Annotated in this window: 52 protein-coding genes (2 of these 52 only partly in view); 22 read left to right on the forward strand and 30 right to left on the reverse strand. The window is 65.9% G+C overall.

The window, feature by feature from the left end; translation table 11 throughout:
* Window positions 1-481, forward strand: partial view of an MDR family MFS transporter gene (locus tag ACQR03_RS12840; RefSeq protein ID WP_315751914.1) — the 3' portion only. Its footprint begins 1,076 nt before the window's first position; the window shows 481 of its 1,557 coding nt (coding positions 1,077-1,557); its start codon lies off the left edge, out of view; the stop codon is at window positions 479-481.
* A 264-nt stretch (window positions 482-745) separates the two neighbouring features.
* Here ACQR03_RS12840 and ACQR03_RS12845 read toward each other — a convergent pair whose 3' ends face one another.
* The 6 genes from ACQR03_RS12845 to pcaF all read right to left on the reverse strand — a co-directional run bounded on the left by ACQR03_RS12845 (window position 746) and on the right by pcaF (window position 7,934).
* On the reverse strand, window positions 746-2,437 hold the full coding sequence (locus tag ACQR03_RS12845) for a flotillin family protein (protein ID WP_316171006.1): 1,692 nt from the start codon (window positions 2,435-2,437) through the stop codon (window positions 746-748).
* Between the two features lie 36 nt (window positions 2,438-2,473).
* Entirely contained in the window at window positions 2,474-3,124 is a 651-nt protein-coding gene (locus ACQR03_RS12850; protein WP_316195399.1) for an OB-fold-containig protein, read from the reverse strand.
* Window positions 3,125-3,146: 22 nt separating this feature from the next.
* A complete protein-coding gene (locus ACQR03_RS12855; protein ID WP_434842288.1) occupies window positions 3,147-4,319 on the reverse strand; it encodes a PspA/IM30 family protein in 1,173 nt (390 codons plus the stop codon).
* A 257-nt stretch (window positions 4,320-4,576) separates the two neighbouring features.
* Entirely contained in the window at window positions 4,577-5,641 is a 1,065-nt protein-coding gene (locus ACQR03_RS12860) for a phosphotransferase (protein ID WP_316203479.1), read from the reverse strand.
* A 59-nt stretch (window positions 5,642-5,700) separates the two neighbouring features.
* The gene (locus ACQR03_RS12865; protein ID WP_434842287.1) at window positions 5,701-6,594 is read right to left on the reverse strand and encodes a dioxygenase; all 894 of its coding nucleotides are present in this window, start codon (window positions 6,592-6,594) and stop codon (window positions 5,701-5,703) included.
* Window positions 6,595-6,725: 131 nt separating this feature from the next.
* On the reverse strand, window positions 6,726-7,934 hold the full coding sequence (gene pcaF / locus ACQR03_RS12870) for a 3-oxoadipyl-CoA thiolase (protein WP_315751909.1): 1,209 nt from the start codon (window positions 7,932-7,934) through the stop codon (window positions 6,726-6,728).
* Window positions 7,935-8,293: 359 nt separating this feature from the next.
* Between pcaF and mutS the strand changes: the two genes are divergently transcribed.
* Window positions 8,294-11,038, forward strand: coding sequence for a DNA mismatch repair protein MutS (mutS, locus tag ACQR03_RS12875; RefSeq protein ID WP_315751908.1), 2,745 nt, complete (start codon window positions 8,294-8,296; stop codon window positions 11,036-11,038).
* A 171-nt stretch (window positions 11,039-11,209) separates the two neighbouring features.
* On the opposite strand, the gene ACQR03_RS12880 is transcribed toward mutS, so the two are convergent.
* The 5 genes from ACQR03_RS12880 to ACQR03_RS12900 all read right to left on the reverse strand — a co-directional run bounded on the left by ACQR03_RS12880 (window position 11,210) and on the right by ACQR03_RS12900 (window position 15,854).
* A complete protein-coding gene (locus ACQR03_RS12880; protein WP_316174433.1) occupies window positions 11,210-12,010 on the reverse strand; it encodes a hypothetical protein in 801 nt (266 codons plus the stop codon).
* 220 nt (window positions 12,011-12,230) lie between these two features.
* Window positions 12,231-12,740, reverse strand: coding sequence for an OsmC family protein (locus ACQR03_RS12885; protein ID WP_315715155.1), 510 nt, complete (start codon window positions 12,738-12,740; stop codon window positions 12,231-12,233).
* A 57-nt stretch (window positions 12,741-12,797) separates the two neighbouring features.
* Window positions 12,798-13,583: an ABC transporter ATP-binding protein gene (locus ACQR03_RS12890; protein WP_315825555.1), complete on the reverse strand. Its 786-nt coding sequence runs from the start codon at window positions 13,581-13,583 to the stop codon at window positions 12,798-12,800.
* The gene (locus tag ACQR03_RS12895) at window positions 13,583-14,434 is read right to left on the reverse strand and encodes an ABC transporter permease (RefSeq protein ID WP_315825556.1); all 852 of its coding nucleotides are present in this window, start codon (window positions 14,432-14,434) and stop codon (window positions 13,583-13,585) included. The genes ACQR03_RS12890 and ACQR03_RS12895 overlap by 1 nt, the downstream gene beginning before the upstream one ends.
* Before the next feature lie 409 nt (window positions 14,435-14,843).
* The gene (locus tag ACQR03_RS12900; protein ID WP_434841452.1) at window positions 14,844-15,854 is read right to left on the reverse strand and encodes an aliphatic sulfonate ABC transporter substrate-binding protein; all 1,011 of its coding nucleotides are present in this window, start codon (window positions 15,852-15,854) and stop codon (window positions 14,844-14,846) included.
* A gap of 196 nt (window positions 15,855-16,050) precedes the next feature.
* Here ACQR03_RS12900 and ACQR03_RS12905 point away from each other — a divergent pair, with 196 nt between their 5' ends.
* The 3 genes from ACQR03_RS12905 (at window position 16,051) to ACQR03_RS12915 (ending at window position 20,912) form a co-directional block, all read left to right on the forward strand.
* The gene (locus tag ACQR03_RS12905; RefSeq protein WP_315768051.1) at window positions 16,051-18,846 is read left to right on the forward strand and encodes a [protein-PII] uridylyltransferase; all 2,796 of its coding nucleotides are present in this window, start codon (window positions 16,051-16,053) and stop codon (window positions 18,844-18,846) included.
* 94 nt (window positions 18,847-18,940) lie between these two features.
* Window positions 18,941-19,306: a DUF1304 domain-containing protein gene (locus ACQR03_RS12910; RefSeq protein WP_315715150.1), complete on the forward strand. Its 366-nt coding sequence runs from the start codon at window positions 18,941-18,943 to the stop codon at window positions 19,304-19,306.
* Window positions 19,307-19,685: 379 nt separating this feature from the next.
* On the forward strand, window positions 19,686-20,912 hold the full coding sequence (locus ACQR03_RS12915; protein WP_316226065.1) for an ABC transporter substrate-binding protein: 1,227 nt from the start codon (window positions 19,686-19,688) through the stop codon (window positions 20,910-20,912).
* A 255-nt stretch (window positions 20,913-21,167) separates the two neighbouring features.
* Here the strand turns inward: ACQR03_RS12915 and ACQR03_RS12920 are convergent, their stop codons facing one another.
* From ACQR03_RS12920 to ACQR03_RS12935, 4 genes are all read right to left on the reverse strand, one after another.
* On the reverse strand, window positions 21,168-21,785 hold the full coding sequence (locus ACQR03_RS12920) for an ATP-dependent Clp protease proteolytic subunit (RefSeq protein ID WP_315715148.1): 618 nt from the start codon (window positions 21,783-21,785) through the stop codon (window positions 21,168-21,170).
* A 43-nt stretch (window positions 21,786-21,828) separates the two neighbouring features.
* Complete coding sequence (locus tag ACQR03_RS12925) at window positions 21,829-22,188, reverse strand: SRPBCC family protein (protein WP_315715147.1); 360 nt, start codon at window positions 22,186-22,188, stop codon at window positions 21,829-21,831.
* On the reverse strand, window positions 22,185-22,499 hold the full coding sequence (locus ACQR03_RS12930; protein WP_315715146.1) for an ArsR/SmtB family transcription factor: 315 nt from the start codon (window positions 22,497-22,499) through the stop codon (window positions 22,185-22,187). Before ACQR03_RS12930 ends, ACQR03_RS12925 begins: the two co-directional genes overlap by 4 nt.
* A 258-nt stretch (window positions 22,500-22,757) precedes the next feature.
* Window positions 22,758-23,186 (reverse strand): DUF1330 domain-containing protein, encoded by a 429-nt coding sequence (locus tag ACQR03_RS12935; protein WP_316226064.1) that lies wholly within the window; start codon window positions 23,184-23,186, stop codon window positions 22,758-22,760.
* A 154-nt stretch (window positions 23,187-23,340) separates the two neighbouring features.
* On the opposite strand from ACQR03_RS12935, the gene ACQR03_RS12940 reads away from it, so the two are divergent.
* The gene (locus ACQR03_RS12940; protein WP_434841453.1) at window positions 23,341-25,539 is read left to right on the forward strand and encodes a transglycosylase domain-containing protein; all 2,199 of its coding nucleotides are present in this window, start codon (window positions 23,341-23,343) and stop codon (window positions 25,537-25,539) included.
* Between the two features lie 49 nt (window positions 25,540-25,588).
* On the opposite strand, the gene ACQR03_RS12945 is transcribed toward ACQR03_RS12940, so the two are convergent.
* From ACQR03_RS12945 to ACQR03_RS12965, 5 genes are all read right to left on the reverse strand, one after another.
* On the reverse strand, window positions 25,589-28,252 hold the full coding sequence (locus ACQR03_RS12945) for an EAL domain-containing protein (protein WP_316226062.1): 2,664 nt from the start codon (window positions 28,250-28,252) through the stop codon (window positions 25,589-25,591).
* Window positions 28,253-28,569: 317 nt separating this feature from the next.
* Window positions 28,570-29,409: a M48 family metallopeptidase gene (locus tag ACQR03_RS12950; protein WP_315715142.1), complete on the reverse strand. Its 840-nt coding sequence runs from the start codon at window positions 29,407-29,409 to the stop codon at window positions 28,570-28,572.
* A 208-nt stretch (window positions 29,410-29,617) separates the two neighbouring features.
* A complete protein-coding gene (locus tag ACQR03_RS12955; protein WP_315715141.1) occupies window positions 29,618-30,946 on the reverse strand; it encodes a polyhydroxyalkanoate depolymerase in 1,329 nt (442 codons plus the stop codon).
* Window positions 30,947-31,069: 123 nt separating this feature from the next.
* Window positions 31,070-31,882: an ABC transporter permease gene (locus tag ACQR03_RS12960; RefSeq protein WP_316166291.1), complete on the reverse strand. Its 813-nt coding sequence runs from the start codon at window positions 31,880-31,882 to the stop codon at window positions 31,070-31,072.
* Window positions 31,879-32,670 carry an ABC transporter ATP-binding protein gene (locus ACQR03_RS12965; RefSeq protein ID WP_315715139.1) on the reverse strand — a complete coding sequence of 264 codons (792 nt, stop codon included), beginning with the start codon at window positions 32,668-32,670 and terminating at the stop codon, window positions 31,879-31,881. Before ACQR03_RS12965 ends, ACQR03_RS12960 begins: the two co-directional genes overlap by 4 nt.
* A gap of 97 nt (window positions 32,671-32,767) precedes the next feature.
* On the opposite strand from ACQR03_RS12965, the gene ACQR03_RS12970 reads away from it, so the two are divergent.
* Window positions 32,768-34,123 carry an ActS/PrrB/RegB family redox-sensitive histidine kinase gene (locus ACQR03_RS12970; protein WP_315751897.1) on the forward strand — a complete coding sequence of 452 codons (1,356 nt, stop codon included), beginning with the start codon at window positions 32,768-32,770 and terminating at the stop codon, window positions 34,121-34,123.
* Between the two features lie 175 nt (window positions 34,124-34,298).
* Window positions 34,299-34,853, forward strand: coding sequence for an ActR/PrrA/RegA family redox response regulator transcription factor (locus ACQR03_RS12975; protein ID WP_315715137.1), 555 nt, complete (start codon window positions 34,299-34,301; stop codon window positions 34,851-34,853).
* A 24-nt stretch (window positions 34,854-34,877) separates the two neighbouring features.
* Here ACQR03_RS12975 and ACQR03_RS12980 read toward each other — a convergent pair whose 3' ends face one another.
* The 3 genes from ACQR03_RS12980 to ACQR03_RS12990 form a co-directional block, all read right to left on the reverse strand.
* Entirely contained in the window at window positions 34,878-35,243 is a 366-nt protein-coding gene (locus ACQR03_RS12980) for a hypothetical protein (protein WP_315715136.1), read from the reverse strand.
* Between the two features lie 218 nt (window positions 35,244-35,461).
* Window positions 35,462-35,758 (reverse strand): hypothetical protein, encoded by a 297-nt coding sequence (locus ACQR03_RS12985; RefSeq protein WP_315751896.1) that lies wholly within the window; start codon window positions 35,756-35,758, stop codon window positions 35,462-35,464.
* Entirely contained in the window at window positions 35,751-36,020 is a 270-nt protein-coding gene (locus ACQR03_RS12990) for a hypothetical protein (RefSeq protein ID WP_172115156.1), read from the reverse strand. Before ACQR03_RS12990 ends, ACQR03_RS12985 begins: the two co-directional genes overlap by 8 nt.
* Window positions 36,021-36,524: 504 nt before the next feature.
* On the opposite strand from ACQR03_RS12990, the gene ACQR03_RS12995 reads away from it, so the two are divergent.
* The 3 genes from ACQR03_RS12995 to ACQR03_RS13005 all read left to right on the forward strand — a co-directional run bounded on the left by ACQR03_RS12995 (window position 36,525) and on the right by ACQR03_RS13005 (window position 37,391).
* Window positions 36,525-36,662 (forward strand): hypothetical protein, encoded by a 138-nt coding sequence (locus ACQR03_RS12995; RefSeq protein ID WP_172115158.1) that lies wholly within the window; start codon window positions 36,525-36,527, stop codon window positions 36,660-36,662.
* A 117-nt stretch (window positions 36,663-36,779) separates the two neighbouring features.
* Window positions 36,780-37,022 (forward strand): hypothetical protein, encoded by a 243-nt coding sequence (locus tag ACQR03_RS13000; protein ID WP_172134681.1) that lies wholly within the window; start codon window positions 36,780-36,782, stop codon window positions 37,020-37,022.
* Window positions 37,023-37,130: 108 nt separating this feature from the next.
* Window positions 37,131-37,391, forward strand: coding sequence for a DUF1488 domain-containing protein (locus ACQR03_RS13005; protein ID WP_172115162.1), 261 nt, complete (start codon window positions 37,131-37,133; stop codon window positions 37,389-37,391).
* Window positions 37,392-37,550: 159 nt separating this feature from the next.
* On the opposite strand, the gene ACQR03_RS13010 is transcribed toward ACQR03_RS13005, so the two are convergent.
* Complete coding sequence (locus ACQR03_RS13010) at window positions 37,551-38,033, reverse strand: MmcB family DNA repair protein (protein WP_315735358.1); 483 nt, start codon at window positions 38,031-38,033, stop codon at window positions 37,551-37,553.
* A gap of 124 nt (window positions 38,034-38,157) precedes the next feature.
* Here ACQR03_RS13010 and ACQR03_RS13015 point away from each other — a divergent pair, with 124 nt between their 5' ends.
* A complete protein-coding gene (locus ACQR03_RS13015; RefSeq protein WP_434841454.1) occupies window positions 38,158-39,879 on the forward strand; it encodes an alpha-amylase family protein in 1,722 nt (573 codons plus the stop codon).
* Between the two features lie 27 nt (window positions 39,880-39,906).
* Here ACQR03_RS13015 and ACQR03_RS13020 read toward each other — a convergent pair whose 3' ends face one another.
* The 3 genes from ACQR03_RS13020 to ACQR03_RS13030 all read right to left on the reverse strand — a co-directional run bounded on the left by ACQR03_RS13020 (window position 39,907) and on the right by ACQR03_RS13030 (window position 42,714).
* A complete protein-coding gene (locus ACQR03_RS13020; protein WP_434841455.1) occupies window positions 39,907-40,563 on the reverse strand; it encodes a nucleotidyl transferase AbiEii/AbiGii toxin family protein in 657 nt (218 codons plus the stop codon).
* A complete protein-coding gene (locus ACQR03_RS13025; protein WP_315715129.1) occupies window positions 40,535-40,876 on the reverse strand; it encodes a hypothetical protein in 342 nt (113 codons plus the stop codon). Before ACQR03_RS13025 ends, ACQR03_RS13020 begins: the two co-directional genes overlap by 29 nt.
* A gap of 239 nt (window positions 40,877-41,115) precedes the next feature.
* Window positions 41,116-42,714 (reverse strand): alpha-amylase family glycosyl hydrolase, encoded by a 1,599-nt coding sequence (locus tag ACQR03_RS13030; protein WP_434841456.1) that lies wholly within the window; start codon window positions 42,712-42,714, stop codon window positions 41,116-41,118.
* A 153-nt stretch (window positions 42,715-42,867) separates the two neighbouring features.
* Here ACQR03_RS13030 and ACQR03_RS13035 point away from each other — a divergent pair, with 153 nt between their 5' ends.
* Entirely contained in the window at window positions 42,868-43,536 is a 669-nt protein-coding gene (locus ACQR03_RS13035; RefSeq protein ID WP_315751891.1) for an MBL fold metallo-hydrolase, read from the forward strand.
* Window positions 43,537-43,580: 44 nt separating this feature from the next.
* On the opposite strand, the gene ACQR03_RS13040 is transcribed toward ACQR03_RS13035, so the two are convergent.
* Window positions 43,581-45,038, reverse strand: a complete 1,458-nt coding sequence (locus ACQR03_RS13040) for an extracellular catalytic domain type 1 short-chain-length polyhydroxyalkanoate depolymerase (RefSeq protein ID WP_315751890.1) — start codon at window positions 45,036-45,038, stop codon at window positions 43,581-43,583.
* A 134-nt stretch (window positions 45,039-45,172) separates the two neighbouring features.
* Between ACQR03_RS13040 and ACQR03_RS13045 the strand changes: the two genes are divergently transcribed.
* Together ACQR03_RS13045 and ACQR03_RS13050 are read left to right on the forward strand one after the other, a co-directional pair.
* Window positions 45,173-45,454 carry a hypothetical protein gene (locus tag ACQR03_RS13045; protein WP_315751889.1) on the forward strand — a complete coding sequence of 94 codons (282 nt, stop codon included), beginning with the start codon at window positions 45,173-45,175 and terminating at the stop codon, window positions 45,452-45,454.
* Between the two features lie 45 nt (window positions 45,455-45,499).
* Window positions 45,500-46,741, forward strand: coding sequence for an LLM class flavin-dependent oxidoreductase (locus tag ACQR03_RS13050; protein ID WP_315751888.1), 1,242 nt, complete (start codon window positions 45,500-45,502; stop codon window positions 46,739-46,741).
* Window positions 46,742-46,953: 212 nt separating this feature from the next.
* Here the strand turns inward: ACQR03_RS13050 and ACQR03_RS13055 are convergent, their stop codons facing one another.
* Complete coding sequence (locus ACQR03_RS13055) at window positions 46,954-47,364, reverse strand: response regulator (protein ID WP_315751887.1); 411 nt, start codon at window positions 47,362-47,364, stop codon at window positions 46,954-46,956.
* Between the two features lie 289 nt (window positions 47,365-47,653).
* On the opposite strand from ACQR03_RS13055, the gene ACQR03_RS13060 reads away from it, so the two are divergent.
* From ACQR03_RS13060 to ACQR03_RS13075, 4 genes are all read left to right on the forward strand, one after another.
* The gene (locus ACQR03_RS13060) at window positions 47,654-48,472 is read left to right on the forward strand and encodes an outer membrane protein (RefSeq protein WP_315751886.1); all 819 of its coding nucleotides are present in this window, start codon (window positions 47,654-47,656) and stop codon (window positions 48,470-48,472) included.
* A 115-nt stretch (window positions 48,473-48,587) separates the two neighbouring features.
* The gene (locus ACQR03_RS13065) at window positions 48,588-48,899 is read left to right on the forward strand and encodes a hypothetical protein (RefSeq protein ID WP_315715122.1); all 312 of its coding nucleotides are present in this window, start codon (window positions 48,588-48,590) and stop codon (window positions 48,897-48,899) included.
* A 216-nt stretch (window positions 48,900-49,115) separates the two neighbouring features.
* Window positions 49,116-49,274, forward strand: a complete 159-nt coding sequence (locus ACQR03_RS13070) for a hypothetical protein (RefSeq protein ID WP_213737209.1) — start codon at window positions 49,116-49,118, stop codon at window positions 49,272-49,274.
* Window positions 49,275-50,182: 908 nt separating this feature from the next.
* Entirely contained in the window at window positions 50,183-51,559 is a 1,377-nt protein-coding gene (locus ACQR03_RS13075) for a cytochrome P450 (RefSeq protein ID WP_315751885.1), read from the forward strand.
* A gap of 173 nt (window positions 51,560-51,732) precedes the next feature.
* Here ACQR03_RS13075 and ACQR03_RS13080 read toward each other — a convergent pair whose 3' ends face one another.
* Entirely contained in the window at window positions 51,733-52,575 is an 843-nt protein-coding gene (locus ACQR03_RS13080; RefSeq protein ID WP_315715120.1) for an SDR family NAD(P)-dependent oxidoreductase, read from the reverse strand.
* Window positions 52,576-52,756: 181 nt separating this feature from the next.
* Between ACQR03_RS13080 and ACQR03_RS13085 the strand changes: the two genes are divergently transcribed.
* From ACQR03_RS13085 to ACQR03_RS13095, 3 genes are all read left to right on the forward strand, one after another.
* Window positions 52,757-53,725, forward strand: coding sequence for a sensor histidine kinase (locus ACQR03_RS13085; RefSeq protein ID WP_315715119.1), 969 nt, complete (start codon window positions 52,757-52,759; stop codon window positions 53,723-53,725).
* A 191-nt stretch (window positions 53,726-53,916) separates the two neighbouring features.
* Window positions 53,917-55,695 carry a putative bifunctional diguanylate cyclase/phosphodiesterase gene (locus ACQR03_RS13090; RefSeq protein ID WP_315751884.1) on the forward strand — a complete coding sequence of 593 codons (1,779 nt, stop codon included), beginning with the start codon at window positions 53,917-53,919 and terminating at the stop codon, window positions 55,693-55,695.
* Between the two features lie 133 nt (window positions 55,696-55,828).
* On the forward strand, window positions 55,829-56,083 hold the beginning of the coding sequence (locus ACQR03_RS13095) for a substrate-binding domain-containing protein (RefSeq protein WP_315715117.1). The gene runs 939 nt beyond the window's last position; 255 of the gene's 1,194 nt are visible here — the first part of the coding sequence; the start codon lies at window positions 55,829-55,831; the stop codon falls past the right edge of the window.

Genomic DNA, 56,083 nt, shown 5'->3' on the forward strand with positions numbered 1-56,083 from the left:
GACTGGCGTGCCCGAGATCATCACCATCAGCATCATGCAGGGGTTCGGCTTCGGCCTCGTGTTCGTGCCGCTTTCGACCGTGGCATTCCTGACCTTGCCGGGCGAGTTGCGGACTGATGGAACCTCGATGCTGACCCTGGTGCGAAATGTCGCAAGCTCGATCGGCATCTCGATCGCGATCGCGCAGCTCACCGAGGGAACACGGCGCAACCACGCGATCCTGGTCGAGCACATCAACCCGTTCAATCACGCGCTGCAGATGCCCAATGTTGCCGGCCTCCTGAACCTGTCCACCGATGCCGGGCGCGCGATGGCCGACGCGATGGTGACCGTGCAGGCGCAGATCCTGGCATTCTCGCACGACTACCAGCTGGTCATGACGTTCATCCTGGTCTCGATCCCGCTCGCGGTCATGATCGGCTCGACGCGCACCGCGTTGCGCGCGCAGTCCGCCCCGGCCGACCACGCCGTCATGGAGTGACCGCTTCCCCCGCGACGGAAAATGCGCGCGCTGTCGAGACAGGGTGGGGGCGGGATAGCAAAAAGGTGACCGCGACGTGATGGATTTGTAACTTCAATCCGGCGCGTTTCCGGCTATCTTCTGCTCACCCCACTCGGTTCTCTGCGTATGAGTTGCGCGCAGGGACTGCACCTCATGAGCGCCCCACTCGTGATGTGCCGGGCGGGGGCGGTGGCTCCTCCAGCGCCGCCCCCAGCCCCGGGGCCTCCCTTTTCACATTTTGGCCTACGGCTTCTGCAGCGGCTCGATCTTCGCCGGTGCGGCAGCGGGCCTGGCCTCGGCCGTCGGCAGGATCACGCCGGCCAGCGCCTGCACCGGATCGTCGCCGGGCTTGAAGCCGGACTGCACCAGGATCTCGTCGATCAAGGGCTTCAGCGCGTGCACGCGCAGCAGTTCGCCGGCGAGGCCTTCGCCGAAGCCGACATTGCCGCCGGCACCGCCGTTGCCGCCGAACGCGCCGCCGGTGTGCAGGATGCGCACGTCCTTCAGATTGGCGATCGGCTTGACCATCTCGCCGAGCGCGGCCGGCATGGTCGCGATGCGCTGCTTGGCGAGCTCGAAATCGATCACGTTGCTGCCGAGCTTGTTCTGGGCTTCGTTCTTCATCAGGATGACCGCGGCTTCCGCCTCGCCGATCTGGCGCACGCCGACGGCCTTGATCTTGTTGGCCTCGGCCTCCGCCTCGGCCAGGGTCTTGGCCGCCTCGCCGCGATCGACCGCGGCGCGCTTTTCTGCCTCGGCGGCAACGGTAATGCCGGTCGAGCGCTGCTCGGCCTCTTTCCGCGCCGCCATGACCGCGGTCTGACGTTCGCGGTCGGCGATTTCGATGGCGCGCGCCGTCGTCACCTTTTCCTCCGCGGAGACCGCAAGCGCCTCGGCCGCCTTGGCGACCGCGCGCGCTTCCGAGGTTTCCTTGCTCTTGGTCGCGATCTGGATGTCGTTGTCCTGCGTCGCGATCTGGATCTCGCGGTCGGCGTCGGTCTTGCGGCGGTTGATCGCGAGATTGCTTTCGATCGCCGCGGTCTCTCGCACCTTCAAGGCTTCCGCCTCGCGCTGCGCGATCTTCTGCTGCGCCTCGATGCGCGCATTCTCCTCGGTCTGCCACGCCGTCTGCGTCGCGCTTGCGACCTCGGCGCGGGTGCTCGCGGTCTTGTTGGCGATGTCGCGCTCCTGGCTGAGCTCGGCCTCCTTCTTGGTGCGCTCGATCTGGAGCGTGAGCTGGCGCGCCTCGAGGTCCTTCTGCGCGATCGCGACCTCATTGTCGCGTACGATCGCGTTGCGGTCGCGGCGCCGCGTCTCGGTGACCGTCTTCAACAGCGTCAGGCCTTCGGCGTCGAAGAAGTTCTCGGCGTTAAAGAACGAGATGTCGGTCTGGTCGAGCTTGGTCAGCGAGACCGATTCCAGCTCCAGGCCGTTGGACTGCACGTCGGCCTCGACTGCGGCCTGGACGTGCTTGACGAAATCCGAGCGCTTCTCCTGCAGGTCCAACAGCTCCATCGTCGCCGCGACCGAGCGCAGGCCGTCGACGAACTTGGCCTCGACCTGGTCGCGCAGCAATTCGGCATTGTTGGTGACGGCGCCGAGCGTCTGCGCCGCCAGTGCGATCGAATCCACGTCGGGCTTCACGCGCACGTAGAACTCGGCGTCGATGTCGACGCGCATGCGGTCCTTGGTGATCAGCGAATCCTTCTTCGAGCGCTCGACGCGGAGCCGCAAGGTCTTGAGGTTGACGCGCGCGATGGAGTGGAAGATCGGCAGCACCACGGCGCCGCCGTCGAGCACCACCTTCTTGCCGCCCAGGCCGGTACGCACGAACGCCTCGTCGCGGGTGGACCGATGGTAGAGAACGGCAAAGACAGTGCCGAGAACGACCAGCAGCACAACGCCGATCGACGCAGGCAGAACCAGATCAAACATGGGATTTACTTTCGGGTTGAGGAAAGTGTCTTGGAACTAAGGTGTCTTGGAGTTCGTGAGCTCGTCGGCTGCGGCGATCGCGATGAAGCGGCCATCCTTGCGGTCGACGAGGAGAACCGACGCGCCCACCGGCAAGGACGGCGAGCCCGGCGCGGCCGAGGCCGTCACCATGTGCCAGTTGCCGTGGACGTCCTTGACGCGGACGCGGCCGGGCAGCCCGCCATCGAGCGGGCCGACCGCCACCTCGCCGGTGCGGCCGACGAGATCGGACAGCCCGACCGCATAGCTCTCATCCTGCGGCACCAGCCGCGCCGCGTAGCGCGTCGAGCGCCGCAGCAGCGGCACCGTGACGACGGCGGCGAGCACGCCCGCGGCCGTTGGCGGCAGCGCCACCGCCACCAGCCGCGCGGCATCCTGGATCAGAAAGCCCGTGATCGAGAAGATGCCGAGCGCGAGCAGGATGCAGATCATCAGCGGCACGCCGCCGACATTGATCCAGGACAGCACGTGGCCGACGCTGGTGCTGTGGCCGTCGTGACCGAGATCGACGGTCTGGCCGAGCAGCTCGCTGATCGACAGGCCGATCAGCATCGAGCCGATCTCGACGCCGCCGACCAGAACGATCATCACGGCGGCAATCGCGAACGGCCGCACCTCGGGTTGCATGAAATGGTCGACGATGGTCATGGGACGACGCGCCCCCGCCCGTTCAATTCTGCGATTTCAGCCGCGCCAGCCGCTCGGCGATGTCCTTGTCACGCTTCAGCTTCGACAATTCGTCGATGTCGGGCGACGGCGGGATGCCTTCCGGCACGCCGGTGGCGCGGGCGATGACGCGGGAGGCGCGCGCGGCCTTGGCGAGGCCGGCATCCGGCCCCTTGCGCGATGTGGCCTTCGGCTGGTCGGCGAGCGCCTCGCTGTGCTCGAGCTCGGCGAGACGCGCCTGCGCGTCCTGCAGGCTCGACAGAATCGCACGCAGGGTCGTCAGCACCGCATCGATGCGCTCGGCATTCTCGTCGATCGCCTTCGACAGCACCTCGAACTGGGCTTCGAGATCCATCTGCCGGGCGATGCCGGCGCGGGCGAGGTCGTCGCGGTGCTCGACGATGGCGACGCGGATCTGCTCGGCCAGCATGGTCGTCTCGCGCTCGATCTCGGCGCGGCGTGCATTGAGCCGATATTCCTCCGCGCGCGCATGCGACAGGCTCTCGCGCGATTCGCGCTCGGCCTGCTCGATCTCGCGGATCGCCTGGCTGACCAGCGCGACCCGGTTCTTGTCCTCGGCCTTTTCGATCGCTCCATAGGCGATCCCGGCGATGAGGCGCCCGGCGCGTGACAGGAGCGTGTCGGGGGCCGGCGCGTGTTCGGCGAGCATGACGTGGTCCTTTCGTGGGCTGACGGTTGGGCTGAGACGAGCGTGTGACGTTGCGGTAACGCCGAAATGGACTTCGAAGTCATCTTCGTCCGTTCGCACGAGCTGCGCCGGCGTCGCGTGCGGCCAGCCCGCGACGTAGCCGGTCACCTCGAACGGGATCGCGATGCGACCGCGCGCGGTGCCGAGCGACAACATGCCGGCATTCCTGACATTCACCAGACGGTCGTCGAGCGGCAGCCGCGGATTCGAGGCGGCGCGATAGGCGGCACGGTCGCGCAAGCCGAGCGTGACGAGGCGCGACGGCAGCCGCGTGGCCTTGCGGATCGGGTCGTAGGCATGGCCGTGCAGCGCGACGAGATTGGCGCCGATGCCTTTGCCAGCAGCGATCTCGTCGAGCATGTCCATCATCCGGGCATAGTCGGCGAAGGTCGCCTCGATCGCGTCCCGCGCCTCGGGGGAGAGGAGCAGACGGTAGCGAACAGCCTGATCGTAGGTGCTTCCGGCCATCGGAAATGTTAAAGCACAATATCCGTGCTTTAGCAAGCCAGCTCCCGATCCAAGAACGCCGCTCCCTTCCGTGACCATGTCGAACGCCATGCCCATGCCGATATGTCGCGCCGATGCTGGCCGGCGGTTTAAGGCCGGCGAACAATCTCTGGTGATCGTTAAGGGGGCTGCTAGCGACGCCGGCAAATGCACCGCAGTGACGTGTAGCGACAAAGATCTCGCCGCGCGCGTGCGGCCCTGTCGCGAGGGAAGCGCCGTCAGTCCAGCAATTCGCGGCAGCCGAGATCGTCGAACGCAAGGAAGATGCGCTCGAGATTATTCCACCAGATCACCGGCGGGAGCTGGATCGCCCATTGCCAGACCGGCTGGGCGATGTGCCAGAGCACGGCGAGACGATAGTCCTGATCCAGCGCCGCCCTGTCGTAGCCGGTCACACCGCCTGCGACCAATGTCTGATGATAGCTGTCGAGCAACGGCCGCTCGATCCGCGCCCGACGGTCGGGATAGATTTGCAGCGCGATCATGTAGGCGAGATCGTTCGCGGGCACGCCGATCCGCCACTGGTCGAAATCAAAGGCGCGCACGTCGTCGCTGTCGGCGGCCTTCGGCACCAGAAAATTCCAGACATGCGCGTCGCCATGCGCAATGCTGAGGTTTCGCCGCGACAGATAGCGTTCCGAGAGCCGCGGCGTCGCCGCCATCAGGCGTTCGTAGACCGCGCGCCGGTCCGCGCTCAGGCGGTCTCCCAACTGATCGGCGAAGCGCTGATAGTGGCCGGCAAAGGTCCTGCTGCGCTCGGCGCGCTCGTCCGCGGTCGCGAAGCTGCCGATGGACACGCCGAGCCGCGGATCGTCCCACCACGCCGCATGCAGCCGCGCCAGCGCCCGCACGATCCCCTCGGCCTGGGGCAGCGCGGGCGGCAGCGGCCATGGCGTCGCCGTCTGGTGCGTGTCGGTGAGATCCTCGAGCAGCAAGTGCCAGGTGAGCGCGGCTTCGTCCCACGCGCCGCCGTAAGAGCCGGGCACCAGGCCCGTCGGCATGAGCCGCGCCAGTCCGCGATAAAAATTGACCTCGTGGCGCCCGCCCCGCCACAGCGTCTTGGCGAAGGCCGGCATCGGGATTTTCAGGATCAGCGTCTTCGGCGCGTCCGGGGCCGCGCCGCTATACGACAAGCCAAGGCGGATGATGCGCGACAACAGCATCGGCCGGTCGCTGATCACGGCGACGTCCGAGACCGCGCCGGACTCGAGCACACCCGCCTCACGCATCGTCGCCGTCAACGCGGCGGGCTTGGCAACGGACGGCAAGTCGGTGGAGGACATGTGGGCGCCGTCCCTTCAGGGTTGCAGCTTGCCCACACTAGCATGGATATTCCGAATCGCTACTTGATCGGCGCGCGCGGCAGCACGGTGTCGCCGATCTCCAACCGGTAGACGTGATCGAGCGAATACCAGGGCGTGGTGACGTCGGCGTCCGTCGGATGCGGCTCGTCGTGGCGGACGAAATTGCCGAGCAGCGCCTTCGTGACGCCGAACTGCACGTCGCTGTCGATGTGCGGGTCGTTGGGGTCGTAGACCTGCGAGATCAGGACCTTGAATCCCGGCTTGACGATCAGCGCATGCAGATGCGCCGGGCGATAGGGATGGCGGCCCTGCGCCTTCAGCAGGCGGCCGACGACCCCGTCGGTCGGGATGGGATAGCCGACCATCATCACCGAGCGAAACCAGAAGCGGCCATCGGCATCGGTCACGAGCTTGCCGCGCAGGTTCATGTCGGCCTGATCGGGATCCTGGTTCTCGTAGTAGCCGACCGGCGAGGCGTGCCAGACGTCGACCTCGGCGCCGGCGACCGGCGCGCCGTTCGGATCGACCACGCGACCGTGCACGAACAGCGCCGGGCCGGGCGTCGCCGAGCGCACGATCGAGCCGCCGTTATCAGTGCGCGGCGAGTTCAACCGCCAGAACGGGCCGAGCAGCGACTGCGCGGTCTCGGTGTTGCCGCCATCGCCATTGTTGAGCAGGCAGACCAGCGGCGAGACGCCGAGCGAGCCGGCCATCAGCACGACTTCGTTGTGGCTGTCGTTGGTGCGCTGACCGAGTTCGGCGATGATGGCGGCGGCTTCGCGAAATTCGACCTCGGTAAGCCTGACATCGCGGACGAAGCCGTGCAGGTGCTTGATCAGCGACACCATGATCTCGCGCAGCCGCGGGTTCTCGGTGCGCTCCATCACCGCCAGCACCGCCGGCGTGACGTCCTGTTCGCGGGAGATGGTCATCGTCAGGACTCCGTCATTCCGGGGGCGACGCGCCAGCGTCGAACCCGGAATCTCGATATTGCAGGACTCATCTCCAGATTCCGGGTTCAGCCCTGCGGGCTGCCCGGAATGACGAAGCGCTCAGCGCGTCGTCAGTTGATCGTCTCGATCGCCAGCGCGACGCCCTGGCCGACGCCGACGCACATCGTGGCGAGCGCACGCTTGCCGCCGCGGACCTCGAGGCCGTGCACCGCGGTCATCGCGATGCGCGCGCCGCTCATGCCGAGCGGATGACCGAGCGCGATGGCGCCGCCATGCGGGTTGACGAAATCGGCGTCCTCGGCGACGCCGAGCTGGCGCAGGCAGGCGATGCCCTGGGACGCGAACGCCTCGTTCAGCTCGATCAGGTCGAAATCGGTGATCTTGAGGCCGAGCCGCTCCATCAGCTTGCGCACCGCCGGCACCGGGCCGATGCCCATGATGCGGGGCGGCACGCCGGCCGAGGCGAGGCCGAGAACGCGCGCGCGCGGCGTGAGGCCGTGCTTCTTCACGGCGGCTTCGGAAGCGAGGATCATGGCGGCGGCGCCGTCATTGACGCCCGACGCATTGCCGGCGGTGACCGTGCCCGGATTGCGCACGATCGGCTTCAGTTTGGCCAGACCTTCGAGCGTGGTCTCGGGGCGCGGATGCTCGTCCTTGTCCACCGTCACAGGGCCGGCCTTGCCGCCGGGCACCATGACCGGCGTGATCTCGGCGGCGAAATAGCCCGAGGCGATGGCCTTTCCGGCGCGCTGCTGGGAGCGGATCGCGAACGCGTCCTGGTCGGCGCGCGAGACCTGGAATTCCTCGGCGACGTTCTCGCCGGTCTCCGGCATCGAATCGACGCCATACTGCTGCTTCATCAGCGGATTGATGAAGCGCCAGCCGATCGTGGTGTCGAAGATCTCGGCCGAGCGCGAGAACGCCTCCGTCGCCTTGCCCTGCACGAACGGCGCGCGCGTCATGGATTCGACGCCGCCCGCGATCGCGAGATCGACCTCGCCGGCGCGGATCGCACGTCCCGCCGCGCCGACCGCGTCGAGACCGGAGGCGCAGAGACGGTTCAAGGTCTGGCCCGGAATTGAATCCGGCAGGCCCGCGAGCAGCAGCGCCATGCGCGCGACGTTGCGGTTGTCCTCGCCGGCCTGGTTGGCGCAGCCGAAGAACACCTCGTCGACGGCAGCCCAGTCGAGATTGGGATGCTTCGCCTTGAGCGCCTTGAGCGGGGTGGCCGCGAGATCGTCGGTGCGCACCTTGGCCAGCGCGCCGCCGAACCGGCCGATCGGAGTCCGCACCGCATCACAAATGAACACGTCTCGCATCGCTCTCTCCCGAACTTTCGTGTTTCTGGTCAGAATTGACGGCGGTTTTAGGAGTGCGAACGGGGCAGGTCAAATGACGGGAGCGCGGGGTGGCATGCGCGGCGCTGTCGTATGCGACGCTCTCTCAACGCGAGCGGTGCGCCCCTCCCCCGCTTGCGGGGGAGGGTTGGGGTGGGGGCCACCCCAAGCGAGAATCCCCGTGAGGAGAGACTTCCCCCACCCGTATCGCATCTCCGATGCGATACGACCTCCCCCGCAAGCGGGGGAGGTGCAACAGCAGGCACCGCTCATCGTGGAAAACCGGGACATCGCCTGCAAAGCGGTAGGACCGTCCGGGCAAATTGGCTAGTTTCCGCGCCATGACGATCCAGCAGCCGATCTCCGCCCCGGTTCCGCAAGAATCAGTGCCTGCGGCCGCGCCCGCCGAGGCGCCGGCCAAGCTCACGCCGATGATGGAGCAGTATCTCGACATCAAGGCAGCGCATCCGGGGCTGATGCTGTTCTACCGGATGGGCGACTTCTACGAGCTGTTCTTCGAGGATGCGGAAGCCGCCTCGAAAGCGCTCGGCATCGTGCTGACCAAGCGCGGCAAGCACCTGGGCCAGGACATCCCGATGTGCGGCGTGCCGGTGGAGCGCTCCGAGGACTATCTGCATCGCTTGATCGCGCAAGGCATCCGCGTCGCCGTCTGCGAGCAGATGGAGGATCCGGCGGCGGCGCGGGCGCGCGGCAACAAGAGCGTGGTCAAGCGCGGCGTGGTGCGCGTGGTCACGCCGGGCACGCTGACGGAAGACAATCTGCTCGATGCGCGCGCCAACAACTATCTGCTGTCGATCGCGCGCAGCCGCGGCTCCTCCGGCGGCGACCGGCTCGGGCTTGCCTGGATCGATATCTCGACGTCGGACTTCATCGTCACCGAATGCGCGTTCGCCGAGCTGACGGCGACCTTGGCACGGATCAATCCCAACGAAGTCATCGTCTCCGACGCGCTGTACTCGGACGAAGCGTTCGAGCCGGTGCTGCGCGAGCTCGCCGCGGTGACGCCGCTCACGCGCGACGTGTTCGACGGGGCCACCGCCGAACGGCGGCTGTGCGACTATTTCGCCGTCGCCACCATGGACGGCCTCGCGGTGCTGTCGCGTTTGGAAGCGACCGCGGCGGCCGCCTGCGTCACCTATGTCGAACGTACGCAAGTGGGGCAGCGCCCGCCGCTGGCGCCGCCGGCGCGCGAGGCGACCGGCAGCACGATGGCGATCGATCCGGCGACGCGCGCCAATCTCGAGCTGACGCGCACGCTCGCCGGCGAGCGCCGCGGCTCGCTGCTCGACGCGATCGACTGCACGGTGACCTCGGCCGGCTCGCGCCTGCTGGCGCAGCGGCTCGCCGCGCCGCTGACGGAGCCGGTGCAGATCGGCCGGCGGCTCGATGCCGTCAACGTCTTCGTCGCCGACAGCGCCGCGCGCGAGGACATCCGCTCGATCCTGCGCGGCGCGCCCGACATGACCCGTGCTATGGCGCGGCTGTCCGTCGGCCGCGGCGGTCCGCGCGATCTCGCCGCTCTGCGCGACGGTATCGTTGCGGCCGACCAGGCGCTGGCGCGGCTGTCGGCGCTCGACCAGCCGCCGCAGGAGGTGGCGTCGGTCATGTCCGCGCTGGCGCGGCCGGCGCGCGCGCTGGCGGAAGAATTTGCGCGCGCGCTCGACGAGCAGCTGCCGCTGATCAAGCGCGATGGCGGCTTCGTGCGCGCCGGTTACGACGCGACGCTGGACGAGACGCGCAATCTGCGCGACGCCTCGCGGCTCGTCGTCGCCTCGATGCAGGCGCGCTATGCCGACCAGACCGGCGTCAAGGCGCTGAAGATCCGGCACAACAACGTGCTCGGCTATTTCGTCGAGGTCACCGCGCAGCACGGCGACAAGCTGATGTCGGCGCCGTTGAACGCGACCTTCATCCACCGCCAGACGCTGGCGGGCCAGGTGCGCTTCACGACATCAGAGCTCGGCGAGATCGAGGCCAAGATTGCGAATGCCGGCGAGCGCGCGCTCAATCTCGAGCTCGAGATCTTCGACCGGCTGTGCGCACAGGCGCTCGCGATCGGCGACGATCTGCGCGCCGCCGCGCACGGCTTCGCGATGCTCGATGTCGCCACTGCGCTGGCGAAGCTCGCGGTCGACGACAATTATGTGCGCCCGGAGGTCGACGGCTCGCTGGGCTTCGCCATCGAGGGCGGCCGTCATCCGGTGGTGGAGCAGGCGCTGAAGCGTGAGGGGCAGCCGTTCATCGCCAATTCCTGCGACCTGTCGCCGACGCCGGGGCACAAGAGCGGTCAGCTCTGGCTGCTCACCGGCCCCAACATGGCGGGTAAGTCCACTTTCCTGCGCCAGAACGCGCTGATTGCCCTGCTCGCCCAGATCGGCTCATTCGTGCCGGCGAGCCGTGCCCGCATCGGCATCGTCGACCGGCTGTTCTCGCGCGTCGGCGCCGCCGATGATCTGGCGCGCGGACGCTCGACCTTCATGGTCGAGATGGTCGAGACCGCGGCGATCCTCAACCAGGCCGGCGAGCGCGCGCTGGTGATCCTCGACGAGATCGGGCGCGGCACCGCGACCTTCGACGGCCTCTCCATCGCCTGGGCGGCGATCGAGCACCTGCACGAGAGCAACCGCTGCCGCACGCTGTTCGCCACGCATTATCACGAGCTGACGGCGCTCGCCGCCAAGCTGCCGCGGCTGTTCAACGCCACGGTGCGGGTCAAGGAATGGCAGGGCGACGTCGTGTTCCTGCACGAGGTGCTGCCCGGCTCCGCCGACCGCTCCTACGGCATCCAGGTGGCGAAGCTCGCCGGCCTGCCGCCGGCCGTGATCAGCCGCGCCAAATCGGTGCTGGCGAAACTGGAGGCCGCCGACCGCGGCCAGAACGCCCGCGCGCTGGTCGATGATCTGCCGCTGTTCGCGGTGCCCTCGCGCGCGGCGGTCGAGCCCACCATGTCGAAGGAAGCGGAAGAGCTGATCGCCGCGGTGAAGGCGCTGCATCCGGACGAGATGACGCCGCGCGAGGCGATCGACGCGCTGTATGCGCTGAAGGCGAAATTGCCGAAGTCGTAGCTGGGTGTCATTCCGGGGCGCGCAAAGCGCGAGCCCGGAATGACACCGAGTGTGGCGAGGTCAATCGATCAACAACCGCCGTCATTGCGAGGCGCCTTTGCGCCGAAGCAATCCAGAGTCCCGCCCGCAGCCCTGGATTGCTTCGCTTCGCTCGCAATGACGTGGAGAGACCTATCGGACCGCAGCGACCTTCCGTCGCCCCAGCCACCATAGTCCGAGATTCCAGCCGACGCAGGTCGCCAGCGCACCACTCAGGCCGGCGACGGCGCCCAGATGCAGGCTGCCGAGATGCAGCACGACCACCGCGAGCGAGAAGCCGATCAGGCCGTAGGCGCCGTTGGCCAGCACGGCCGCCGTCGCGGGCCCGCCGATGCGCGGCTGCAGGATCAGCATCATCGAGGTGAAGACGATCGGAAACAGCGCCAGGATGCCGGAGACGCTGGGGCCGGCCCAGCCGGACACCGAGGTGACGGTGGCGACGAGCGTTGCCACCAGCGAAGCGCGCAGCGGCACGTCGTACCAGCGCCGCGTGATCAGCGGCATCTTGGCATGGCGATAGCGCTGCAGCAGCGGCAGGCAGATGGCGAAAGTGATGATGTTGGCGACGATGCCCATCAAGAGCGTCCATTGCACGCTCTTGATCAGCGCGGCGAGACCGAGCCACACCGCCACCGCGGTGGCGCTTGCCACCAGCACGCTGCGGCGCTGCGCCAGCACGGCGTAAGCGAGACTGAGGAAGATCGTCGCGGCATTGATCGGCAGGCTGGTCAGCGCGCCCTGCGCGATGAACGCGGCATCGTGATCCAGCGCCAGGAAGACGTAGGTCGGGCCGGCCGAGATCGGCAGGGTCGCGACCAGCGCGCCGATCACCGGGCCGGTGCGCTCGGCGATCATCGACGCCGACACCACGAACGACGCCGCGATCGCCATGCGCAGAGCCAGCAGCAGCAGGAAGGAGGGATCGAGGGACATCAGTTCATGCTGCGCAGGCGGTGGGCTCCCTCCCCCGCCTGCGGGGGAGGGCTGGGGTGGGGGCGCGGCTCGGGTGGCGATGATGGGGTGTGCCGTGTGGAGAGAAGTCCCCCACCCGCCTCGCATCGGCGATGCGAGGCGACCTCCCCCGCAGGCGGGGGAGGCGCAGACCGAGCGAGCCTTAACAGCTTGTCTCCTCAGCGGCAGCGCCGCCGTGCAACTACACCCGCTTCAAGCTGACAGACACCTTCGGGCCGTTCTTGATGGTCTGATAGACCACGCAATAGCGCTCGGTGAGCTTGAGCAGGAGGTCGAGCTTGTCCTGCGGCGCGTCGGTGTCGACCTCGAAGCGCAGACGGATTTCCTGGAAGCCGACCGGCGCCTCCTTGTCGACGCCGAGCGTGCCGCGGAAATCGAGATCGCCTTCGGCGAACACGTGGCCGCTCTTGAGCGGCACCTCGACGGCGGTCGCGACCGATTTCAAGGTGACGCCGGCGCAGGCCACCAGAGCCTCCAGCAACATGTCGCCGGAGCACAGCTCGAGCCCCGAGCCGCCAGTTCCGGGATGCAGGCCGGCCACCGCCATCGCGCGCCCGGTCTCGAGCTTGCAGGTCAGCCCCTCCTGCCCGACCTCGCCCTTGGCCTTCAAGGTGATCACGGCGGCGGACGGGTCGGCCTTGTAGCGTTCCTTGATCGGCGCCTGCATGGCGCGCAGCTCGGCAGCATCCATTTGTCGTTCTCTCCCGGATTTATTTCAGACGAGATGTACCGGGCCGGGCCGCCAAAGTCACCACCACAGGCCGCCGCCGGGCTCACGCCTGCCCTGCGTGTCCGGCATCGTCCGGTCGAGCGAGCGGTCCAGCGCGGTCAAGACATGCCGCTTGAACTGCTCGAACAAGGGCGCGTTGCGGTCGCGCGGCCGCGACAGATTGATGGTGATCTCCTCGAACAGCCGGCCCGGATGCGGCCGCATCACCAGCACGCGGTCGGCCAGCACCACGGCCTCCTCGACGTCGTGGGTCACGAGCACCAGCGTCGGGCGCGTATCGGCCCAGAGATCGAGCAGATGATCCTGCAGATCCTTGCGGGTGAAGGCATCGAGCGCAGAGAACGGCTCGTCGAGCAGGAGCACCTCCGGCTGCGCCACCAATGCGCGGGCGATCGCGACGCGTTGCGCCTGGCCGCCGGACAGTTCGCGCGGCCAGACCTTGGCCTTGTCGGCGAGGCCCACACGTTGCAGCGCGCGGGCGACACGGTCGCGACGCTCGGCTGCCGGCAGCTCGGACAGGCCGAAGCCAATGTTGTCGGCGACCGTGAGCCACGGCAGCAGCCGCGGCTCCTGGAAGATGATGCCGACCTTGGGATGCGGCGCAATGATCGCCTCGCCGTCGAGCGTCACGGCGCCGGCGCTGGCGCGGTCGAGCCCGGCGATGGTGCGCAACAACGTCGACTTGCCGCAGCCGGAGCCGCCGATGATGGCGATGATCTCGCCGAGCTGGATCCCGGCCGAGAACCGCTCCAGCGCGTGGACACCGTTGGGATAGACCTTGGTGACGGATGCGAGCTGCAGCATCAGGCCGCCCCGCTCTGGCGCGCGAAACTGTCCTGCCAGCGCAACAGCGGCGCGGTTGATATCTCCAGGAGCCAGTCGGTGACCTTGCCGATGATCGCGAAGATGACGATGGCCGCCACGATCTGCGCCGGCTTGCCGAGCTGCTGGCCGTCGATCAGGAGGTAGCCGAGCCCTTCGGAGGCGCCCATGAACTCGGCGGCAACGACGAACATCCACCCCAGGCCGAGGCCGACGCGCAGCGCCACCACATAGGCCGGCAGCACCGCCGGCAGCAGGATGCGGCGGATCATGGCCGGTCCGGACAGGCGGAAAACGCGGCCGACCTCGACGATCTTGCGGTCGACCGAAAGAATGGCACCGGTCAGGCCGAGATAGACCGGGAAGAACACGCCGACTGCGATCAGCGCCACCTTGGAGGTCTCGAAGATGCCGAGCCACAGAATGAACAACGGCACCCAGGCGATCGACGGAATCGCACGCAGCGCCTGGATCGTCGGATCGACCAGCCGGCGCGCGAAACCCCAATAGCCGCAGATGCCGCCGAGCAGCGTGCCGGCGGCGACGCCGAGGCCGAAGCCGATGCCGACGCGGGTCAAGGTCATCGTGATGTGGCGGGAGAGTTCGCCGGAGCGGGCGAGCTCGGCGATGGTGGTGAAGACCTTCGAGGGCGGCGGCACCAGCCGGCCGTTGGACCAGCCGGCCCGGACGGCAAGCTCCCAGGCGAGTGCGAGCGATAGCGGCAGCAGCAGGCCCACCAGCGGCCGCGCGAAGCGTGCGAGCCGCGGCGTGGTAGCGGTCTGGGATGTCGGGGCGGCCGAAGCGGGTGCCTGCAATTCGACGGTCATGGTCATAGTGAGAACAGTGTCTCGCGCGGGAATGCAAGGCGTGGCGTTGGCGGATAGTCGTGGTGGCCGATCAGCATGGTGACCAAGGACGGCGCCCAGCAATCGCTGTCGTCCCGGCCTTGGGCCGGGACCCATACTCCGCGGCCGTCGTATTGAAGCGAGATGCCGCTCCAGCTTTGCCTCACAACAGGCGTCACGGATTATGGGTCCCTGTGTCTGGAAAGTCTGCCATGATGATGGTGGGCGGGAAGCCGTTGGGTCCTTGGCGCTAGACGCCGTGAGCCGGCTCGGTCTCCCGCCCGTTCCATTTATCAACCTGAACAGTTGCACGAGGCTGCGCCAACAGACCTCGCATCACAGGGACAGGCACCGTGATCGTACCTTTTCGTTGCGTCGGAATCGACGTTTGCAAACCCTATCTCGATATTTTTGATGAAGCCGTGGGGGCGCCGGAGCGCATCGCCAACGGGACCTGGTCGTCGATCAGGGCGTCCAGCGTGGCCTTCACATCCACCTTGGCATCGACGACACCGGCCTGCTGCAGCGCCAGGCCCGCAGCCAGAATCGACTCGCGCTGGGGTGCGCCGATGCGGCTATGGGTCAGCTCGGTGCGCTCCTTGAGCTGCTTGTCGACCACCGTCTCAGGCAGCTTCGTGACGGCGATGAAGGTCTTCTTGAGGTCGTCGTAGTTGGCCAGCGCGTCCTTGCGCGCGACCTCGTAGGTGGCGAGCACGCGGCGGACGATCTCCGGATTGTCCTTCAGGAACTGCTCGCGCACGTTCAGGATGCCCCAGGTGTTGGCGTCGGCCTTGCGGTAGAACAGCCTGGCACCCTCCTCGACCTCGGCCTGCGCCATCATCGGATCGAGCCCGGCCCAGGCGTCGACGTCGCCGCGGATCAGCGCCGCCTTGCCGTCGGCGTGCTGCAGCAATACCGGCGTGATGTCCTTGTCGGTGAGGCCAGCCGACAGCAGCGCGCGCACCAGGAAGATGTGCGGATCGGTGCCGCGGGTCACCGCGACCCGCTTGCCCTTGAGGTCAGCCACAGAGGCAATCTTGGAATCCTTGGCCGTGACCAGCGCGGTCCATTCGGGCCGCGAATAGACGTAGACCGACTTGATCGGGTTGCCGTTGATCCGGGCGACAAGCGCGGCGGAGCCGGCGGTCGAGCCGAAATCGAGCGAGCCGGCGTTGAGGAATTCGAGCGCCTTGTTGGAGCCGGCCGACTGCACCCAGACGATGCTGATGCCGTCCTTGGCGAACTCCTTCTCCAGAAGTCCTTTCTGCTTCAGCACCAGCGACACCGGATTGTAGGTCGCCCAATCCAAGCGGATTTCCTTCACCGGCTCGGCCGCGCGTGCAGCGCCGCATCCCAGTAGAACCACGGCCGCAACCGCAGCAAATCCGCGCCTCGACAATCCACCCATCGTCACCCCTCCAACCCTCAAGAAACATTGCTGTTGTTTCAATGAGTTATGCCAGGGGCGCGCGAGAATTGCTTTTCCTTTCGACGGCACCGTTCAGAACGATCATCATCCCGTGAGCACCGATGACAGCATGGATCGATTGTTGCATTGGAAGTTTCGTGACAGCACAGGCCTTGTTCGATATCCGGTTGCATCCATGGACAGCGTCGCCCCCCATTCCCACCCTGATAGCCTTTCCGATTTCGACAGCGCCGGCATCGCGGCTGCGGTCGACGCGTTGGCCGCGCAGCATTCGGGACGCGAGGACATGTTCCGCGCCGCCGTGGTGCAATTCCTCAAGGCCGAGCTGGTCAAGGCGCGCGCGGCGGCCCAGGCGCAACTGTTGAAGGACCGCCATGGCCGGCGCTGCGCCGAGCAGCTCTGCTTCGTGCAGGACGAGATCATTCGCATCCTCTACGCCGCCGCCACCCAGCACCTCTATCGCTCGCAGGTGCCGAGCGGCGCCGAGCGCATGGCGGTGGTCGCCACCGGCGGCTATGGCCGTGGCCTGATGGCGCCGGAGTCCGACATCGATCTCCTGTTCATCCTGCCCTACAAGCAGACCGCCTGGGGCGAGCAGGTCGCCGAAGCCATTCTGTACTCGCTGTGGGACATGGGATTGAAGGTCGGCCACGCGACCCGCTCGGTCGACGAGTCGATCCGCCAGGCGCGCGGCGACATGACCATCCGCACCGCCATCCTGGAGACGCGTTATCTCGCGGGCGACCGGCCGCTCTATGACGAGCTGGTCGCGCGCTTCGACAGCGAGGTGGTGCAGGGCACCGCAGCCGAGTTCGTGGCCGCCAAGCTCGCAGAGCGCGAGGAGCGGCACCGCCGCGGCGGCCAGTCGCGCTATCTCGTCGAGCCCAACGTCAAGGACGGCAAGGGCGGCCTGCGCGACCTGCACACGCTGTTCTGGATCGCCAAATACGTCTACCGCGTGCGCGAGACCGCCGAATTGGTCGAGCGCGGCGTGTTCGACGCGCATGAATACCGCACCTTCCGGCGCTGCGCGGACTTCCTGTGGTCGGTGCGCTGCAACCTGCATTTCGTCAGCGGCCGTCCGGAAGAACGGCTGTCGTTCGACCTGCAGCGCGAGATCGCGGTGCGGCTGGGCTACACCAGCCATCCCGGCATGCAGGATGTCGAGCGCTTCATGAAGCACTACTTCCTGGTCGCCAAGGAGGTCGGCAATCTCACCGCCATCCTGTGCGCCAAGCTCGAGGACCAGCAGGCCAAGCCGGCGCCGGTGCTGAGCCGGATGATCTCGCGCCTGACCACCGGCGCCACCTGGCGGCGCGTGCCGGAGAGCGACGACTTCATCGTCGACAACAACCGCATCAACCTCGCCGCGCCCGACGTCTTCAAGCACGATCCGGTCAATCTGATCCGCATCTTCCGGCTGGCGCAGAAGCACAACCTCGCCTTCCATCCCGACGCGATGCGCGCGGTCACGCGCTCCTTGAACCTGATCAACACCGAGCTGCGCGACGATCCCGAGGCCAACCGGCTGTTCATGGAGATCCTGACCTCCAACGATGCCGAGGTCGTGCTGCGGCGGATGAACGAGACCGGCGTGCTCGGCCACTTCATTCGCGCCTTCGGCCGCATCGTCTCGATGATGCAGTTCAACATGTATCATCACTACACGGTCGACGAGCACCTGATCCGCTGCATCGGGTTCCTGCAGGAGATCGAGCGCGGCGGAATCGACGAGTTCACCCTGGCCTCCGACCTGATGCGCAAGATCCGGCCCGAGCACCGCGCTGTCATCTACATCACCGTGCTGCTGCACGACGTCGCCAAGGGGCGGCCCGAGGACCATTCCATCGCCGGCGCCAAGATCGCGCGCCGGCTGTGCCCGCGGCTCGGCTTCAACAATGCAGACACCGAACTGGTCGCCTGGCTGATCGAGGAGCATCTGACGATGTCGACGGTGGCGCAGTCGCGCGACCTGTCGGACCGCAAGACGATCGAGAATTTCGCCGCCGTGGTGCAGTCCGTCGAGCAGATGAAGCTGCTGACCATCCTGACCACCGCCGACATCCGCGGAGTCGGCCCCGGCGTCTGGAACGGCTGGAAGGCGCAGCTGCTGCGTACGCTGTATTACGAGACCGAGCCGGTACTGACCGGCGGCTTCTCCGAGGTCAACCGCGCCAAGCGCATCACCGCAGCGCAGGCCGAATTCCGCAACGCCTTCACCGACTGGCCCGAGGACGAGCTCAACACCTATATCGGCCGGCACTATCCGGCCTACTGGCTCAAGGTCGAGCTGCCGCGCAAGATCCGCCATGCCCGCTTCGTGCGATCGAGCGAGGATGCCGGCCACAAGCTCGCGATCAATGTCGGCTTCGATCCGGCGCGCGGCGTGACCGAGCTGACGATCTTCGCGATGGACCATCCGTGGCTGCTGTCGATCATCGCCGGCGCCTGCGCCTCCGCCGGGGCCAACATCGTCGACGCCCAGATCTACACCACGACCGACGGCCGCGCGCTCGACACCATCGCGATCTCCCGCGAGTATGAGCGCGACGAGGACGAAGGCCGCCGCGCGACGCGGATCGGCGAGACCATCGAGCAGGTGCTGGAGGGCAAGCTGCGGCTGCCCGACGCGGTGGCACGGCGGACCACGCGGGGCAAGCAGCACAAGGCATTCTCGGTCGAGCCGGAGGTCACCATCAACAATCAATGGTCGGAGCTCTACACCGTCATCGAGGTCTCCGGCCTCGATCGCCCCGGCCTGCTGTACGAGCTGACCACCGCGATTTCGAAGCTGAATCTCAACATCGCCTCGGCCCATGTCGCCACCTTCGGCGAACGCGCCCGCGACGTGTTCTACGTCACCGACCTGCTGGGCGCGCAGATCAACGCGCCGACCCGGCAGGCCGCGATCAAGAGCGCGCTGCTGCATCTGCTGGCGAACGACGACGCGGCCGCTCAACCGGCGGCATGAGCGACCATCGCGCGGCCCTGAGCCGCTCGGAGCTCGATTTGAACGAGGGGACCGGCACCAGCGCCGGCCCACGCAGGCTTGGGGGAGCCGAACCATGGCATTGATTGCAGACATCGTCGTCGGGCTGATCGGCCTGCTGCACGTCTACATTCTGGTACTCGAGATGTTTCTCTGGACCAAACCGGCCGGCTTGAGAGCGTTCAACAACACGCCGGAGCGCGCGGAGCAGACCAAGGTGCTCGGCGCCAATCAGGGCCTCTACAACGGCTTCCTCGCCGCCGGCCTGTTCTGGGGCCTGGCGCACCCGACGCCGGCCTTCGCGTTCCAGATCAAGATCTTCTTCCTGCTCTGCGTGCTCGTCGCCGGGCTCTATGGCGCCGCCACCGCCAGCCGCAAGATCCTGTTCATCCAGAGCGTGCCGGCCACGATCGGCCTGGTGCTGGTTTGGCTCGCGGGCTGAGCCGGGCTGTATCTCCATCCTCTGTGTCGTCCCGGACAAGCCGTGACGCGCACAAGCGCGTCGCGGCGCCGATCCGGGGCCCATAATCCCAGGCAGCGTTTTGGGGCAGGATCGCCACTCCGAGCCGTAGCCATACGACGGCCTGTGGCCATGGATCCCGGCTCTGCGCCCGACGTCGCTGCGCGACGCCGGGCTTGGCCGGGACGACACCGAACTTGTTGAGCCAGTTGGGCTCATCATAGCGACATCGACGGAACCGCCGCACCCGTGCTCCCCTCGCCTTGCGTCCGCCCAGCCCTTCCTCCACACTCCCTCCCAGCGATGGCGCCCCGGTCGGGCAGACCAGCCGCATAACAAATCAGGAGGAACGATAGACCCCATGCGACAGGGATATTTCCGTCTTGCAGGGGCGGCCGCTTTGGCCGTCACCCTCTCCGTCACGTCAGCCTCGGCCCAGAAGAAGTACGACCCCGGCGCCTCCGACACCGAGATCAAGATCGGCCAGACCGTGCCGTTCTCGGGTCCCGCCTCGGCCTATGCCTCGATCGGCAAGACCCAGGCCGCCTATTTCAACATGATCAACGAGCAGGGCGGCATCAACGGCCGCAAGATCAAGCTGATCCAGTATGACGACGCCTATTCGCCGCCCAAGGCCGTCGAGCAGGTCCGCAAGCTGGTCGAGGACGACGGAGTTCTGCTGACCTTCCAGATCATCGGCACGCCGTCCAACGCCGCGGTCCAGAAATACCTCAACGCCAAGAAGGTGCCGCAGTTGTTCGCCGCCACCGGCGCCACCAAGTTCACGGACCCCAAGAACTTCCCGTGGACCATGGGGTACAATCCCAACTACTTCACCGAGGGCCGCATCTACGGCCAGTATATTCTGAAGGAGCATCCCAACGCCAAGATCGGCGTGCTCTATCAGAATGACGATCTCGGCAAGGACTACCTGAACGGCATCAAGGCCGGCCTCGGCGACAAGGCGTCGACGATGATCGTGTCCGAAGCCTCCTATGAGGTTTCCGATCCGACCATCGACTCGCAGATCCTGAAGGTCAAGTCGGCGGGAGCCGACCTGTTGTTCTCGGCCGCGACGCCGAAACAAGCCGCGCAGGCGATCAAGAAGCTCCATGAGCTCGATTGGCACCCCGTGCACATTGTCGACATCAACGCGACCTCGGTCGGCGCGGTCATGCAGCCTGCGGGCCTCGACGCTGCCAAGGGCGTCATCTCCGTCAACTACGGCAAGGATCCGCTCGACCCGCAGTGGAAGGACGATCCGGGCCTGAAGCGCTATTTCGATTTCATGGCCAAGTATTATCCCGAGGGTGACAAGAACTCGAACTTCAATACCTACGGCTATTCGACCGCGCAGCTCCTGGTCACCGTGCTGCAGATGTGCGGCGACAACCTGACGCACGAGAACGTCATGAAGCAGGCGGCGTCGCTGAAGGATGTAACCGGCGACTTCTCGCTACCGGGAATGAAGATCAACACCTCGCCGACCGACTATCGCGTCAACAAGCAACTGCAGATGATGAAGTTCAACGGCGAGCGCTGGGAGCTGTTCGGCCCGATCCTGGAGGACAAGGGCGCGGCGGGCTAGCTGCACTCGACGTCGTTCCAGGGCGTCGCGACAGCGACGAACCAACCTCGAGATTCCGGGTTCGATGCTGCGCTTCGCCCCGGAATGACGCGGTCAACATCGATGGTACGGGGCTGCGCGATGGCGCGGCCCCGTTCTGCATTGCGGCACGGGTTGCGCCCGTTCGCCGCTGCGTGCGCTCGCCGACGGTCATTCGACCGCATCGCGGGGGACGACGGCTGTTGCGGTAGGATCCGCCGTCGCGTCGAGGGAGTATCAGTCGTTGATGACGTCACCCAGGTCGCGTTGCTTGACGACGCGGTCGATCAAGCCCCACTGCAAGGCTTCGTCCGCGGTCATGAAGTGATCGCGATCCAGGGTGCGCTCGACGTCCTCATAGCTGCGCCCGCAATGCTCGGCGTAGAGCCTGATCATGCGGTGCTTGGTCTGCTCCATCTCCCTCGCGTGAATCAGGATGTCGGACGCCTGGCCCTGAAAGCCGCCGAGCGGCTGATGGACGTGAAGGCTTGCATTGGGCAGCGCCGTCCGCTCGCCCGGCTCTCCCGCCATCAGAAGAAACGAGCCCATCGAACGCGCCGTTCCCATGCAGAGCGTGTGCACCGGTGCTTTGACGAATTGCATCGTGTCATACATCGCCAGGCCGCTGGTGATCACGCCGCCGGGTGAATTGATGTAGAGATGGATCGGCCGCTTTGGGTTCTCCGCCTCGAGGAAAAGCAGTTGCGCGCAGACCAGGGCGGAGACCGTATCGTTGACCTCGCCGTTGAGGAAGACGATCCGCTCGCGCAGCAGCCGCGAATAGATGTCGAAGGATCGCTCTCCCCGGCTCGACTGCTCGATGACCATAGGGACGAGTTGCATCGTGTCGCGCATGCGCGAGCTCCCGGTTTCAGTGAGGTGTCGGTGACTTGGAGAATCAGGCCGCGCGCATCAGGCTGCGCCTGTTGCTGTTCGCCGCCGACGGCGTCCGCCGCATCAGCGTCGTGGCGACCAACCCGTGAATGATTCTGAGCCTGGTGCCGCCCTCGGCATTGGGCATGACCTGGAACGTCACGATGCTCTCCAGGAACGGCGGTTCGTGGTCGCGCATCCGGTAGCGGACTTCTTCGCCGGGCGTCGCGGAGATTGGCGCAGCATCGGCGAGGTCGCCGCGCGGCAGCCAGTTCTCGCGCAGCGCAGGAATGCTGATGGCACGCCAGACCTTCTCCGGCGGCGCGTCCAGTTCGTAGTCGAGCACCAGATCGTCGCTCTGCAGGTCAGCCTTGATATCGGTCATTGGTCCATGTCCTTCAGCACGGCCTTCAACGCATCGACCCGCGACGGCCAGTAGGCACGGTACTTCGCCAGCCAGCGCGCGATCTGCGCCAAGCCCTCCGGATCGACCTCATAGTTGACGAAGCGACCCTGCCGTTCTTCCCTCACCAATCCCGCGCTTCGGAGAACCGCGAGGTGCTGGGACATCGCCGGCTGGCTGATCGTCAGACCCTCGCGAAGCGCGCTGGCATTCATGCTGCCGTTCGCCAGCTTCTCGAAGATCGCGTATCGCGTCGGATCAGCCAGGGCCCTGAAGATGTCACTCTCGATCATGCCGACACATAAGCATAAACTTATGTGTCGTGCAAGCGTCGACGACGTGGATGTTGGCGTTCCCTATCGCCGTCCACCGCCGCGCTCCCTCCCCCCTTGTGGGGGAGGGTTGGGGAGGGGGGTAGCTCCGGGCGACCGTCTTCGTGGCCACCCCCCTCCCTAGCCCTCCCCCACAAGGGGGGAGGGAACGTACCTTTCGTGTGGCAACACCGTACTACCAGTCTCGCAAATGCAATGAGACGCGAAATGCAATGAGACCTACCCCGCCGGCACCTCGCCAAAGTTCTTGCCCACCGGCAGCACGGCGTGGCGGATCAGGCGCGAGTCTTCGACCGCCGCCTGGCGATGCTTCACCGCCTCGCGATAGACGGGATCGCGGATCATCTCGACGAAGGCTTGCACGCTCGGATATTCGGCGATGAAACAGTGGTCCCAACGTTCGTCCTGCGGACCGATCAGCATCAGCTCGAAGCGGCCCTGCCAGACGATGCGGCCGCCGAGGCGCTCGAACACCGGGCCGCTCTCGCGGCCATAGGCGGCATAGGCTTCCGCGCCGCTGACCTTGCGTCCATCGGGATAGGCTGCCTCCCTGCGCAGCCGCACCAGGTTCAGCATGTGGATCGGCCCCGGGCGGTCGTTCTCCCGAAACTGCGCGAACACCTCCTTGGTGGGATCGATATGGCCCATGAACTCCCTCGCCTGTTGTTGTTTACCTTGGCTTAACCATAACGCGGCGTTAGCGGCGCGAAACTCCTAATCGCGCGTTAAGGTCTTTCTAACTGCCCCTTAAACTCCGGACGTTACCGTGGTCGGACGGCGGGGTCGCGGGCTCGGGTTGCGTATGGCGCGGGGACGGAAACAGGGCGGCGGACGCAAGGAGCCGCGATTCGGTCTTGCGGCCGCGATGGCCGATCTGCGCCTCGACCCCAAGGATCGCATTCCCTCCGACGACACGCCCAAGAAGTCAGTTGCAAAGACTGCAAAGAAAAGGCCGGTCGAGCCCGACGACGAGGACGATGTGCCGGCGCGCGAGCCGAAGGCCTCGACACCGAAACCAAAGCCGAGACGCGGCAAGTCGCGCTGGGGAATGTCGATCGGGCGCATGTTCTACTGGGCGCTGGTCTGCGGCCTGTGGGGCGTGATCGCGCTGGTCGGCGTCGTGATCTGGGCCGGCGCGCATCTGCCGCCGATCCAATCGCTGGAGATCCCCAAGCGGCCGCCGACGATCGAGATCGTGGGCTATGACGGCACCATGCTGGCGCAGCGCGGCGAGATGGCCGGCGCCAACGTCGCGCTGAAGGATCTGCCGCCCTATCTGCCGAAGGCGTTCATCGCCATCGAGGACCGCCGCTTCTACCAGCATTTCGGCATCGACCCGATCGGCATCGCCCGCGCCGTCGTCGCCAACATCCTGCATCGCGGCGTGTCGCAGGGCGGCTCGACCCTGACGCAGCAGCTCGCCAAGAACCTGTTCCTGACCCAGGAGCGCACGCTGGCGCGCAAGCTGCAGGAGGCGGAGCTGGCGCTGTGGCTGGAGCGCAAATATTCCAAGCGCGAGATCCTCGAGCTGTATCTCAACCGGGTCTATTTCGGCTCGGGCGCCTACGGCGTCGAGGCCGCGGCGCAGCGCTATTTCGGCAAGTCGGCGCGGCAGGTGACGATCGGCGAAGCCGCGATGCTGGCAGGTCTCGTCAAGTCGCCGTCGCGGCTGGCGCCGAACCGCAACCCGGAGGGCGCGGCCAAGCGCGCCCAGACCGTGCTGGCGGCGATGGCGGAGGCCAAGTTCATCACCGAGGCCCAGGCGCAGGCCCAGATCGCGCATCCATCCGTCGCGGTGAAGCCGGCCGGCGCCGGCACCATCAACTACGTCGCCGACTGGATCGGCGAGGTGCTCGACGACCTCGTCGGCCAAGTCGAGGAGTCGATCGTGGTGGAGACCACGATCGATCCGAAGCTGCAGAGCGTGGCGGAAGCGGCCATCATCGACGAGCTCGCGGCGAAGAGCGTCAAGTTCAACGTCAGCCAGGGCGCGCTGGTGGCGATGACCCCCGACGGCGCCGTGCGCGCCATGGTCGGCGGCCGCAACTATGCCGACAGCCAGTTCAACCGCGCCGTAACCGCCAAACGCCAGCCCGGCTCGGCGTTCAAGCCGTTCGTCTATCTCACCGCGATCGAGCAGGGCCTGACGCCGGACACGGTCCGCCAGGACGCGCCGCTCGATCTGAAGGGCTGGAGGCCGGAGAACTACACCCGCGAATATTTCGGCCCGGTGACGCTGACCCAGGCACTGGCGATGTCGCTCAACACGGTCGCCGTGCGCGTCGGCCTCGAGGTCGGACCGAAGAACGTGGTGCGGACCGCACACCGGCTCGGCATCGCCTCCAAGCTCGATCCCAACCCGTCGATCGCGCTCGGCACCTCCGAGGTGTCGATGATCGAGCTGGTCGGCGCCTACGCGCCGTTCTCCAATGGCGGCCTCACCGTCTCGCCGCATGTGGTGACGCGGATCAGGACGCTCGACGGCAAGCTGCTCTACATGCGCCAGACCGAGCAGCCGGCGCAGGTGATCGAGCCGCGCAACGCGGCGATGATGAATCAGATGATGCAGGAGACGCTGATCTCCGGCACCGCGAAGAAGGCGGAGATCCCGGGCTGGATCGCTGCCGGCAAGACCGGCACCAGCCAGGATTTCCGCGACGCCTGGTTCATCGGCTACACCGCGCATCTCGTCACCGGCGTCTGGCTCGGCAATGACGACAACTCGCCGACCAAGAAGGCGACCGGCGGCGGCCTGCCCGTCGAGGTCTGGACCCGCTTCATGCGATCAGCGCATCAGGGCGTGCCGGTCGCGGCGCTGCCGAACGCGCAGGGCTCGGGCCTGGTCCCGACCCTGGCGCAGATCGCCTCGCAGATCACGGCGCCATCCGCGCCGGCACCGAGCGCACGCTCGGCGCCGCCGAGCCGCGGCAACGCGCGGCCGGAAGCCGCCGCGGGTCTCGACGGCTGGCTGGTGGATCGATTGTTCGGTGGAAGGCGCTGAGCCGGCGAAGATGAGGTGAGAGGCGCATCCGCGAGGGGATGCGCCCTTCTCAGCTCGCGGCTGCGGCGATGGGACGCGCTGCCGGCTCGGCGGTTGCCGCGCCGGACGCTCGGGCCAGTTTGCGCCCGATCTGCCGCAGCATCAGGCTCGCCCGCAGCGCGCTGTAGTCCAGCAGCCAGCGGCTGAAGGCACTGGCGGCCATCGGCCGCGCGAACAGGAAGCCCTGCATTGCATCGCAACCGAGCTCGGCCAGCAGCTTGCGCTGCGGCTCGGTCTCGACACCTTCGGCGACCACCGCCACGTCGAGGCTTTGGCCGACGCGCACGACCGCGGTCACGATCGCCCGCGTGCCGCTGTCGTTCTCGAAATCGCGCATGAAGCTGCGATCGATCTTCAGCTCGTCGATCGGCAGCTGGGCCAGTCGGCTCAGGCTCGAATAGCCGGTGCCGAAATCGTCCAGCGACAGGCCGACGCCCATGTTGCGCAGCTCGTTCATGGTCGCGATCACGGTGGCGCGCTCGTTGAGGATGACGCCCTCGGTGATCTCCAGCATCAGCATCTTCGCCGGCAGGTCGTTGGCGGCCAGGATCTGCGCCACCATCGCCGCCAGGTTGACGTTCTGGAAGTTGATCGGCGACAGGTTCACCGAGATGCAGGGGATGTCGAGACCGGCGCGGCGCCACGACGCCATCTGCTGGCAGGCCAGCTTGATCGACCACACGCCGATCTGCTCGATCAGGCCGCATTCCTCGGCGAGCGGAATGAACTTGGCGGGCGAGACCTCGCCGAGCACCGGATCGTGCCAGCGCGCCAGCGCTTCCACGCCGTGGATCGCGCCGTCGCGGGTGCGGATCTGCGGCTGATAGTGCAATGTCAGGGCCTCGCTGGCGATCGCCTCGCGCAGCGCGGTCGAATGCATCAGCCGTTCTTCGGCGAGCTTGTCGATGTCGGCGCTGAAGAAGCGGTAGGTCGCCCGGCCGCCGCGCTTGGCCTTGTACATCGCCGCGTCGGCCTGCTTGATCAGGGTCTCGATGTCCTTGGCATTATCAGGATAGAGGCTGAGTCCCATGCTCGCCGACATCGGCACCTGGCGCTTGCCGATCGTCAGCGGCATCGCCAGCGCGGCGGTGATGCGCGCCGCCGCGAGCGAGGCTTCCAGGGCATCGCGGTTCTGCAGCACGATCACGAACTCGTCGCCGCCGAGCCGGCCCAGCATGTCGCCGGGGCGGATCTGCGCTCGCAGGCGGTTGGCGAAGCCGACCAGGAACTCGTCTCCGGCGGCATGGCCCAGCGTGTCGTTGACGTCCTTGAAATTGTCGGCGTCGAGGAAGGCCACGGCGACGTGTCCGCCGTCCGGACACGCCTTGATGGCTTCGGCGATCAGCGACGGGATGCGAGCCCGGTTCGGCAGGCCCGTCAGCATGTCGTGATAGGCGACCTGTGAGATCGTCGAGCGGACCTCCTGGCGCTCGATGGCGAGCGCACCGAGCTGGACGCAGGCGGCGACGATCTGCTCGTGCCAGGGACTGGGGCCGCGGCATTCACGGAAGTAGAAGGCAAAGGTGCCGATGACGCGGCCATCCTTACCCTTGATGGGCGACGACCAGCAGGCACGCAGGCCGGCGGCGAGCGGGCCGGCCTTGTAGGGTTGCCAACGCGGATCATTATCGATGTCGTGCGACAGCACCGGCTCGCAGAGATAGGCGGCGGTGCCGCAGGAGCCGACGTCCGGCCCGATCGCGACGCCGTCGAGGCTGGCCGAATAAGCGGGCGGCAGGCTGGGGCCGCCGAGCGGATGTACGTGCCCGTCGGAATCGACGTGCAGGATCGAGCAGACGGCGTCCGGAGCGAGCTCTTCGACCCGGCGGCACAGCTGATCGGCGATGGTCGTGATCGAAACGTCGGACGCCAGCGACGCCATGATCAACTGCTGCAGCGAGCGCAACTGCTTGGTCTCCCGGATGTCCGTGAGCAGCCCGAACAGATATCTGACCTTGCCCCGCTTGGTCCGGTGCGCCTTGACATAGGCGGTCGTCCAGATCTCGCGGCCGTCCTTGTCGTAGACCAGCACGTCCTCTTCGATGCCACGGTCGTCCTCGAGGCATTGTCTCAGCCGGTCGACGATGGCGGGATCGGTGCAGGGGCCGATCAGCAGCTCCTCGGCGCGGCGCCCGATCGCCTGTTCAGGCGTGTAGCCGAACAGGCTGGCAAAGGCGGCGTTGGTGTAGAGGACGTTGAGATCGCGATCGGTGACGATGACGGCCCGGTTGGTCCGGTCGGCGACCGACGTCAGCAGCGCATTGCGCTCGCGCATGTCGACTTCGGTGGTCACGTCACGAATGAACAGCAGCGAACGGACCGGCTGGTCCTCCCGGCCCGGCGGGAGCGCGCACAGCGACAGGCGGAGGCGGGTCCACCCGCCGTCGGCATGGCGCATCGTCATTTCGCGGGCGTCGGACTGGTCCGCCTCCTGCTGCGCGTCGGTCGTCTCGTCGCACGCGATCGCCGGGATCAGATCCGCGGGCAGACCCAGACTTTCGAGGTCGACGCCGACCAGAGCGGCCGGCTCACGCCGCAGCAGCACCGACGCCGCCCGATTGGCGTGCTGGACGTGGCCCTGCGCGTCGAGAAAGAGAATCGCCTCGGAAACACCGTCGAGCGCGGCCGAGAGCAATTGTGTGGATGCGGCCGGTTGGAACTCGCTTGCAAGCATCGTTTGATTCGAGGCGCGCTGCACGTTTCGAGAGAAACGATCTGCGCTTTGGTTGCAGCGAACGACCCGGCAGCTCGCTGGGACGTCACCTTGGGTTTGATTGCGGTAAATCTGGCGAGCGCAGCGTTACAGCCACGTTAAAGCGCCGCCGAATTGGGCAATATCCTCCGACTGCAGGCGAGAAGGCTTAAGAATTCGATAGTCCGCAGGCGGGTTCTGAGCTCATCGTTGCAGATTGGAACCCGACGAAGAAATGGCCCGGACCAGAAGGCCGGGCCATTGGGATTCACATCGTCGAGCGGTCCGTCGTCGATACCTCAATCGTCGATGCCGTAGCGATGCAGGTCGTTGCCGCAGGTGTCGAGCCACTTCTTGGCGCGCTCGACCGAGGCGCAGATCCGGCCACACACCTTCCAGAACCGCGGCGAGTGGTTCATCTCGATCAGATGCGCGACCTCGTGCGCGGCGAGATAATCGAGCACGAAGGGCGGCGCCAGGATCAGGCGCCACGAGAACGACAGCGAGCCGGCCGAGGTGCACGAGCCCCAGCGGCTGGACTGGTCGCGGATCGACAGCCGCTTGACCTTGACGCCAAGCTGCTCGGCATAGGCGTCGGCCGCCTTCTGCAGGTCACGGCGCGCCTCGCGCTTCAGGAAGTCGAGCACGCGGCGTTCAGTGTGCTCGATCCCGCCGGCCACGCACAGGATCTTCTCGCCACTGTCTCGCGTCTCGGTCCACACCGTGCCGCGCTCGCCCGCGCGATGCACGATCTTGTGCGGCACGCCGCGAAGCGGCACCAACGTGCCCGGCAGGAACGGCGCCGCCTTCGGCAGACGTCCTAGACGGGCTGCGATCCAGGCGCCGTGACGCTGCGCGAAGTCTTTCGCCTCGATGATGGTGCCGCGCGGCGGCATCGTGAGGATCGCCTCGCGATCCGACGGATGAATTCTCAGGGTATAACGTCGCGCACGACGGTGACGCCGCAATCTAATCGAGTAGATTTGCGAGCCATGCTTGACGAGAAGACGCGAGGGTTCGGCGGGCCGCCGATAGAGTAGCGCGCGAGTGGCCATTTCTGTCAGTCCGGGGGGTAAGAGCTCGCCCGGATTTTGCCATATCCACCGCCAGGGAAAGCGCTCGGCGCAAAAACAAATCATTTGCCCAACATACAGGGGTTCAGGAGGTTCCGCACCCTAGCAGTTGGGCCTCGCGCGCCCCCGAAAACATGAATTCAGATTCAAAAGCATCGCTCAAGAAGCGACGCCACATTCACTGCTTGAGTCACTCCTGAGTTTCGGTTTCGACCGTCCCTTCAAAGGGTTACCGCGCAGCCGGATTCGGAGGCGCGGTGACCATCGTCTTCGCTCATTCAGCCGCAATGGCGAGCAGTGACTTCGGATCGGCTGCCGACAACATGAAATCGTTGATGCGCGGCACGATCTCCGACTTGAATCGCGAGCCGTTGAACACGCCGTAGTGACCGACACCCGGTTGCACGTAGTGAACCCGGCGGTGATCCGGGATCGACGAGCAGAGTCCGTGCGTCGCCTCGGTCTGACCGAGACCGGAGATATCGTCCTTCTCGCCTTCGACCGTCATCAACGCCACACGCGTAACCTTCGACGGATCGACCAGGGTGCCGCGATGGGTCATCTCGCCCTTCGGCAGCGCGTGCTTGATGAACACCGTCTCCACCGTCTGCAAGTAATATTCCGCAGCCAGGTCCATGACGGCGAGATACTCGTCGTAGAAGTCGCGATGCTTGTCGACCTGATCGCCATCGCCCTTCACCAGGTTGGCGAACAGCGCCTTGTGGGCGTCGACATGGCGGTCGAGATTCATGCTGATGAAGCCGTTCAGCTGTAGGAAGCCCGGATAGACGTCGCGCATCACGCCCGGATGCGGGAACGGCACCTTGGTGATGACGTGGTTGCGGAACCAGTCGATGCCGCGCTCCTGGGCGAGATTGTTCACGCCGGTGGGGTTGCGCCTGGTGTCGATGGGGCCGCCCATCAAGGTCATCGAGATCGGCGCAAACGGGTCACGCTCGGCCTCCATGACCGAGACCGCCGCCAGCACCGGCACCGCCGGCTGGCACACCGCCATGACGTGCATGTTGGTGCCGAGAAAGCGCAGCATCTCGATGACATAGTCGATGTAGTCGTCGAGATCGAAGCGGCCTTCGGCCAGCGGGACCATCCGCGCATCGGACCAATCGGTGATATAGACCTCGTGGGTCGGCAGGAACGCTTCCACCGTGCCGCGCAACAGGGTCGCGTAATGGCCGGACATCGGCGCCACGATCAGCAGCCGGGGCTGCGGCGCGCGCAAGGGGCGGGTCAGCTTGCGGTCGAAATAGAGCAGCCTGCAGAACGGCTTTTCCCAGATCGAGCGGACCTCGACCGGGGTCCGGATGCCGTTGACCTCGGTCTCGTCGAGTCCCCATTCGGGCTTGCCGTAGCGGCGTGTGGTGCGCTCGAACAGTTCGCAGGCCGCCGCGACCGATTTGCCCATCTGGGTGTGGGCCCAGGGATTGAGCGGATTCTGAAACAGGATCTTGGTGGCGTCGGTGACGGCGCGCGCCGGATTGAGCGAGGCATGCGCCATTTCGTACATCCAGTACATCGGCGTCGTCAGGACCGGACTGCCTTCCGACGCCAGGGGCGGTGCACCGCCAAACTCACCTATCGGCATTCTCGTTCAACCTCTCTGCAGCGCAGCATACTGCCGAATGCGTAATTATGCGTCAATGCGGTGGTGTACGAGAAGGTGCCTCAAAGCGACGAAAAAGCCCGGAAATCCACGGGAAAAGCGCAATTATTCCCCTGACGCCAGCAGCGAGCCGGCGCGGCGTGCGCTGCGCAAGAGAGCAATGAATGCCGCAAACGACGCCAGCAGCAGGGCGGCATTGAGCCCGAGCGCGGTCAGCATCAGGTCGGACCGGAAGACGTGATCCGCCAGCAGCGCGCGCATGCCCTCGAACACGTAGGTTGGCGGCAGGGACCAGGCAACCAGTTGCAGCCAGTGCGGCAGCACCTGAACGGGATAGTACACGCAGGCCAGCGGCATCAGCGCGAACATCAGTGTCCAGACGATGCTTTCGGCGCCGAGCCCGTTGCGCAGCACCAGCCCCGACACGAAGATGCCGACCGCCCAGGAGGTGAAGATCAGGTTGCAGAAGAAGGCGATCAGCGGCAGGCCGATGCTGTAGAAGTTGAAGTCGAAGAACCAGACCGCGATCAGGGTCATCGGAATGATGCCGATGGCCAGCCGGATCAGGCTCATCGTCATCAGCGCCAGCAGGAATTCGATCGGGGTCAGCGGACTCATCATCAGGTTGCCGATGTTGCGCGCCCACATCTCCTCCAGGAAGGAGATCGAGAAGCCGAGCTGTCCGCGGAACAGGATGTCCCACAGGATCACCGCGCCGATCAGGGTGCCGCCGGCGCGGGCGAAGAAGCCGGCATTGGCGGCGATGTAGGTCTGCAGAAACCCCCAGGTGATGATCTGCAAGGTCGGCCAGTACATCAGCTCCAGCAGCCGCGGCCAGGACGACAGCAGTAGATACCAGTAGCGCAGGATCATCGCGCAGATCCGGTGCGGGGCGATGCGGAGCGAAAGATCGTTCATTGCGCCGCCTCCCGGTTGCGGCCGCGGGCGACGTCGAGAAAGACCTCCTCGAGCGTCGAGCGGTTGTAGCGCGCCATGATCTGCGCCGGGCTGTCGTCGTCCTCGATGCGGCCGCGCTTCATGATGATGACGCGGTCGCATAGACGCTCGACCTCGAGCATGTTGTGGGAGGCGAGCAGGATGGTGGCGCCGCGGCGCTGTCGGTATCGCTCAAGATGGCCGCGCACCCAGTCGGCGGTGTCGGGATCGAGCGAGGCCGTCGGCTCATCCAGCAGCAGCAGCTCGGGATCGTTGATCAGCGCCTTCGCCAGCGCCACGCGGGTCTTCTGCCCGGCCGAGAGCTTGCCATTGGCCCGATCGATGAAGTCGCTCAGGTCGAGCTGCGCCGCGAGCTCGGCGATCCGCTCCTTGAGGTGGTCCACTGCATAGAGTCGGCCGAAGATGGTGAGGTTCTGCCGCACCGTGAGCCGCATCGGCATGTCGACATAGGGGCTCTCGAAATTCATCCGCCCCAGCACGGCCGCAGCCTCGTCCGGCATCCTGTGGCCGAGCACGGCGACCTCGCCCGAGGTCGGCTGCACCAGCCCCATGATCATCGCAATCGTCGTGGTCTTGCCGGCACCGTTGCCGCCGAGCAGCCCGGTGATGCTGCCCCGGCGGATCGCAAACGAGACGCCGTCGACAGCGGTCGTCGTCTTGTAGACCTTGGTCAGCCGCGACACGGCAATCGCGGGGGAAACCGAGCTGGAATCGGATGAGAGGGTCGGCACTGCGTCATCTTGCGTCATGGGAGGGGTTCATTGAGGCATTGTGCCGCAAACCGCAACAGGCCACCAACGGCGGGCCAGATTTGTCGCCGTGCTTGCGCGGCATTAGGTTCCCGTCATGACCGACGACGCCCTGATCATCGACACGCCCGACACCGACTATCGCCATCCGCGACAGCGCGTCCGGCTCGACACCATCCTGCGGCTGCGCTGGCTGGCCGCGCTCGGTCAATTGAGCGCGATCTTCATCGTGGTGCAGGGCCTGGAGTTCGACCTGCCAGTGGTGCCCTGTCTCGCGGTGATCAGCATCTCGGCGCTGCTCAATCTCGGCCTGCAGATCGCCTTCAACCCGATGCAGTTGCTGGAGCCGGCCCACGCCGGCGGCCTGCTCGCGCTCAACATCATCGAGCTGACGGTGCTGCTCTATCTCACCGGCGGGCTGGAGAATCCCTTCTCCTACATGTTCCTCGCCCCGGTGCTGATCTCGGCGACCGCCCTCCCCGTCCGCCTGACGATCATGCTCGGCCTGCTCGCCGTCACCTGCGCCACCGCCTTGTTCTTCATGCATCTGCCGCTGCCGTGGGAAGGCGAGGAGCCGCTGATCTTCCCGCCGATCTATCTGTTCGGTGTCTGGCTCTCGATCGCGCTCGCGATCGGGGTCACCAGCCTCTATGCGTTCCAGGTGACCGAGGAGGCGCGCAAGCTGTCGGACGCGTTGGCGGCGACCGAGCTGGTGCTGGCGCGCGAGCAGCACCTCACCCAGCTCGACGGCCTCGCGGCGGCCGCCGCGCACGAGCTGGGCACCCCGCTCGCGACCATCGTGCTGATCTCGCGCGAGTTGGAGCGCGCCCTGCAGGACAACAGCCAGGTCACCTCCGACATCAAGACCCTGCGCGAGCAGGCGCAGCGCTGCCGCGACATTCTCGGCAAGATCACCCAGCTGTCCTCGATCGGGTCGATGTACGACCGGATGAAGCTGTCGACCTTGATCGAGGAGACGGTCGCACCGCATCGCGACTTTGGCGTCGACATCAAGGTGCGCGTCGCGGTCACCGCGGCCAAGGAGCCGGTCGGCTCGCGCAACCCCGCAATCCTCTATGGCGTCGGCAACATCCTGGAGAACGCCGTCGATTTCGCGCGCAACGCCGTCGAGGTGAACGCCTGGTGGAACAACGAGACGGTCGAGATCGTGGTGTCCGACGACGGCCCCGGCTTTGCGCCTGATATCCTGAAGCGGATCGGCGAGCCCTATCTGTCACGCCGGCCCAGCGTCGAGGACGGCCCGGGAGGTAACCAGGGCGGCGGCCTCGGGCTCGGCGTGTTCATCGCCCGCACCCTGCTGGAGCGGACCGGAGCCAAGGTCTCGTTCAGCAACCGCACCTTCCCCGACCATGGCGCCGTGGTCCAGATCGTCTGGCCGCGGCGGCGCTTCGAGGCCAGCGAGGACGATGATGGCGAGGCGGAGCCGGAATGAAACCTCCGGGGCAGCCGCCGCTGGCGCGGTCCTGGCATACAGCAAACCGGCCCCGCGCGGCGTCACGCCGCAGACTGCGGCAACCCGCGATCTTGGCAGCGGCGACTCGGCAGACCATATGAGGATGGACCAGATCGTCTCGCAACCATCGAGCCTTCTTCTCAAGGATATGACCGTGGGCGCCATCGCCGAACTGACGAACCATCCGGACCGCTCTCTCCTCATCGTGGAGGACGACAAGCCGTTCCTGGAGCGCCTGTCGCGCGCCATGGAGACCCGCGGTTTCACGGTGACCTCCTGCGAGAGCGTCGCCGAAGGTATTTCACAGATCGGCAAGGCGGCGCCGGCCTTCGCCGTGGTCGACCTCCGGCTGGGCGACGGCAACGGCCTCGACGTGGTGTCGGCGCTGAAGCGCAAGCGTCCCGAAGCGCGCGCCATCGTGCTGACCGGCTACGGCAACATCGCCACCGCCGTGACGGCGGTGAAGATGGGCGCCGTCGACTATCTCGCCAAACCGGCCGATGCCGACGACGTCGTTGCAGCGCTGCTGTCGACCACCAGCGAAAAATCCGAGCTGCCGCAGAATCCGATGTCGGCCGACCGTGTCCGCTGGGAGCACATCCAGCGCATCTATGAGATGTGCAACCGCAACGTCTCGGAAACGGCGCGCCGGCTCAACATGCACCGCCGCACCCTGCAGCGTATCCTCGCCAAGCGCGCACCGAAATAGGCGGATTTTTTTGCTCGCCGCGGGTCAATGCGACTTCACGAACGCCTGCAACGCATGGAAGACGGTGCGCCGCGGGTTGCGGCTGCACCAATTGCGCATCCAGCTGTCGACCTCGGTCAAATCGAGCTTGATCTGCCGGCCCTCATCGCCGCGATCCGCGTTGATGGCGGACACGTAGCCCATCATCCACTGCTGATATTTTGAGATGGCGTTGACGTAGGGGCCGTCGCCACTGGTGATGGCCTTGTAGGTGCCGGGTGGCTGCTCCTCGGCGGCGGCGATGAAGCGCTCGCAGGAATCGGCGCCCACGCCCAGGACGTAGAACGCCATTTCCTCCGCGCGGACTCCGGTCGCGAAGAGCAGTGTCAACGCCAAGACCACCCGTCGCATCTGTCGTCCCTGTCCGCACCCCTGGGCTGGATACCGCTCGAGCCTTAAAAATGTTCCGGCATGTTGCGCCCCATGCGGGGCAATTGTCGGGCAGAGCCGGGGAAATTGCCAGGAGGCCGGGACGAGCGGATGTTGTCGCGCGCTGGCAACGGTCCTGAATCGGGCGCGGGCGGATTCACAGGTGGATCTGGAAGGCGCCACGATGCGCCGGCCCGATGTCAGCTCTCCCCCGTCAGCCGGGAGAAATCGGCCAGGACGGCAGCGATCAGCTCCCGATGCCTGGTATCCTGTTCCGCAAGGCTCGCGGCGTAGATGTTCAGGAGATAGCGCGCCTTCGCGGCGGCTTCCGGCCATGACTCGGCCGCGTTGGCGAGCAGGTGCTGCTCGAGAACAGCCTGCCGCTCGCGCAGCTCCCGCGCATGACTTTCGGCCTCTGCCAACGCGCGGCGGAGGTCCACGGCCTTCTGCGCGCTCATCCCGCGGTGCCTGTCGAGATCGAGCGGCTCGTCAGTCATCCGACGCACTCGCGTCGACACGCTGCGCGTCTGCAAGATCGACCGAGCTGATGGACAGCATCTCGACGGCAGCGGAGCGCGAACCGGCGACCGGGACCATCATCATTGTCGCAACCCGGCGGTAGGCAGCAAAGGACAATCCCTCGATCAGTTCCTCGTCCGTGACCACCTCGTAGGTGCCCTCGGGCAAGAGACGCTCGATGCTCCTGATCCGGAACGGGTGTTTGAAGGTGACGAATTCGCGCCGCGAGCGGATGCTCATCTGCGCCTACCTTTCGCAACGGCTGTCGCTGTCGCGACTTCGAAGTCTTTCGAAGCATGCGCCTTGCGGCCGGCAATAGCCACCGCTTTCTCATCAGCACGACGTGATGAGCGGCGTGGCGTCATCGGACCGTGTCGCTGCGCTTTGGTGCTCGCTATTGCAGGAGCCAGGGTGTATCAATGGCGATCACCGCCATTCCGACGGCATTCACCGGTGACTGAGGGTCACGAGCGCTCCCGCCGCAAACCACGCGAGGGGTAGCCAATGCTGCAGTTTCGTCTGAGCGAGTGGATCGTTCCACCCATTATCGTGCCGCTTCTGCTGATCCTTCTCGCGCTCGCAGTTGCCGCACTGCATTCGTAGATCCGACCACCGCGGCGCCCGCATCGGCAACCGGTGGACGACGGCCGCCCGGCCGACCGGCAGTGACGCTGCGCACGCAGGATCGACGGGGCGCTCGTCCGATGCGTTGAACCAGCTCCAACCCGAGTCGAGGAGACCGACATGGCCAAAGGTCAGCAAAAAGGCAATCGCGAAGCCAAGAAACCCAAGAAGGAAAAGCCCAAGAGCATTGCCGCAGCGCCGAGCCAGAAGGCCGGAGCATGGCAGCCGGATTTTTCCAGCGACAAGAAAAAGCGCTAGGGGATTTCCGGTCCTCATCAGTCTGGATGGTCTCCCGCACGCAAGGCCGTGCGCAATCAAGGCCGCGCGCAAGCAGCGACGACGCGGCCGACCGGTAGACAGCCCAAAGGACAGAACATGGCGCGCGAAACGATCTATGTCGTTCAGGCGTTCAGCGCCGGCCGGGGCGGACGCGCGAAAGCCGAGACGCCGATTGCCTGCAAGACGGAAGCAAGCGCGCTCCGGACTGCGGAACGGCTGGTGTCCAGCAAGGCAGGCGTCGTCGCGTTCTCATCCTCGGGCGATCCCGACATGGGCGACTATGACGATGAGCCGACGGTCTTCTTCCGCCACGGCGAATTGCCATCGGCTTTCGATTGAGATGCGCGCGCCCCCCCCCCTTTGTCGCCGGCGACCATTGCCGAACGACGCCCCTTGGATGACGTCCGCCCTCACCGCGGTGTCCTCCGAACCTGATCGGTCACACACATGATTGAGTTTCCAAATCACAGCCGCTCCTATGATCGCACGCGACGTGCCGTACGGTTCTGGGGCTATGACAGCGCGATGGAAGCGTCGTTCTTCGTCGACGAGGGTGCGTTGAGACGCCTTCAGCCCGACACCCGCCCCGACGAGTCGGGCTTTCTGACCGCTTTCGATTCCAACCGCGAGCGGATCTGCGCCGCCGCCGCCCGGCTCTATGTCCGCGGCAGCCGGGGCTCCTACGATCTCGTCGCCGCCAATTTCTGACGGCGATGCCGGCTGGGACCAATCCGCAAGGCCGGCGGTGATGCGCATCGGCTCTCAGCGATGCTGATGTCTCTCATCTCGAGACTCGTGACCTGACGGAGCCTGCGTCACCCACCCGGGCGGGGAACCACCGTCCAGGCGAGCGTAGTTGAGGATTGTCTAGAGATCCGCGTGGCCCTGCGGGTCGATCAGCCGGTTGATCCGCTGCGCCGCCGCGAGCCCGAAGCGTACCGTCATCAACTTGCGCGTCGGTGCCGGCAATCGGTGCTCAGGCGCCTCGCAGTGCAGGTGGGCGCCATAGGCATCGGCGACGATCAGGCCGGTGTCCTGCGGAAAGATCTCGCACGGCAGATCCTGCGTGAAGGCGAAGAACAGCCGGTCGCAATGGGCACGGTAGTCCTCCCATTTGTGATCCGCGCGCAGATCCTCGACCGACGACTTGATCTCGACGATCCAGATCTCGCCGCGCTCGTTCAGCGCCACCAGGTCGGCGCGACGGCCCGACGGCAGCGGCAGCTCGCTGATGGTGGCAAAGCCGAGCGAGCGCAGCAGGCGCGAGGTGCCGCGCGCGATCGCCAGCGCCGTCTCCGACTGGCGGCGGTCGATGGGAACGAGGCTGATCCTGGCGGCGGACGATTCCATTGCCGCAGCATAACCGATTCCAGGCGTCGCCCAAGCCCGCCGATCACCCGGGAACCGGAACCTGACGCCGGCCTTCCGCTTAACAAGCCGGCCGCCGGCCGGGCGGCGCAACGAGGCGCCGTCCATGATCGACGATCTCTGGTACAAGAATGCGGTGTTCTACTGTCTGTCGGTCGGCACCTATATGGACGCCGACGGCGATGGCATCGGCGATTTCAAGGGGCTGACGCGCCGGCTCGACTATCTGCACGGGCTCGGCATCACCGCGATCTGGCTGATGCCGTTCCAGCCCTCGCCGCAGCACGACGACGGCTACGACGTCGCCGACTATTACGGCGTCGACCCGCGCTACGGCACGCTCGGTGATTTCGTCCAGTTCACGCATGGCTGCAAGCAGCGCGGCATCCGGGTGATCATCGACCTCGTCGTCAACCACACCTCCGACCGGCATCCCTGGTTCGTCGACGCCCGCAGCTCGAAGCAATCGCGCTATCGCGACTGGTATGTCTGGTCGGACAAGAAGCCGGCCAATGCCGACAAGGGGATGGTGTTTCCCGGCGTGCAGAAGTCGACCTGGACCCGCGACAAGGAGTCGGGCGGCTGGTACTTTCACCGCTTCTACGACTTCCAGCCCGATCTCAACACCTCCAATCCGGAGGTGCAGGCAGAGATCCTGAAGATCATGGGCTTCTGGATCCAGCTCGGCGTCTCCGGCTTCCGCATGGACGCGGTTCCGTTCGTGATCGCGGCCAAGGGCGCCGATGTCAGGAAGCCGGTCGAGCAGTACGACATGCTCAGGACCTTCCGCGAATTCCTGCAATGGCGCCAGGGCGAAGCGATCATCCTGGCCGAAGCCAACGTGCTGCCGGAAACCGACATGGAGTATTTCGGCGACGACGGCGACCGCATGCACATGATGTTCAACTTCCACGTCAACCAGCATCTGTTCTACGCGCTGGCGGCCTCCGACACGCGGCCGCTGGCCGAGGCGCTTTATCAGACGAAGGCGCGGCCGGCCTCGGCGCAATGGGGCCTGTTCCTGCGCAATCACGACGAGCTCGATCTGGGACGCCTGACCAAGCCGCAGCGCGCGGCGGTGTTCGCGGCGTTCGGCCCGGACAAGAACATGCAGTTGTACGATCGCGGCATTCGGCGGCGGCTGGCGCCGATGCTCGGCGGCGACCGCCGCCGCATCGAGCTCGCCTACAGCCTGATGTTCACCTTGCCCGGCACGCCCGTGATCCGCTATGGCGACGAGCTCGCGATGGGCGACGATCTCAGCCTGGCCGAGCGCAATTGCGCGCGCACCCCGATGCAATGGTCGACCGAGCCGCATGGCGGCTTCACCAAGAGCGACGCGCCGGCGTCTCCGGTGATCGATCACGGCCCCTATGGCTATGATCACATCAACGCCGCCCGGCAGCGGCGTGATCCGAATTCCATGCTGAACTGGACCGAACGCATCATCCGCATGCGCAAGGAGGTGCCGGAAGTCGGCTGGGGCGATTTCGAGGTGATCGCAACCAGGGATCCGGCCGTGCTGATCATGCGCTACGACTGGCGCAACAACTCGGTGCTGTTCGTGCACAATCTCGACGAGAAGCCGCGGGAGATCAGCTTCGATGCCGGACTGCCGGACGATGGCGGGAAGCTGCTGATCAATCTGCTGTCGGAGGATCACAGCCAGTCCGACGACCGCGGCCGCCACACCCTGGTGCTCGAGCCCTACGGCTACCGCTGGTACCGCGTCGGCGGATTGGACTATCTGCTGCGGCGAAGCGATATCGAGACGAAGAGCCCGGTGAAAAAGCGGCGGAAGACGCGGCGGCGATCGACGACCAACTGATGACGGGCGTCTTCAAGGAGAACGGCTTCAGCCGCTCGGCTGCGCATCTCGTTCGTGAACGAGGCGCTGAATTTCGACCAGCGCCTCCAACGCCATTTCGCAGGAGGTGTCGACGAACTGCTCTCCGCGAGCCGTCAAATTGATGAGGTCGCGCATTTCCGCCTGGAACTGATATCTTGCCAGACTCAAACGATTGTGTGCGGCCGATACGACATCGCGGGTCATTGCCGGAGATTGCGCGATCTCGCCGAGCGCCGGTCGATCATAGAGATAGACCGCGGCAAGGTCGAACGTGTCGCGCGCCGTGTAGGTCGATGCACGATAGATCAACTTTTTCGTCGCAATCTCTGCCGGTCGCTCCGCCGGTATAATCCGGCCGCCGAAGCTCAACGGATACGTCGGATGATCCGTAAAGGTGGGCGCATTCAAGAAATCGATCTCACCTACGTCCCGGAGAATCAGCTTCAGATATTTGCCCGGCCATTGCCACGTATCGCAAAGGGCCTTCGTGACAGGATTCATGTTCGGCGCGAGCCGCTTCAGGGCCGTGCTCGAATCCAGAAAGATGTCGACGTCGTAGCTGATGCGATGATCGAAGCTCTGCGCCAGGGCCGTGCCGCCCCCGAACGTCCACGCCCCAAGGCCGCCCTCCAGGCTATCGAGGGACAGCAGCGCCTTCTGCATGAGGTCTTGCCACCTCGAAGGCCGCCATTTCCCTGACCCATCTCTCATTTTCGGACCCCACAACCTGCCAAGTGTCGATCGCCTTCGATAGTTCTTCGAACGTCACAGCCTTGTCGAGGACGAGATGATGGATCACAGAGGCATCAATTTCGTCAAAGAACGCCTGCACGTGGACACGCCATTTCGGCTCCAGTTTCTCGGCTTTGAGGCAGGCCAGCAACGTCGCCTCGCCAATGCGGACCGGCAGCGGCGTATTGATCGTGGTCACGGCCGCGGTGAGACTGTCAGACGTCGTCGGCGGCAGCGTATTCATCAGTTCGAACTCCCGCGAAGTACCGGTTTCGGAGACCAGTACACGTCATCTCCTTGAAGGCCGAAGATTCCCCGGCATCTGTCGCGCAATATGGCGCCGTTCGGTGGGAACCTCAACAATTCCGGGGACACGGCGGCACGGAAGACCCGAGCAATACGGCTGAAGGCGTCCAGCGAAGCCCTGCGATCGGGCCTCAACGACATCGATTGCGACGCGCCGCCCCCTCGCCGGAGAAGTGGCTACGTCCTCCTGCCGACGACCACGCCCTCATTGCCGCGCAGATCCAGCGTGCCGTCGATGCGCTCGCCGCCGCGGTCGAGCCAGGTCGAGAGCAGGATCTCGCCGGTAAGGCCGCCTGCTTCGATCGCGATGGAAACCGGCTCGCCGCCGAGATTGAGCGCGATGGTCAGCACCTCGCCGTCGTCTTCGCGGCGGTAGAGCAGGAGATCGCCTTGCGCCGCGACCGACCGATAGGACCCGGTGACGAGCACGCGGTGCTGCTTCCGCAGACGAATGAGCGCACGGGTGAGATTGAGGATCGAGCGCCGGTCGGCGGTCAGATTGACGACATTCTCATGCATGTAGTCATCGGCAACCGGCAGCCACGGCGCGGCTTGGCTGAAGCCGGCCTGCGGCAGCGCGCTCCATTGCATCGGGGTGCGGCAGCCGTCGCGGCCGACGCCGATGCCGGGCACGTTCTTCTCGAAGGGATCGCGCACCTGCTCCGGGCTGATGGCGACCTGATGCATCCCGATCTCGTCGCCGTAATACAGCGTCGGCGTGCCGCGCAAGGTCAGCAGCAGCATCGCCGCTACCCGCGCCTGCTCGGGCCCGACACGGCTCGCCACCCGGGGCCGGTCGTGGTTGCCGAGCACCCAGTTGGGCCAGGCGCCCGGTGGCAGCGCGGCTTCGTAGTCGGCGATGATCCTCTCGATCTCGCGCGCATGCCAGGGCGCGGACAGCAGCGCGAAATTGAACGGCAGATGCGCGCCGCCGAGATCCTTGCCGTAATAGGTCATCAGCCGCTCCAGCGGCAGGTAGATCTCGCCGATCAGCACGCGGTCGTCGAATTCGTCGATCACCTGCCGCATCTCGGCGACGACCTCATGCACTTCCGGTTGGTCGGCGGAGTAGCGCGACAGGATCTGCTCATGCGGCGGCCTTCCGCCGTGATAGTCGGGATTGGCCGGGTTGTCGCGAAACTCGGCGTCCTTGATGAGGTGCCAGATCACGTCCACGCGAAAGCCGTCGACGCCCTTGCGCAGCCAGAACCGCATGACGTCATAGATCGCCGCCCGCACCTGCGCATTGCGCCAGTTCAGGTCCGGCTGCTGCGCCAGGAAGGCGTGATAGTGGTACTGCCCGGTCTGGGACTCGAACTGCCAGGCGCTGCCGCCGAACTCGGACAGCCAGTTGTTCGGCGGCCCGCCATCGGCGGCGGGATCGCGCCAGATGTACCAGTCGCGGTGCGGGTCGTCGCGCGAGTGGCACGCCTGCAGGAACCAGGGATGCTGATCGGAGGTGTGGTTCGGCACGAGATCGAGAATGAGCTTGAGGCCGCCGTCATGCGCGGCCTTCACCAGCGCGTCGAAATCCTCCATCGTCCCGAACAGCGGATCGATGCCGGTGTAATCGGCGATGTCGTAGCCGAAATCGGCCATCGGCGAGGTGAAGATCGGCGACAGCCAGATCGCATCGACACCGAGCGTCAAGAGATAGGGCAGGCGATGGATGATGCCGGTGAGGTCGCCGACCCCGTCGCCGTCGCTGTCCTGAAACGAGCGCGGATAGATCTGGTAGAAAATCCCCTCGCGCCACCAGGCGCCCTGCTCCGCCATGTCGACCGCTTTCTGCTCGCAACGTGCGGCCCAACGCAGGAACCGGCGGCAGGTTCACAAGCCCCCGCCTTGGTCGCCCTGGCCGGAACGTCGAGCCGCCGCCCGCAGGTGTTTTTCACTTGGCGCATTGCGAAAAATCGGCATGCTGGCGCCATGACCGAGCAGAACCAGACCAGGGCGAAGGCCGGCGCGATGATCGTGCCCGTGACGCCGTTCGAGCAGAACTGCACCATCCTGTGGTGCGAGGCGACGAAGAAGGCGATCGTGATCGATCCCGGCGGCGACGTGCCGAACATCCAGGCGGCGATCGCGCAGGCCAATGTCACCGTGGAGAAGATTTGGCTGACGCATGGCCATATCGATCACGTCGGCGGCGCGGCCGATCTGCGCGATCAGCTGAAGGTGCCGATCGAGGGGCCGCATGTCGCCGACAAATTCCTGCTCGACAACGTCGTCGCCAGCGGCGCGCGCTTCGGCATCACGGGCGTGCGCGACGTGACGCCCGACCGCTGGCTCGAGGAAGGCGATACGGTCGAGATCGGCGAGCTCGTCTTCGACATCCTGCACTGCCCCGGCCATTCGCCGGGCAGTGTCGTGTTCTTCAACAAGGAAATGCGCTTCGCCCATGTCGGCGACGTCTTGTTCAACGGCTCGGTCGGCCGCACCGACCTGCCCGGCGGCAGCCACGACACGCTGATCCGCTCGATCAAGGACAAGCTGCTGCCGCTCGGCGACGACGTCGGCTTCATCTGCGGCCATGGCGCCGGATCGAGCTTCGGCCAGGAGCGGATGACGAACCCGTTCCTGACGGGGACCGTCTGACCCGCGCGTCTCTCGCGCGCGAGCCATGAACGGCTACGGCGCGTCTACTTCAGGCCGGCCGCTTGCAGGGCACGGTCGATCACGGCGGCGACGTTGATGGTCCGGCGCCGCGGCTTGGCGGTCGCGCCACTGCCGTTGATCGAAGATTCGCCGGTCGACGACTCCAGCCGTTTCGGCTCTGGGGGCTTGGAGACGGCCACGGGCTTGGACTCCGGCTTCTGGTCCGGCTTGGGCTTCGCCGCTTTCCGCGACTCGGATGCCGGCGCCTCGGGCGCGACCTTGGGCTGCGGGACCGCAGCGGATGCCGGTGCAGAGAGCAACATGCCGGTCGGCGACATTCGGGGCTCGACCACTTTGATCTCGGCTGGCTTGACGTCGACCGGCTCCGCAGCGGGGGATGGGGCGTCCGCCGCGCGTCGCAAGATCTTGGTCAAGGCCGGCACCGCCGAGATCGGCGACACCTGCGGGATCAGCTTCGTGCTCGGCGACGTCGTGGCCGCCTTGAGCGGACGAATCCAATCGGTGACGCCGAAGAATTTCGCGATGTGATAGGACGAGGAAATGCCGGCCTCGAGCAGGAACGGTCCGGCCTTGCCATAGCGCTTGTCGTTGGCCGCGAGCCCGATCGGCGTGCCATGCGCCATGTTGGAAATCGTGAACGATTCCACGACGGTCTCGCCGTCGGCATTCCACCATTGCTCATGCGGATAGCCGTTCACCTCGGCTGCGGCCATTGGCGCCAACGGCAGATGGTGCAGGTCCAGCCACTGCTTGACGATCTCGCCCGCATTGTCGGGATGCACCGTGTAGTCCGCTGTGCCGTGCCACACCGACAGCTTCGGCCACTTGCCGCGGTGGTTCGAGGCACGGCGAACGAGATCGCCGAGTTCGCCGGCGGGGCGCGCCGGCGGCATCCGCATCTGCAGGATCGCGTCGCGCATGCTGCGCGCGGTGCCGAACGGCAGCCCGGCGATGACGGCGCCGGCAGCGAACAATTCGGGATGCGCGGAGAGCAGCGCCATGGTCATCGCGCCGCCCGCCGACAGGCCGGTGACGTAGATGCGCCTGGGATCGATGGCATAGTCCGCCACCATGCGCGCGATCATCTCACGGATCGAGGCGACCTCGCCCTGGTCGCGCGTGATGTCCTCCGACTGAAACCAGTTGAAGCAGCGCTGCGGATTGTTGACCCGCTGCTGCTCCGGCAACAGCAGCGCGAAGCCGAAATGCTTGGCGAGCGTCGACCAGCCGGCGCCGAGATCGTACTCGGCGGCGCCCTGCCCGCAGCCATGCAGCACGACGACCAGCGGCGCCAGCGGCTGACGCTGCGCCGGCACATGGGCGAACATCTTCAGGCGCCCAGGATTGGTGCCGAAATGCTCGATCTCGATCAGCGGAGTCTCCGGGGCGCGACGCGGCTGACGATGAAAATCGGCAAATCCGGTGATGCTGTTCAGCTCGCGCAGCCGTCGCAAGTACTCAACATTTTCAGCGAGGGACAACGGCAAGCTCCTTAGGCATTCACGTATTCACGTCAGCGGGTAGACAATCCACCATCACCCAGATGGTTGCTGCAGTGCAAAAGAAAAAGCCCGCGAGACTGCGGACCTCAGCAATTTGATTGCGAATTTCGTTCTTGCTGCGATCTAAATGCCACGCCGAGGCGGCACTTCACGCAGCAATCACCGAAACGCGAACCGCGGGGCACGTCAATCGCCGCGAACGTGAGAGCGAGGCGCGCCGCAACCAGCAAGACCCGCACCACGCGCTCGACGGCATCATTCTTCATCACATGGCGAATCGCTCCGCGCGAATGAAGTGTGAGCACCGATCGGCGATCAGTAAACAAACAAATGGCAGCCATGCACCGGTCGCCGTGCGCGGCAAGATGATTGCCTCACACCGAGGCGCCAACTAGCCTGATCGGCAAGCAACAACGAATTCCGCTTGGGAGAAAACACACATGGCGCGGCTCAAATTTGGCGCTTTCCTCGCTCCGCATCATCCGATCGGCGAGCATCCGATGCTGCAATTCCGCCGCGACCTCGATCTGGTTTCTCAGCTCGACGAGCTCGGCTATGACGAGTTCTGGTGCGGCGAGCATCATTCCAGCGGCTGGGAAATGATTGCCTCGCCCGAGATGTTTCTCGCCGCAGCCGGCGAGCGCACCAAGCGCATCAGACTCGGCACCGGCGTCATCTCGCTGCCCTATCATCATCCCTACAACGTCGCGCAGCGGATGGTGCAGCTCGATCACATGACCGGCGGCCGCGCCATCTTCGGCTCGGGCCCGGGCGCGCTCGCCTCCGATGCCCACACGCTCGGCATCGATCCGATGACGCAGCGCGATCGTCAGGACGAGGCGATCGCGATCATCCGTCGCCTGTTCAACGGCGAGCGCGTCACCGCCAAGAGCGACTGGTTCACGATGAATGACGCAGCGCTGCAGATCCTCCCCTTGCAGGAGGAGATGCCGTTCGTCGTGGCATCGCAGATCTCGCCGTCCGGCATGACGCTCGCGGGCAAATACGGCATCGGCATCATCTCGCTCGGCTCGATGTCGACGCAGGGCCTGATGGCGCTGCCGCAGCAATGGGAGTTCGCCGAAGATGCTGCGAAGAAGCACGGCACGAGCGTGAGCCGCGCGAACTGGCGCGTGCTGTTGTCCTGGCACATCGCCGAGACGCGCGAGCAGGCACGCCGCGAGGCGGGCCCCGGGCTGATGCGCTGGCACAACGAGTATACCGTGGGCACCCTGATGCGGCCGGGCCTGAAGCCGTTCTCTTCGCCCGATGAAGCCGTCGACAAGACCGCCTTCGTCGACGGCGCGGCGTCGACGATCGGCACGCCCGACGATCTCGTCAAGACGATCAAGAATTTGATGCAGGTGTCGGGCGGCGTCGGTCACATCATCGGCTTCGTGCACGACTGGGCCAATCCGGAGAACACGCGCCGCAGCTGGGACATGGTCGCGCGCTACGTCGTGCCGGAGATCAACGGCTACATCGACGGGCTGCGCCGCTCGCAGAAATTCGTCATCGAGAACCGCGCCATCTTCGAGCGCGCCGGTCAGGCCGTGATGGCCAAGATCATGGACAACGACAAGGCCGCCGCGGCGCTGTCGCAGACGGGACCCGGCCGCGTCGCGATTCCCGCGGTGAATGCGCCGGACCTGCAGCAGGCCGCGGCGAAGCAGCGGGGGTGACGTCCGCGCTCCGCGTAGCACGGTCATTCCGGGGCAATCGTCAATGCGCCGTTGCGAAGCGGCGGCGCGTTGGCGATTGAACCCGGAATCCCGAGATTGTTGAAATGCCCGCAAGACGACAGCGAGATTCCGGGTTCAAGGCCTGCGGCCTTGCCCCGGAATGACGGTGTGCGGGGCAACGAGGAGGAAGCGCCGTTCGCCGCCCGCCGCGCCTACCTCACCGCCGCGACCAGCTTCCCGCAGTCGGCGATGGTCGCGATCTGCTTCAGTGTCTCGCGGAGCGCCGGCAGGTCGACGGGCTTCTGGAATTGCGGATAGACGACGAGCCCGAGCACGGTCGCGAGCCGGACGTGCTCCTCGCGCGTGGCGTCCTCGGCGCCGCTGATGAAGATCACCGGCGTGCGCGATTTCAGCTCGTTGAGCAGCAGCAGGATATCGGCGCCGCAGCGATCGCCGAGCGACAGATCCAGGGTGATGCAGTCGAAGGTCCGCTGGCGCAGCACCTCCGCCGCAGCCCCGACCGAGGTCACGCAGGTCGCCTCGTAGCCGCACTGCGCGGCGATCTTGCGCAGGATCGACAGATGCACCTCGGCATCCTCGATCACCAGCAACTGATTGCTCATGCCCTTGCCCTCGTTGTCTGCTGACCAGACGTCAGGTCTGGCCGTTGCTAGATGAGGCCGATGGCCGGGTGGTAAACATTTGGCTCCGTGGATTTACGGGTCAAGAGCACGCAGGGGCCGACCTCGGGCGGGGTGGACCGTCCAACGTCGCTTCGGCCAAGTCGACGTATCCCACCAGCAACACCGCGAACTTTTTGGCTCAGCCGATCGCGATGCAATTGCCGCGTTCGATGCAACCGGCGATGGTGCCGCAACCATGTCGAATCGACGTCGCGCGCTAGGGCAAAGCATGACGAAATCTGGAGTAGCGGCGATTGCGTTCGCGTTCGCGAGCATCGCGCTGGCGGGAGCAGCGAAGGCGGCCGACCTGCCGGTGAAGGCACCGCCGGTTGTCGCCGCGCCGTCGTGGACCGGCGTCTATGCCGGCGTGTCGGTCGGCGCCCGCTGGGCGGACAATGATTGGCGGACCAGCGACATCTCCCCGAACTTCGGTGCCGGCGTGTTCGTGCCGACGGCCGGCACCGGCGGGGCGATGGACAGCGTCGCCGCCAGGATCGGCGGCTATCTCGGCGTCAACTGGCAGTTCGCTCCGTCATGGGTGGCTGGCGTCGAGGGCGACTTCGGCTGGGCCGACAACACCAAGCGGGCGAGTGCGCTGCCGGGCACGGCCGGGCTGTTCTTCGGCATCCCGCTGGTCGGCCTTCCGTCCGGCTCAGTGAAGGAAACATGGGACGGCAGCGTGCGCGCCCGTCTGGGTTATCTGATCGCGCCATCTACGCTGGTCTATGGCAGCGGCGGCGTGGCATGGCAGCGCCTCGAGCTGAACGCCAGTTGCACCATCGTTCCCGGCAACCCGTTCTGCTTCGGCAGTCCGCACGATGAGACCTACGCCTCGACCCGGGTCGGATGGACCGTCGGCGGCGGCATCGAGCACATGATCGGCGGCCGCTGGCTGGTGCGGGCCGACTACCGCTACGCCGATTTCGGCACCTGGACTCAGCCCTTCTTCGTCGCCGGCGGCGTCGGGGTCGGGTTCGACGACCGCTTCACCGCGCACGTGACGACGCGAACTCATACGGCGACGATCGGCCTCGCCTACAAGTTCTGAGGCGCGGCTGGTCCTGACGCGCACTGTCATGCGCTCGCCGATGAGAGTGAGCACCGTCAAACCATAGGGCCGGCGAGGCTTGGCTCCAAACTGCCCGGGCGCTACTTTGAGCGGCATGCCTGCTGCCAAACCTCAATGCTTTCCACGGCCGCCCGCCCCCGTGTCTGCTGATGAAATCATCTTCATCAAGGACACGATCAAGCGATTCTATGGCGACGACGCGATCGTGCGCAACTTCGGCCCAGACCCGGCTCGCCTACAGCTGCACGTCGAAACCAGCCGCGACATTGGAGCGGCGAGATATGACTGCCTCGGCGTCTTGATGACCCGAATCGACCGCGATCAGATCGCCCTTGAGGTGACGCGGCGGGGCACACGGATATACGGCCACGCGAAACTCGCCTACCGTCATGGCGTCGCACTTTGAAAATCGGCGCCTTGGGACGAACCGACGCGTGCGCGACGCGGCTACGCGCGCAGCCGAGGACGCATCGGCGCTCGGGTGTCACGAGGATTTTCTTAACCCCGGCCTGCCATGTTCGCCGCCAATCGCGCACGGTCCGCGGGGGACCGCTCGCGCGTAGGATGCGCCAGGCAGCCCGCCGTCTCGACCCGGCAGGTTTTTCCGCGAGAAAGGTCGCAAATGTCGCTCTCCTCAGCCAAGAACTACGCGCTGCGCGCCGAACGTTCGCAGGACCCCAAGGAGGCCGCCGACCTCCTGGCAAAGGCGATCCTGGAGCTGGCGGCCTCGATCGAGGCAACCGACGCCAAGGTGAAGAAGATCAACAAATCGGGCGGCTGATGGACTTGGCTCCAGGTCGGAACGCGTGGCGGCTTCTGCCTGCGGCGAGGCTTGCCCGCCTCGAAAGATGATCCGCTGACCCTGCGCGGATTGACCGCCGAAATCGCGGCATCACCGGCGAGCGACAGCAGGACGTATTGGCGACCGTCGGGGCCGACGGGCAAATCGCTTCCAGCAAAGCGCCTTTGAGAAGGCGAAACCGCACCGCGCCGGCCTGTCGATCACAGGCTCATCACCATGAAGCGGTGCGCGCCGAAAAACTCATTTCACGAAACACCTCAATCACATCATCCCTGTCCAGTCCTGCGCGCAAAAATATTCTGCTTTCGTTTTTCCGAATCAAGCATACCTTAACGCAGTCCCGTCTCGATTAAGAGGGGCGCTTCGCGGTCGTCACGAACGTTGAGGCGGGATGCGGTGGGCGTGTCGATGTCGCAGCGTGGTTATCCCGCGCGGACGAACGGCGGCGATGCGCACGGTCAAGTCGCGTGGTCCTGGCACCCCGATGCTGGTGTTACGCTTGCAGCGGCGCTCACGCGTCGCGCAGGCAACGGTGGCCAAAAAGCCCGGCGCACCGGGGAGAACGCGAAGCAGCCGTGAAAACCATCGCGCGGGGAATGCCGGGATGCCTCGGCTGAACCTGTGGTACCTGCCGCCTGCATTTTTTTCTGCAGGCGGGCCATGGGTGCGGCCAGCGCCCGGCATTCCCCGTGCCCTCTGCTTGGGGGGGCAGCAAGTCCAGCAGGACTCGGACGCATGAAGCGCGTCGCGAGATCGCCAACGCGTGCGATGCAGCACAACTACACCGAGACGAAATAACGCAGCGTATTGCATGATGGCTGCAACCGCCCTTCAATGTGTGCCGGCGCGTCGCCGCGCCCCGCCGCCTCGAAAACGGAGCCTCCTTGATGTCGATGCAAAGTGTGGCCACGCCATCGTTCCGCCTGACCTCGCCGCGGCGCAACTCACTGACCCATATCCCCGGCGACGAAGGCTGGCCGATCATCGGCAAGACATTCGAGACCCTCGCCGACCCCAAGGGTCACGTCGAGCGCAACGCCAGGAAGTATGGCCCCGTCTACCGCACCCACATGTTCGGCGAGGTCAACGTCGTGCTGCTCGGCCCCGAGGCCAACGAGCTGGTGCTGTTCGACCAGGCCAAGCTGTTCTCCTCGGCGCATGGCTGGGGCCACATCCTCAACCTGCTGTTTCCGCGCGGCCTGATGCTGCTCGATTTCGACGAGCACCGCATGCACCGCAAGGCGCTGTCCGTCGCCTTCAAGGCCGGGCCGATGAAGTCCTATCTCGCCGGCCTCGACCGCGGCATCGCCGCGCGCATCGCGCAGTGGAAAGCAAATCCGGGCGAGATGCTGTTCTATCCGGCGATCAAGCAGCTCACGCTCGACCTCGCCGCGACGTCCTTCCTCGGCACCGAGATCGGGCCGGAGGTCGACGCCATCAACCGCGCCTTCGTCGACATGGTCGCGGCCTCGGTGGCGCCGATCCGCAGGCCGCTGCCAGGCACGCAGATGGCGCGCGGGGTCAAGGGCCGGCAGCGCATCGTCGCCTATTTCTCCGAGCAGATCCCGTTGCGACGTGCGAAAGGCGATGGCGACGATCTGTTCTCGCATCTGTGCCGCGCCACCGATGACCACGGCGCGTTGCTGTCGACGCAGGACATCGTCGACCACATGAGCTTCCTGATGATGGCGGCGCACGACACGCTGACCTCGTCGCTGACCTCCTTCGTCGCCCAGCTCGCCGCGCATCCACAGTGGCAGCAGAAGCTGCGCGACGAGGTGACGAGCCTCGGCCTCGCCAAGGACGAACCGATGAACTCGGAGCATCTGGAGAAGATGAAGCTGACCGAGATGGCGTTCCAGGAGACCCTGCGGCTGATGCCGCCGGTGCCGTCGCTGCCGCGCCGGCCGATCCGGGATTTCACCTTCAAGGGCTACGCGATTCCCGCCGGCACCGGCGTCGGCATCAATCCGATGTACACCCATCACATGCCGGAGATCTGGCCCGAGCCGGAGCGGTTCAACCCGATGCGCTTCACCGACGAGGCCCAGCGCGGCCGCCACCGCTTCGCCTGGGTGCCGTTCGGCGGCGGCGCGCACATGTGCCTCGGCCTGCACTTCGCCTACATGCAGGTGAAGTGCTTCGCGCGGCACTTCCTCGCCAACCTTGAGGTCTCTTTCGCCCCCGGCTATCAGCCGAACTGGCAGGTCTGGCCGATCCCGAAACCGCGCGACGGGCTGAAGGTGATGCTGAAGGCGGTGTGACCCGCGCGCATTGATACAGCGAGGGCGCCAAGTATCTTGGTTTGTTGCGGACTCTTTCCCCCTCGTCTTCCTCCTCGTCATGGCCGGGCTTGACCCGGCCATCCATCCTGCTGCAACGCGCGGATGAGAGACGTGGATGTCCGGGCATGACGAAATGTATACTTCGCCGTCCCCTACTCCACCGCATCCCCCAGCAGCTTGCGCATCGCCTGATAGCCCTGCTGCTGCTGGCTCCAGTTGCGGCCGCCGGTGATGGCGCCGTCGATGACGAGATCATGGCCGTTGATGAAGCTCGATTCGTCGCTGGCGAGAAACACTGCAGCGTAGGCGATGTCGTCGGGCAGGCCGGCACGCGGAATCGGCTGCGCCGTGGCATAGGCGTTGCGGATCGTCTCCGGCGTCTTCTCGGCCGCCTCGGTCGACAGGCCCAGCGCCTTGCCGAAGATGCCGGTGGCGATCAGTCCGGGCGAGATCGAGTTGACGCGCACGCCGGACTCGCCGAGCTCCATCGCCACGCATTTCGTCAGATGGATCACCGCCGCCTTCGCCGTGCTGTAGACCACCGAGGTGGAGAAGCCGGCGAGCCGGCCGGCGATCGAGCCGTTGTTGATGATGCTGCCGGAGCCTTGCCGCTTCATGTGGGGCGCGGCGTATTTCATGCCGAGCATGACGCTGCGCACCAGCACCGCCATGGCCTGGTCGAACCGATCGGCGTCGAGGCCTTCGATGCCGCCGGTCTGCGCCGGACCGCCCGCATTGTTGAACACGCAATCGAGCCGGCCAAAGCGCTCGACCGCGCCATCGATCAATGCCCGCATCTGCCCGTCGACCGTGACGTCGGTCTGCCGGAACACGCAGCTCGCGCCGAGCCTGCTCGCCAGCGCCTCGCCCTCGGCGCTGCGCCGGCCCGCGACGACGACCTTCGCCCCCTCGGCTACGAAGATTTCCGCCGTGCGCAGGCCGATGCCGCTGGTCGCGCCCGTGATCACGGCGACCTTGCCCTCCAACCGTCCCATTCCCTGCTCCTTCCTTTGCTGCTGCGTGCTCGTTCTGGGCGGCGGAATAACAAGCGCCTGAGTTCCGCCGCGGAACCATCATCCTGCGCGCCAGGTTGCAACACACGCAAGACGGCCTCCATCAACCGGACAAATTACCGCCACGTCGGCCTTAATTTGGTTGCGCAGTTGAGGCTCATGGATGTCCATGACGCGACTCATCGACGACATCAAGCGGATCTGGCGCGGCGAGCAGCAGCCTTCCCTGACATGGAGCTGCATGTTTGCAGCGATGTGCCTGCTCGCAGCCACGGCGATCCGCTACGGCATGGCGCATCTGCGGCCCGACGTGTTCTTCACGCCCTACCTGCCGGCCGTCTTCTTCGCCACCGCGATGGGCGGATCGGGCGTCGGCCTGGCGACGGCGATCGCAGGCGCGGCGCTCGGCCTGACGCTCGATTTTGGCGGCGGTCCGGCCGATGGCGCCCGGCTCGCGCTGATGGCGATGTATATGGTCGTGGCGCTGCTGGTGATCTGGGGCGTCGATCACTACCGGCGCCTGGCCGCCAAGCAGCGCGAGATCGCCCGGCGGCTCACCCAGGAGGAGCAGTATCGCAAGCTCCTGGTCGACGAGCTGCACCACCGGCTCAAGAACAAGACCTCCACCATTCACGCCGTGCTGCATCAGGTGCTGTACGACCAGCCGCAGGTGTGGAGCCGCATCGACCAGCGCATCCGCGCGCTCGCGACCGCGGACGACCTGATCGCGCGCGCCGACGGACAGGGCTGCGACCTGAAGGATCTGCTGGTCTCGGAGCTCGGGCCATATGGCCATGTCCGCTTCGAGCTCCACGGCCCGCCGCTGTTCCTGCCTGCCAAGCTCGCCGTCAGCCTCGCTTTGATCTTTCACGAGCTTGCGACCAATGCCGGCAAGTACGGCGCCTTTGCCTCGCCGCGCGGCTTCCTTCAGGTGTCATGGACGATGCAGGAGGACCGCCTCCATCTGACCTGGGACGAGGCCGCGGGTCCGCCGATCGGTCCGATCGGCAAGCCCGGTTTCGGAAGCAAATTGCTGAAGTCCGTGCTGTCGTCGTTCGATGGCAGGACCGAGACCAGATTTCTCGAATCCGGCCTTCACTGCACCTTGCAGTGTCGCGTGCCACCAAGCTGAACCGGCTGCCGGACGGCCATTCCTGCCTACCACTTTCGCCGCATGCGCGCGGCCGCGTCGCTGCTCCGATTCAGGAACGGTTAATGACGCCGCGGCACAAAGCTCCGTCATTCCCGAGACTTGGCTCGCGCGTTCCGGGTTTCTACGTAGCGCTTAACTAAAATGAAGCGGGAACTTTGCACAATCGGCGCATGTACAGCAGCGACCGATTCAACTTTTCCCCCGGGCCGAACGAGGGGCTGGGCTCGACCGAGGCCGAGCTGCGCTTCCTGCGCAGCGTCCTCAGCCAGCTGCCGTCGGGCGTCACGGTCCAGGACGAGCACGGTCGCTTTCTGCTGGTCAACGATACGGCCGCCGTCCAGCTCGGCGCCGCCGCCAACAGCATCGACGGCCTCTCGGCGCCGCATCTCCATAACCGGCGCACGGCCTGCCGCGAGATCCTCGGCCGGGGTCGAACGGTGATCGGCGAGGAAAAAGTGGCAGGCGAGCGCGGCGCGCAGACCCTGCTGACCGCGCATCGGCCGGTTCGCATCGGCGACCAGGCCGTCCTCATCTCCAGCTCGGCCGATATCAGCGAGCAGAAGGAGTTCGAGGACCAGCTGTTTCGCGCCGCCTATTACGACGAGTTGACCGGCCTGCCGATGCGCCGCGTGGTCGAGCATCGCGCCGACCTGCTGGTCCGGCGCGGCCGCGTCGACGGACGCTTCGCACTCGCCTTTCTCGACCTCGACAATTTCAAGTACATCAACGACTATTACGGCCACGCCACCGGCGATGCGCTGCTGGTCGAGCTCGCCAAGCGCATCAGCCGCGACCTGCGCGAGTCGGACCTGCTGTCGCGCATCAGCGGCGACGAGTTCCTGCTGCTGCTGCATCCGATCGAGCGCGCCGAGGAGGTCGCCGAATTCCTGCACGCGATGCTGGAACGCCTGAACGCGCCCTTCTTCATCGACGGCGCCGAGGTGTTCGCCTCCGCGTCCGTCGGAGTCAGCCTGTTTCCCGAGCACGGCGCAAGCTACGACGTGCTGCGCCAGAACGCGGATCTGGCGATGTACCGCGTCAAGAACAGCGGCAAGGGCACGCTGGCCTTCTTCTCCAGCGCGATGGAGCACGAGGCGCTGGCGCGCATGAAGGTCGAGCAGTCGCTGCGGCTCGCGATCCTGGAGAAGCGCTTCTGCTGCGCGTTCCAGGCCAAGGTCGACATCCGCACCGAGGAGATCAAGGGCATCGAGGCGCTGGTGCGGCTGCGCGACAATGAAGGCGTGATCCAGGCACCCGGATCGTTCATCAACCTCGCGGTCGAGCTCGGTCTCATCGACGAGCTCGCCCATCTCGTGCTCGACGAGATCGTCAAGTCGATCGACCTGATCAACGACGCGTTTGGGCCGGAGGCGACGATCAGCATCAACGTCGCGGCCAAGCAGGCGTCGAACCCGGACTTCATGCAGCCCTTCGCGCGGGCGATCGAGGCGACGGGCTTCCCCAAGCGGTTCATGATCGAGGTCACCGAGGACGCGTTCGTGACCCGCAGCCATTTCCAGGACGAGATCGTGCCGCTGCTGCGCGGGATCGGCGTCGGCATCTCGATCGATGATTTCGGCATCGGCTATTCGTCGCTGTCGGCACTCGCCGACATCACGGCGGACGAGATCAAGATCGACCGCTCCTTCATCACCGACATTCATAAGCGACCGCGCAGCCAGGGCATCCTGCGTGCTATCGAATCCCTGAGCGAGGCGCTGGGCATGACGGTGATCGCGGAGGGCATCGAGTCGTTCGAGGAGCTCGCCTATCTGCAGGCCGCGACCAAGATCCGCTATGCGCAGGGCTACTACTTCTCGCGTCCGATCTTCCTGGAGGAGCTGAAGCCGGCGGCCCCGCTTGCAAGCGAAGCGCGCATCAGTCTCGCCAGTCGCCCTGTGCAGGAAAATCGCCAGGTCTATGCGCGCAGCAGCCGCTATCGGCGCTGAGCTTTTGGAGGACGACACCCTTCGACCCAAGGTATGAGCCGTCACGGGCTGCCGCCGAAAGCGCCTTGACCCAGGCCGAGCCTGCACACTATCAGTTGCAGGCAACAGCCGCCAGTAGCTGGGAGGAAGGCTCGTGAAGACGTCACATATTCTCAAAGGTATTGTTTCATCATTGACCGCCGCCCTGCTGGCGACCGCCGCCCAGGCCGATGATCTGAAAATCGCTCTCATCTACGGCAAGACCGGCCCGCTCGAGGCCTATGCCAAGCAGACCGAAGCCGGTCTCCGCCTCGGCTTCGAATATGCCACCAAGGGCACCAACATGATCGACGGTCGCAAGATCGTCATCATCACCAAGGACGACCAGGGCAAGCCCGACCTGTCGAAG

The sequence above is a fragment of the Bradyrhizobium sp. HKCCYLS3070 genome (genome assembly GCF_051167575.1).
Taxonomy (GTDB): domain Bacteria; phylum Pseudomonadota; class Alphaproteobacteria; order Rhizobiales; family Xanthobacteraceae; genus Bradyrhizobium.

Coding starts and splice junctions, on each gene's coding strand:
- ACQR03_RS12845 (WP_316171006.1), bottom strand. CDS start 2,437: ATGTTTGATCTGGTTCTGCCTGCGTCGATCGGCGTTGTGCTGCTGGTC.
- ACQR03_RS12850 (WP_316195399.1), bottom strand. CDS start 3,124: ATGACCATCGTCGACCATTTCATGCAACCCGAGGTGCGGCCGTTCGCG.
- ACQR03_RS12855 (WP_434842288.1), bottom strand. CDS start 4,319: ATGGCCGGAAGCACCTACGATCAGGCTGTTCGCTACCGTCTGCTCCTC.
- ACQR03_RS12860 (WP_316203479.1), bottom strand. CDS start 5,641: ATGTCCTCCACCGACTTGCCGTCCGTTGCCAAGCCCGCCGCGTTGACG.
- ACQR03_RS12865 (WP_434842287.1), bottom strand. CDS start 6,594: ATGACCATCTCCCGCGAACAGGACGTCACGCCGGCGGTGCTGGCGGTG.
- pcaF (WP_315751909.1), bottom strand. CDS start 7,934: ATGCGAGACGTGTTCATTTGTGATGCGGTGCGGACTCCGATCGGCCGG.
- mutS (WP_315751908.1), top strand. CDS start 8,294: ATGACGATCCAGCAGCCGATCTCCGCCCCGGTTCCGCAAGAATCAGTG.
- ACQR03_RS12880 (WP_316174433.1), bottom strand. CDS start 12,010: ATGTCCCTCGATCCCTCCTTCCTGCTGCTGCTGGCTCTGCGCATGGCG.
- ACQR03_RS12885 (WP_315715155.1), bottom strand. CDS start 12,740: ATGGATGCTGCCGAGCTGCGCGCCATGCAGGCGCCGATCAAGGAACGC.
- ACQR03_RS12890 (WP_315825555.1), bottom strand. CDS start 13,583: ATGCTGCAGCTCGCATCCGTCACCAAGGTCTATCCCAACGGTGTCCAC.
- ACQR03_RS12895 (WP_315825556.1), bottom strand. CDS start 14,434: ATGACCATGACCGTCGAATTGCAGGCACCCGCTTCGGCCGCCCCGACA.
- ACQR03_RS12900 (WP_434841452.1), bottom strand. CDS start 15,854: ATGGGTGGATTGTCGAGGCGCGGATTTGCTGCGGTTGCGGCCGTGGTT.
- ACQR03_RS12905 (WP_315768051.1), top strand. CDS start 16,051: ATGGACAGCGTCGCCCCCCATTCCCACCCTGATAGCCTTTCCGATTTC.
- ACQR03_RS12910 (WP_315715150.1), top strand. CDS start 18,941: ATGGCATTGATTGCAGACATCGTCGTCGGGCTGATCGGCCTGCTGCAC.
- ACQR03_RS12915 (WP_316226065.1), top strand. CDS start 19,686: ATGCGACAGGGATATTTCCGTCTTGCAGGGGCGGCCGCTTTGGCCGTC.
- ACQR03_RS12920 (WP_315715148.1), bottom strand. CDS start 21,785: ATGCGCGACACGATGCAACTCGTCCCTATGGTCATCGAGCAGTCGAGC.
- ACQR03_RS12925 (WP_315715147.1), bottom strand. CDS start 22,188: ATGACCGATATCAAGGCTGACCTGCAGAGCGACGATCTGGTGCTCGAC.
- ACQR03_RS12930 (WP_315715146.1), bottom strand. CDS start 22,499: ATGATCGAGAGTGACATCTTCAGGGCCCTGGCTGATCCGACGCGATAC.
- ACQR03_RS12935 (WP_316226064.1), bottom strand. CDS start 23,186: ATGGGCCATATCGATCCCACCAAGGAGGTGTTCGCGCAGTTTCGGGAG.
- ACQR03_RS12940 (WP_434841453.1), top strand. CDS start 23,341: ATGGCGCGGGGACGGAAACAGGGCGGCGGACGCAAGGAGCCGCGATTC.
- ACQR03_RS12945 (WP_316226062.1), bottom strand. CDS start 28,252: ATGCTTGCAAGCGAGTTCCAACCGGCCGCATCCACACAATTGCTCTCG.
- ACQR03_RS12950 (WP_315715142.1), bottom strand. CDS start 29,409: ATGATTTGTTTTTGCGCCGAGCGCTTTCCCTGGCGGTGGATATGGCAA.
- ACQR03_RS12955 (WP_315715141.1), bottom strand. CDS start 30,946: ATGCCGATAGGTGAGTTTGGCGGTGCACCGCCCCTGGCGTCGGAAGGC.
- ACQR03_RS12960 (WP_316166291.1), bottom strand. CDS start 31,882: ATGAACGATCTTTCGCTCCGCATCGCCCCGCACCGGATCTGCGCGATG.
- ACQR03_RS12965 (WP_315715139.1), bottom strand. CDS start 32,670: ATGACGCAAGATGACGCAGTGCCGACCCTCTCATCCGATTCCAGCTCG.
- ACQR03_RS12970 (WP_315751897.1), top strand. CDS start 32,768: ATGACCGACGACGCCCTGATCATCGACACGCCCGACACCGACTATCGC.
- ACQR03_RS12980 (WP_315715136.1), bottom strand. CDS start 35,243: ATGCGACGGGTGGTCTTGGCGTTGACACTGCTCTTCGCGACCGGAGTC.
- ACQR03_RS12985 (WP_315751896.1), bottom strand. CDS start 35,758: ATGACTGACGAGCCGCTCGATCTCGACAGGCACCGCGGGATGAGCGCG.
- ACQR03_RS12990 (WP_172115156.1), bottom strand. CDS start 36,020: ATGAGCATCCGCTCGCGGCGCGAATTCGTCACCTTCAAACACCCGTTC.
- ACQR03_RS12995 (WP_172115158.1), top strand. CDS start 36,525: ATGGCCAAAGGTCAGCAAAAAGGCAATCGCGAAGCCAAGAAACCCAAG.
- ACQR03_RS13000 (WP_172134681.1), top strand. CDS start 36,780: ATGGCGCGCGAAACGATCTATGTCGTTCAGGCGTTCAGCGCCGGCCGG.
- ACQR03_RS13005 (WP_172115162.1), top strand. CDS start 37,131: ATGATTGAGTTTCCAAATCACAGCCGCTCCTATGATCGCACGCGACGT.
- ACQR03_RS13010 (WP_315735358.1), bottom strand. CDS start 38,033: ATGGAATCGTCCGCCGCCAGGATCAGCCTCGTTCCCATCGACCGCCGC.
- ACQR03_RS13015 (WP_434841454.1), top strand. CDS start 38,158: ATGATCGACGATCTCTGGTACAAGAATGCGGTGTTCTACTGTCTGTCG.
- ACQR03_RS13020 (WP_434841455.1), bottom strand. CDS start 40,563: ATGCAGAAGGCGCTGCTGTCCCTCGATAGCCTGGAGGGCGGCCTTGGG.
- ACQR03_RS13025 (WP_315715129.1), bottom strand. CDS start 40,876: ATGAATACGCTGCCGCCGACGACGTCTGACAGTCTCACCGCGGCCGTG.
- ACQR03_RS13030 (WP_434841456.1), bottom strand. CDS start 42,714: ATGGCGGAGCAGGGCGCCTGGTGGCGCGAGGGGATTTTCTACCAGATC.
- ACQR03_RS13035 (WP_315751891.1), top strand. CDS start 42,868: ATGACCGAGCAGAACCAGACCAGGGCGAAGGCCGGCGCGATGATCGTG.
- ACQR03_RS13050 (WP_315751888.1), top strand. CDS start 45,500: ATGGCGCGGCTCAAATTTGGCGCTTTCCTCGCTCCGCATCATCCGATC.
- ACQR03_RS13055 (WP_315751887.1), bottom strand. CDS start 47,364: ATGAGCAATCAGTTGCTGGTGATCGAGGATGCCGAGGTGCATCTGTCG.
- ACQR03_RS13060 (WP_315751886.1), top strand. CDS start 47,654: ATGACGAAATCTGGAGTAGCGGCGATTGCGTTCGCGTTCGCGAGCATC.
- ACQR03_RS13065 (WP_315715122.1), top strand. CDS start 48,588: ATGCCTGCTGCCAAACCTCAATGCTTTCCACGGCCGCCCGCCCCCGTG.
- ACQR03_RS13070 (WP_213737209.1), top strand. CDS start 49,116: ATGTCGCTCTCCTCAGCCAAGAACTACGCGCTGCGCGCCGAACGTTCG.
- ACQR03_RS13075 (WP_315751885.1), top strand. CDS start 50,183: ATGTCGATGCAAAGTGTGGCCACGCCATCGTTCCGCCTGACCTCGCCG.
- ACQR03_RS13080 (WP_315715120.1), bottom strand. CDS start 52,575: ATGGGACGGTTGGAGGGCAAGGTCGCCGTGATCACGGGCGCGACCAGC.
- ACQR03_RS13085 (WP_315715119.1), top strand. CDS start 52,757: ATGTCCATGACGCGACTCATCGACGACATCAAGCGGATCTGGCGCGGC.
- ACQR03_RS13090 (WP_315751884.1), top strand. CDS start 53,917: ATGTACAGCAGCGACCGATTCAACTTTTCCCCCGGGCCGAACGAGGGG.